The organism is Streptomyces mayteni (assembly GCF_054783955.1).
Window position 1 is genome coordinate 1 of the sequence record NZ_BAAGPR010000037.1, and the last position, 56211, is coordinate 56211.

Sequence of the window (56211 nt, forward strand, 5' to 3'; positions counted from 1 at the left end):
GGCCGGTTCCGCGGCCGCGGCGGGCGGCGCGGCCGGCGGCGCGGCCGCCGTGCGGCTCGGCGCGCCGGTGAAGGCCGGCATCGCGTCGGGTGTGGTGGTCTCGGCGGTGGCTGCGGTGCTGGCGATGGCGCTGATGGGCTCCGATCCCGAGGACCAGGCCGCGCCGCCGCCCGACGATCCGGCGCCGGCCGAGCCGACGCCGCGGCCCGAGCCGTCGTCCGAGCCGGTCGCGGAGCCGGAGCCGGTGCCGGAGCCCGATCCTTCGGCGCCGGAACCGTCGGAACCGGCACCACGGCCGCCGGAGCCGACTCCCGAGCCCTCGCCGTCACCCGCTCCGGAGCCGGCCCCGGAGCCGGAGCCCGCGCCACCGCCCACCCCGGAGCCGACGGCGACCCCGGCCCCACCCGAACCGACGCCCGCGCCCTACGAGTTGCGGCGCCTCGCCTTCGACATCACCGGCGACGACACGGCGCCGACGGTGCGGCTGGCCGGCAGCAGCCCGATCTGGCAGCGGGACGACCTGACGATCGGCGGCCGACCACACGACCACGGCATCACGGTCGGCGCGTGGTCCTCCGTCACCATCGACCTGAACCTGACCTGCGTCACCTACCAGGCGCTGGTCGGCATCGACGACATGATGGCCGGCTTCGGCTCGGCCGTCTTCAGCGTCTACGGGGACGACCAGATGCTGTGGGAGTCCGACGTGGTGTCCGGCGGCGAGGAGGCCATCCCGATGAGCGTCCCCCTCACCGGCGTCGAAACCCTCCGCCTCGACGTCCAGGGCGAAGGCTGGCTCGGCGCGGCGACCGTGGCGGACTGGGCGGACTCCGAGATCAACTGTCAGTAGCCGATTGCCGGCTGCCGGTTGCCTGGCCGGCACGGCAGCCCGACGACCGCCCCTGCGGACCGAAGCGCGGCCCGGCGGACGGCGAAGCCGGTGGCCTGGCCGGCCGGGCCGAGCGCCGGCCCTGCGGGCGGCGAAGCCGGTGCCTGGCCGGCCGGGCAATCGGGTGGCCGGCGCAGCCGGTCGCGGCACGGGCCGCGTGCCGGGCCCTGCGGCCGGCGAAGCCGGTCGCGCCAGTTGGCCGGTTCTATTGGGCGAAGCCCCGGCGGGGGCAGCCTCGCGCTCGCGCGGCCGGCAAGGCCATGGCCTACCAAGCCGGCGCGGCCGAGCGATCAGCCCGGCAGGTCGAGCCGATCCCGCCCCGCGCGGCCGCAGGCCGGCCCCGAACAACCGGCCCGGCGGGGCGGCCCGCCGGTGTGGCCGGCGAGGGGTGTGGCCTGACCGGCCAGGTCGCACCGCTTGACGCGCTGGTCACGGCACGGAGCAGCGGACAGTGTCATGCCTGCCGCCGTGCCAACGGCACCGGCGCGCACAGCCAGGCCAGCCGGCCCTGTTGGCCGGGCCCCCTCAGCCAGCACGGCCGGAGGCGGGGCATGGCCCCGCCTGACCGCCGGCCCCGAACCCTTCGGCGGCGGCCCGGCGGGCGGCGAAGCCGGGTCGCGCCGCGGTGGTCGTCACCGGGCCGGCGCCGACACGTGGTGCGTCCGGACGGCTGGCGCCGGCTGGCACGGAGCCGGCTCCGCCCCCGGGCCTACCGGCCACGAGTTGTTCTGGCAGCCCTGCCGGCCAGGCAACCGGCCGGTTAGAGGGTGACGCCGCTGGTGACCGCGCGGGGGTCGTGGTTGCCTTCGGCGGTCCAGCAGGAGCCGCGGCGGGTGAGGAGGCGGCGGAGCCAGATCTCGGTGGAGACGAGTTCGGCGAGGCCGTCGAGCGGGAGTCGTTCGCCTTCGGAGGCCGCGCGGAGGGCCTTGCGGACGACGCGGGCCTCGATCAGGCCGGCGTCGGCGAGCAGGGGCGCGTCGAAGAGGTTCACCAGGGTGCCGATATTGGCTCGAAGTCCCGCGCGCACGGATTCGGTTCCCGACGCGAGGGTGGTGGCGCCCCAGCCGGGCGGCAGCGCGCGCACCCCCGCGCCCTCCAGCACAGCGCGCAACACGTCGGCACGCGCCCCCGGCTGCACCCGGAGGCTCTCGGGCAACGCCTGGCAGGCGCGCACCACCTGGTTGTCGTAGAAAGGGGCGTGCAGCCGCTGGTGCCTGACCTCGGCGGCCTGCTCGAACACCCGGTGGTCGGCGGCGTGGCGGGCGAGCACGGCGCGGGCCCGCTGTTCGCCTGGCCGTGAGGTGGCCGAGGTCGAACGTGGCCTGGCGGCCGCCGCTTCGAGCCGAATCGATACTTCGGCCAGCGCCTCGCCGGTCAGCCAGCGGGCCGCCGGTCCTGGCCGGCACCAGGCGAGCGCGGCGAGCGAGGCGCCGAGCGCGCCGTCCCCGAGGAGCGCGCCGTCCGCGTCGTCCACCGGCTGGCGCAGCAGCACGGCGGCCGAGGACAGGCCCTCGGGATAGGGGGTGCGGGCCAGCCGCCTGGCGGCCCGGTAGACGGTGAACGGCACCAGCATGCCCCCGCCGCTCGCCTTGGCGAGCGCGGTGACCGGGCGCACCAGGTGGCGGCGTCTGCGGTCGAGGAGCAGGTCGGCGAGGCGGGCTGGGTGCGCGTCGAGCACCTGGCGGGCGCCGTGTCCCACGAGGTGGTCGGCGCTGCCGGCGGCCAGCCGGTGGCGGTGCCGGGCGGCGGTGACCAGCGAGGGCCCAGGCTCGTCGGTGAGCGGGCCGTTCTCCAGGTCGGCGTAGGGCAGCGCCTCGTCGCCGGCGGCGACCACCACGTGGTGGAGCCGCGGGTTCTCGGCGATGGCGCGGGCCCGCTCCAGCTCGGCGGTGCGCGCGACGCCGGCCGGGCCGCCGTTCGCGCTGAGGTCGTTGAAGGTGACGGCGAGCAGCCGCTCGCCGGCCTGGGTGGCGCCGGTGCCGTAGACGGTGCCCGGCATCCCGGGGAGGCCGGCGGCGAGCAGGGCGAGCGTGGCCGAGGCGCTGCCGCCCGAGAGGTCGGCGCCGACGCCGGGCGCCGGCTCCGGGCCGAAGCGCGCGGCGCGCCGGTCGGCGGGGCCCATGCCGGGCACCGGGCCCGCGTCGCGCGCCGGCGCGTGCCTGGGCGCCGCGAGCCGGGTGCGGACGGCCTCGACCAGCGCGTCCCTGACGCCGGAGACGGCGGCCTCCCGCTCCACCGGGGGCGCGGCGACGACCAGCGGCGCGGTGGGCTCGTAGCCGACGACGTCCCGGCTGCCGCCCTCGCGCAGCATCAGCGCGTGCCCCTGCGGCACCCGGTGCACGCCCCGGTAGGGGGTGCCGTTGCCCAGGGCCTCCGGGGCGTCGGGGATGGCGAGCAGCGCGGCCAGGTGCGGGACGTCGAGTTGGGCCTCGGTGAGGTCGGCGAGCGGCAGGGCGGCGGTGGCGTAGGCGGAGCCGCCGGCCCAGTCGGTGTGGAAGACGGGGCGGGTGCCGGCCAGGTCGGCCGGGATGACGGTGCGGCGGCCGAAACGGGCGATGGCGGTGTAGCTGCCTGGCCAGGTGGTGAGTTGGCGGAGTGCGCCGGCGCGCGCGGAGACGAGTGAGCGGCGCAGGGTGGCGTCGTCGGCGCCGCAGTAGCCGAAGACGGCGAGGTGGGTGTCGCCGTCGGCGTAGATCAGGCGGATCTCGTCCGCGCGCCAGTCGCCGACCGCCCAGAGCGGGTCGGGCCCCTCCCACAAGAGGTGAGCGCCCAGCGGCTGGATGTCCTGGGCAGCGCTGGCAGAGGCCCCGCACCACCCGACCAACCACCGCATCGCCGCCTCCCCCACGGAAGAAACTACGGAAGAACACCTTTGGACCGCGCCGTCGTTGAGGCCCATGCTGCCATGCGACCGACGGGAAGGGAGCATGCCGGGGAGGTAGTTCGCCGCATGTGGCGCGCCACATCGCGAACTACCTGATCGCAGAGGCCGGTTGGCGGGAGGGGCGCGCGACGGCGCCTGGCCGGCCCGGCGGGTCGTCGGCGGCGTACCGACGATATTCGGCCAAACTCTGGCCGGAGAACGGCTCATGAGGCGGGCGCCCCTGGGCAGGAGACGTTGTGGTCCGGGAGACGCTGTCCGCCTCCCGGACCAGGCCGCCGTCCGCGGGGAATGAGACAGCGGCTTCCCCCGGCCCGCTTGCGCCTTCAGGGGTGCTGCCCCGAGGCAGCGGGCCGACCCACGCGGTACACATCGAAGCGCCGCCCCACCGCACTGCCCAGAGCGCACAGCCGGGCGCACGGCCACATGCCCGGAGCACAATCCCCTGGCGCGGAAGCGCTCGTACGCGCGTACGGTCACAAATCCGCCATCCGGGATCCACCCCCTTAACGGTCAGCAGGCGCCGAACTACGCTGGGTTGGCGGAGGCACGGAAAGCCCCGCGCTGGTCGTGGGGCTGCCGTTGGTGTGTCAGGGGTACGCGCATGTCCAGGGAGCCACGCGGGCCGAACGAGAAGCTAGGGGCAGTTCTCGCTCTTGCGGGAATCAGCAACGCGGGTCTAGCTCGCAGAGTCAACGATCTCGGGGCCCAACGGGGATTGACGCTGCGATATGACAAGACATCCGTCGCCCGCTGGGTGACCAAAGGCATGGTGCCACAGGGCTCGGCCCCCCATCTGATAGCCGCCGCCATCAGCAGCAAGCTGGGGCGGCCCGTACCGTTGCACGAGATCGGGCTCGCGGACACGGACCCGGCCCCCGAGGTGGGCCTGGCCTTCCCGCGGGACGTGCCGAGCGCCGTCGAGTCGGCGACCGAGCTGTACCGGTTGGACGTCACGCCCGGCAAGGGGATCTGGCAGTCCCTGGCCGGCTCGTTCGCCGTCACCGCCTACGCGACGCCCGTCTCGCGCTGGCTGATCAGCCCGGCGGACGCGTCGGTGGCCAGGGAGGCGCCGGCGCCGCAGGAGGGCACGTTCGGCCGGGTCGGCCACACGGACGTCTCCAAGCTGCGCGAGGCCGCCGAGGAGGCCAGGCGCTGGGACTCCAAGTACGGCGGCGGGGACTGGCGTTCGTCCATGGTGCCGGAGTGTCTGCGGACGGACGCGGCGCCGCTGCTGCTCGGCAGCTACAGCGACGACGTGGGCCGTTCGCTGTTCCGCGCCACCGCGGAGCTGACCAGGCTGGCCGGCTGGATGGCGTTCGACACCGGGCAGCAGGAGGCCGCCCAGCGCTACTACATCCAGGCGCTGCGGCTCGCCAGGGCCGCGGCCGACGTGCCGCTCGGCGGCTACGTGCTGGCGTCGATGTCGCTCCAGGCCACCTACCGCGGCTTCGCCGAGGAGGGCGTCGACCTGGCGCAGGCCGCGCTGGAGCGCAACCGGTCGCTGGCCACCGCCCGCACCATGAGCTTCTTCCACACGGTCGAGGCGCGGGCGCTGGCCAAGGCGAACGACGCGGCGGGCTGCGGCCTGGCGCTGTCCGCCGCCGAGGGCTGGCTGGAGCGGTCGAGGGAGGGGGACGGCGACCCCGGCTGGTTGGACTTCTACACGTACCACCGGCTGGCCGCCGACGCCGCCGAGTGCTACATCGACCTCAAGGTGCCAGGACAGGTCCGGCGGTTCACCGAGCAGGCGCTCTCCGAACCCACCGAGGAGTTCGCCCGTTCCCACGGCCTGCGGCTGGTGGTCGGGGCGGTCGCCGAGCTGGAGTCCGGCAACCTGGACAAGGCCTGCGCGGTCGGCGCCCGGGCCGTGGAGGTCGCGGGGCGCATATCGTCGGCCCGCACCACGGACTATGTCCGTGACCTGCTCAGCCGCCTGGCGCCCTACCAACACGAGCCGCTGGTCAAGGAGTTGCAGGAGCTGGCACGCCCGCTCCTGACCGCTCCGGCATGATGTCGCACATGACAGCGGCACAGGCTCGGCGTTTCGTGTACGACTGCGACGTGCTGGTGGTCGGCGGCGGGATCGTGGGGCTGGCCACCGCGCACGCGCTGCGCGCGGCCCGCCCCGGCCTCGCCGTCACCGTGTTGGAGAAGGAACCACGGCTCGCCGCGCACCAGAGCGGCCGCAACAGCGGGGTGATCCACAGCGGCGTCTACTACCGGCCGGGCTCGCTGAAGGCGCGGTTCGCGGTGCGGGGCGCGGCGGAGCTGCGGAAGTTCTGCGCCGAGCACGGCATCCCGCACGCGGCGCCCGGCAAGCTGATCGTCGCCACCACGGCGGACGAGCTGCCGCGGCTGCACGAGCTGGCCCAGCGGGCCAGGCGGAACGGCGTGCCGGTGCGGGAGTTGGGCCAGGCGCAGATGGCCGAGTACGAGCCCGGCGTGCACGGCATCGCGGCGCTGCGGGTGTTGACCACCGGGCAGTGCGACTTCACCGCGGTGGCGCGGCGGTTCGCCGAGCTGGTGGACGTACGGCGCAGCGCCGAGGTCGTCGCGGTCGACCGGCGCCCCGGGCTGGGCGTCGCGGTCAGGACGGCGCGGGGCGAGGTGCTGCGCGCCAGGGCGCTGGTCAACTGCGCCGGCCTGTACGGCGATCGGATCGCCCGGCTGGCCGGCGACGACCCGGGCCTGCGGATCGTCCCGTTCCGCGGCGAGTTCTACCGGCTGCGGGCGGAGCGGGCGCACCTGGTGCGCGGTCTGGTCTACCCGGTGCCCGACCCGGCGTTCCCGTTCCTCGGCGTCCACCTGACGAGGGGCCTCGACGGCGAGGTGCACATCGGGCCCAACGCGGTGCTGGCGCTGGCCCGCGAGGGCTACGACTGGCGCACGGTCCGGCCGGCCGAGCTGGCCGACGCGCTCGGCTACCCGGGCCTGTGGCGGATGGCGGCCCGCCACTGGCGGGCCGGCGCGGGCGAGTTGCTGCGCTCGCTCTCCAAGCGGGCCTTCACGGCGGCGGTGCGGCGGCTGCTGCCGGGCGTCACCGAGGACGACCTCCTGCCGTCGCCGGCGGGGGTCCGTGCGCAGGCCGTCCTGCCGGACGGCACGCTCGCCGACGACTTCCGCATCGCGGAGGCCCCGCACACGGTCCACGTCCTCAACGCGCCGTCGCCCGCGGCGACCGCGTGCCTCCCCATCGCGGACGAGATCGCCGGCCGGGCGCTGCGGCTCCTGGCCTGACGGCCAGTGCGGTCCGTGGGCTCGACGGGGAGTTGCCCCACCCGCCCACCCTTTCCGCGCCCGGCCCGGCCCGGTCGGCCCTGCCGGGCCGGGCCGCCGTCCGGCCTGACGGAAGGTACCCCACCCGCCCACCCGAGCCGGCCAACCCGAAGCGGGCGAAGCCCGCGCACCGGCCGCAGACCGGCGGAGCCGGCGGAGCCACGGGCCGTGCTGCCCTGCCGGTCGGGAAGCGAGCGGCCACCCCGGGCCCACGCGACGGCCGCAGGCCGGCCCACCCGCGAAGCCGGGACGGGGGGCCTGCGCGGGCGAAGCCCGCACCCACCGCGCCACGGGGCAGGAACGGGCCGGGCCGGGCCGGGAGCGAACGGCCGCGCCGAAACCCGCGCACCGGCCACGAGCCGGCCCACCGGCGAAGCGGGGACGGGGCCGGCGCGGCCCACTGCCGACCGGCGGAGCCTGGTCGGAGACCGGAGCAGGCGAAGTCCACACACCGGCCGCAGACCGGCGGAGCCGGCGGAGCCACGGGCTGGGCCGCCGTGCCGGTCGGGAAGCGGACGGCCTCCCGGGCCCACGCGACGGCCGCAGGCCGGCCCACCGGCGAAGCCGGGACGGGGGCCGGCAAGGCCCACACGCACCGGCGAAGCCGGTCGGGGGCCGGGCCGGGCCGGGAGCGAACGGCCGCGCCGAAACCCACGCACCGGCCACGAGCCGGCCCACCGGCGAAGCCGGGGCAGAGACCGGAGCGGGCGAAGCCCGCACCCACCGCACCACCGGCCCGAGAGGCGAGCCGAGGCCCGGCCGTACGGAAACCGAGGGCCGCCCCGAAGCCCGGGCACCGGCCACGGGCCGGCCGACCGGCGAATCGGGGCCCGCACCGAGCAGGACCCACACGCCGGCCGCAGGCCGGCGAAGCCGGGGCGCGGGCCGGCTGGGCCCATCCCTGGCCGGCGGAGCCGGAACGGGCGCCGGGGCGGGCGGAGCCCGCGGCCCTCGCGTCACGGGGCCGCGCCCCCGTGCCATCGGCCGACGGGGCGGGCCGAAGCCGGGGTCGTCGGGGGGCGGGGGTCCGCGCCGAGGACTAGGTGAACGCCTCGATCCCGGCCGAGGTCAGGGCGTAGAGCTGGTGGTCGTCGTAGGCCAGCAGGGCCGGCGAGCGCGGGAGGGGTGGGGCGGGGGTGCGGGTGCCGTCGGTGGGGTCGAGCCAGGCGAGTCGGTAGGCGTCGGCGCCCTCGGCGCCCTCGGTGCCGGTCAGGATCCGGCCGTCGTCCCGGTCGGAAGCGAACAGGCGGGTGTCGGGCGGGAGTTGCTCGCGCCAGCGGCGCTCGCCGGTCAGCAGGTCGTGGCCGGCGAGCCGGCCGTCGTCGTCGCCGGCCAGCAGCGTCTCGCCGGCCATGGTCACCGTGGCGGGGACGAACGGCAGGCGCCACAGCTCCTCGCCGGTCTCCGCGTAGGCCACCGTCTCGTCGGCCTCGCGCAGCAACACCGGGTCGTCGGCCAGGAGTTCGGGCGGTTCCTGCCGTGCCTGGCCGGTCCACAGCACGGCTCCGGTCTCGGCGTCGTGGACGGTGAGGCCGCACGGGCCGAGGGCGACGATCCGGGAGCCGGCGTGCCGGACGGCGGTCACCCCGGGCTCCGAGAGGCAGTCGGGCGGCGGGAGTTCGGCGCCCGAGTCGCGGGCGAGGCGGTGGAAGCCGGCCGGGTCGCCGGCCGCGTCCAGGGTGACGGTGACCGCCGACTCCCCCACCGTGACGGTTGGTTGGTCCACCTCGCCGGTGAACGCCCGCCACCACGGCAGCGATCCGTTCCGGGTGTCGACGACGGCGAGCACCGCGCACCGCCCGTCGGCCGAGCGGTAGAGGACCGCGCCGAGGCCGGCCGGGTCGACGGCCGCCGAGGCGGCGCAGGGCGGCCCGGCCTCCGGCGGGGCCGCCGCCTCCCAGCGCACCGCGCCGTCCACCGTGTCGTAGCCGGTCACGCCGGCCTCGGAGACCACCGTGACCACGTCCTCGTGCGGCCAGAGCCGCAACGGCCCGGAGGACGCGTCGTCGGCCGGCACCCGCCACACCTCGACCGCCGCGGCCTGGGCGGCCGTCGGCTCCGGCGACGCGTCCGCGATCGGCTCCAGCGCCTCGTCGTCCCGGCCGCCGAGCACCGCCCAGGCCGCGAGGAGCGCGAGCAGCAGCACCCCGACCGGAGCGACCAGCCCTATCCGGCCCTCCCCCTCCGCCATGAACGATCCCCCGATCCGCGATCCCCCGACACGCGTCACCCGATTCGACGTCCCACGGGCGGGCTACGGTTCCCGGGCAAAAACGCCGTAAAATCGGATGCACTGTGACCGAGAAGCACCCCACCAGCATGTTTCCCCCCGGCGCCGGCCCTGCCGCCGATCCGGCGGGCGATCGCCACGAGCGTCGGATCCGTAGCTTCCAACCGCGCCGCAGTCGCGTCACGCCGGCGCAGCGGGAGGCGCTGCTGCGGCTGTGGCGGCGGTGGGGGGTGGAGGTCGACGGCGCCGCCCCGCTCGATCTGGCCAGGCTGTTCGGCGGGCTGCCCGTGGTGTTGGAGATCGGCTTCGGGATGGGGGAGGCCACCGTCGAGATGGCCGCCGCCGAGCCGGGCGTCGGCATCCTGGCGATCGACGTGCACACCCCGGGCCAGGGCAACCTGCTGCGGCTCGCGGAGCGCGAGGGGCTGACCAACGTCCGGGTGGCCAACGGCGACGCGATCATCCTGCTGCGCGAGATGGTCGCCCCCGGCTCGCTGGAGGGCGTCCGGGTGTTCTTCCCCGACCCCTGGCCCAAGAAGCGGCACCACAAACGGCGCATCATCCAGCCGGAGTTCGTCGAGCTGGCCGCCTCCCGGCTGCGCGAGGGCGGGGTGTTGCACTGTGCCACCGACTGGGAGCCGTACGCCGAGCAGATGCTGGAGGTGCTCACCGCGAGCCGGTGCTTCGTGAACGTCGTGCCCTCCGGTGGTTTCGCCGCCGACCGCGCGGCGGGCCGGCCGCTGACCCGGTTCGAGCGGCAGGGCCTGGCCAAGGGGCACGTGGTGCGTGATCTGCTCTTCCGCCGGATCGGCTGACCGGCCGGGCCGGCCGGGCCGGCTTACCGGCAGGTCGGGCGTGGTCGGGCGGCACCGACCGTTCTCCCGGCTGTTCCCCGTTCGGCCGACTCCCTTCGCCGGATGACCTGTTGGTGCCGCGCCGCCAAGCCGTACAGTCATCGGGTGCCCCCTGCGCTCCCCCCACGCGACCGCGCTCCCCGCCTGCGCCCGCTGGCCGGCATCGCGGTGCCGCTGGCCGTCTGCGGGGTGGTGGCGGCGGTCATGGTGGGGCGCGAGACGGGCTGGGCGGGGTTCGCGGTGGGGCTCGGCCTCGCGCTGCTGCCGCTGCCCGTGCTGGTGCTCACCTTCCGGTGGATCGACGCCGTGCTGCCCAAGCCGCCGCGCACGCTGGCGTTCGCGTTCGGCTGGGGCGCCTGCGTGGCGACGCTGATCGCGCTGTTCGCCAACGGCCTGCTGGTGCGGGTCCTCACCGGCTCCTCCGCCACGCTCGCGCCGTCCCACGCCGACACGCTGGAGATGACGGTGATCGCGCCGGTGGTGGAGGAGACGGTCAAGGCGGGCGCGATCCTGCTGATCTTCCTGCACCGGCCGGAGGCGTTCAACGGGGTGCTGGCGGGCCTGGTCACGGCGGGGATGAGCGCGGCCGGCTTCGCGTTCACCGAGAACATCCTCTACCTGGGCAGCGCCTTCGACCAGGACGTGGCGTGGGGCCCGGTCTCGCCGTTGGACTCGGCCACGGTGGTCACCTTCGTGGTGCGGGTGCTGCTGGCGCCGTTCGCCCATCCGCTGTTCACGGCGCTGACCGGCCTTGGCTTCGGGCTCGCCGCCGTGGTGGCGCCCGACCGGCGCGCGCTGCGGTGCTGCCTGCCGCTGCTGGGGCTGGCGGCCGCGATGCTGCTGCACTCGGTGTGGAACGCGTCGACGTCGCTGTCGTTCCTCGGCTTCGGCGCGGTCTACGGGCTGCTGATGGTGCCGATCTTCCTCGGCCTCGGCTGGCTGGCCGACACCGCGCGGAAGCGTCAACTGCGGATCGTCCGGCGCACGTTGCCGGTGTACGCGAGCGCCGGCTGGCTCTCGCCCGAGGAGCCGGCGGCGCTGGGCTCGCTCGGCTCGCGGGCGCTGTCCAGGCGGCTGGCCCGCGACCGGCACGGCCCGGCGGGCGCGCGGGCGGTGGCGGACTACCAGGCGGCCGCGACCACGCTCGCGCTGCTACGGGAGCGGGCGGACCGGGGCGCGGCCGGCCCCGACTTCCGCACCAGGGAGCGGGCACTGCTCGGCCGGCTCTGGCGGCAGCGCGCCGTGGCTGCGCCGCCGACGGTGGCGGCAGCGGCGGCCAGGCGCGATGGCCCGCTAGCGGAGTGAGATCCGCAGCCCGTCGGTGTCCCTGGCGTGTGCCAGCAGCCACTGGCGTTCCTCGGCCCGCAGCTGGCCAGGCAGGGTGAAGCCGAGGAGGTCGATCCTGGCGGAGACGTCGAGGTGGTCGAGCAGCCGGGCGACGGTGAAGCCGGTGCTGGCCTCGGCGGCCCAGCGGCTCTCACCGATCAGCGCCGGGTCGCTGACGGGGCGGCTGAGCGACCGGTCGCCGAGGTACGACTGGGCGCCGGGCACCAGCCGGCTGCGGATCGCCTCCCGCCACTCGGTCGCCTCCTCGCCGAAGACCAGCCGGGTGCGGGCCTGCCGCCGCCAGCCGGGGCCGCCGCTGCGGCAGGACACGGCGTGCAGGTCGACCCGCTGGCCGGTGGCGCCGGGCTGCGTCTGGAACGAGTCGAGCCGCACCACCACGTCGTAGCCGTCCATCACCGGGCCGAGCGCGCTGCCGGCCAGGCCCTCGCCGTTGGCGATCACGCACACGCTGCGGTCGGCGAGCTGGCCGCGGAGGTCGCCGACGCCGATGGTCCTGGCGCCGCGGGTGACCAGCTCGGGATCCCGCTCGCCGGCCAGCGCGCGGCTCCGCTCGTGCGCGTCCACGGCCTCGCGGTCCCGGCCGTCGGCCTCCAGCGCCTCGGCGCGCAGCCGCCAGGCGTCCTTCGACCTGCTGCGGAGCGCCACCGCGGTGTCGGCGACCCGGCGCGCGAGGCGCACCTCGCCCGCCTCGACGGACTGCCGCCCGACGGCGAGCAGCGCCTCGAAGGCGCGGTCGGCCGACCGCTCGTAGGCGGCGTGCTCCACGACCAGCGCCCCGACGGCCGCGACCAACTTCCTGTTTTCGGGCCCGGTGGCCACGTAGGCGGCACACTCCCGAACGCAGGCGGTCAACAGATCCTCCGCCCGCGCGACGCTTCCCGGCCGCAGCCTCAACTTCATACCTCGACTGTCGCCGCGCAAGGCTGCGCCAAGGTGAACGGTGCCTTTCCGGTAGCTAGCCGCCATCGAAGCGGGCATCTCCGGCCAGGTTGGCCGGGCCGGCCGGGCGACGCCCGCCGGTGGGCCCGGCGGACCCGGGCGCCGGCGGAAACCCGAGGTGGGTGGGACCTGGCGCGGAGGACGGACGGACCGTAACGTCTCCCTCACACCCTGCTGGGGATGGAGCACGATGTTCACCGACTACCAGCTTCAGTTGCGCGAGCGTTTTCTCTCGGCAGCGGTCTGTGCGGCACCGTCCCCGTGGCGGCCGGTCTTCCGTCCCGGCCCGACCATCCCCATCGGCGGCCTGCTCGGCATCGGCTTCACTGCCGACCCCGCCACCGGCCGCGACCTGGTGATGGTGGTCTCCCAGGACGGCCACGGCGTGCTGGACGCCACCGACGGCACCCTGCTGGCCCGCGACCGCGCTCCCGACCCCGACATCTGCGACCCCACCGGGCCCTACCTCACCTGCCCCGGCCTCGGGCCGCTCGCCGGCATCCAGGTCCGGATAGCCGGCCTCTTCGGCGGCGGCCTGCACGCCACCACCCTGGACGGCTGGACCCTCGACGTCGTCAGCCCCGACTGGCCCCACCAGCGGGTGCTGCTCTCCACGGACGGCGGCCTCTGCCACGGCCCGGCCGGCGGCTGCTGGTGGCACATCCACCACATCACCGGCACCGCCCTCCGCGCCGCCGGCTTCTCCCCCTCCGGGCAGACCCTGGCCATCGCCACGAGCGCGGACCTCACCCTCCTCACCCGGTCAGAAGGCGAACAGCGACGGTCAGTCTCGTTCAACGACCGCATGTGAACAGTTCGGTTCACGAAACTCTTCGGTAGGCAATCCGGCGAAACAGGGATACGCCCCTGGTATTCGCCGGAAACAGCGCTGCCGGACCCTCGTGGGGCACGCCGGTCTCATCCGTAACCACCCGGTACGACCGGATCGTTCACGCACCACGCGACTCCGGCCCCCGCGCGTCCCCTGGGCCGAGCGCCGCCGCGAGTCGCGCCCCAGAGGAGGCAAGATGGCAGTGGCAGCGTCGCGCCGCGACTTCCTGAGATCCGTCGGAGTCGCCGGTGGCGCCGGAGTGCTCTACTCCACCATGGGCGCCCTCGGACTCGCCCCCGTCCCCGATGCCCGCGCCGAGGCGTACCGCCCGCCGTCGCCCGGCGACTTCACCCTCACCGGCCGCGCCGCGGGGAAGGTCCTGATACTCGGCGCCGGCATCGCAGGACTGGCCGCCGCCTACGAGTTGGGCAAGGCCGGCTACGACTGTCACGTCCTGGAGGCCAAGGACCGCCCGGGCGGCCGCAACTGGACCGTCCGCGGCGGCACCGCCGAGACCGACCTCGACGGCCGCACCCAGCGCGCCACGTTCTCCGAGGGCCAGTACCTGAACGCCGGCCCCGCGCGGCTCCCGCAGTCCCACGTCTCGCTCGAGTACTGCCGCGAACTCGGCGTCCCACTCGAGGTGTTCACCAACCAGAACGCCAACGCCTACCTCCACCACGAGAACGTCCCCGGTGCCCTGGCCGGCCGGCCCGTGCGCTGGCGCACCGCCAAGGCGGACGTCTACGGCTACGTCTCGGAACTCCTCGCGAAGGCCACCGACCAGGGCGCACTCGACGCCGAACTCACCGCGGACGACAAGGAACGCCTGCTCTCCTTCCTGCGGAACTTCGGCGCCATCAACGGCCGTTCCGACGGCTGGACCTACACGGGCACGAACCGCCGCGGCTACTCCGTGGAGCCGGGCGCCGGCCTGGAAGCGGGCACCGTCCTCGGGTCCGTGCCGTCCATGTCCGACGTGATCGCCAGCGGCCTCGGCACCCGCTTCTCCTTCGAGTTCGGCTACGACCAGGCCATGCTCATGTTCCAGCCGGTCGGCGGCATGGACGCGATACCGCGCGCCCTCGCCGAGGCGATAGGCCGCCGCCGCCTCACCTACGGCGCCGAGGTCACCGCCGTCACCAACCGCGACGACGGCGCCGAGGTCACCTGGCGGGACGGCCGCGGCCGGGTCCGCACCGAGACCGCCGACTTCGTGGTGGCCGCCATCCCGCCCATGGTCATGGCCCGCGTCCGGCACAACCTCGGCGACGACATCACCGCGGCGCTCCGCCATCCCACGCCAACCCCGGTCGGCAAGATCGGCCTCGAGTACCGCCGCCGCTGGTGGGAGCTGGACGAACACGTCTACGGCGGCATCACCAACACCGACCTCGACGTCTCCACCATCTGGTACCCGTCCTACGGCTTCCACGGCCGCCGCGGCACCGTCGTCGGCTACTACAACTTCGGCGACAACGCCCTCGCCTACAGCCGCCTCGACCACGAGGCGCGGCTGGCGCGGGCCCTCGACCGAGGCGTCCGGATACACGGCGAGAAGTACCGCTCGGAACTGGCCCGTTCGTTCAGCGTGGCCTGGCACCGCACGCCGTTCGTCGAGGCCGGCTGGGTCGGCTGGCCCTCCCAGACGGGACCCGAGTACCGGCTGCTCAACCAGCCGGCCGGGCACGTCTACTTCGCCGGCGACTGGCTCAGCCACGCCATCGCCTGGCAGCACGGCGCGTTCACCTCGGCCCGCAAGGTCGTCACCGAGATCCACGAGAGGGTGCTGTCCGCATGACCACCACGCGCACCAGGTCGTTGACCGCGCTCGCCACCGCCGGCCTCCTCCTGGTCGGCGGCGCCACCCTCGCCGAGGCGAACGACTGGTGGCGGCCCCGCCCCACCGAGGTCCGGGTGATGCTGCCCGAGGGCAACACCAACCCGGCCATATCCAACGGCGTCGCCCTGGGCGGCCAGGTCGCGACCTACGCCTCCAGCGGCCTCGGCCCCACCGCGCTCAACCCGTCGGCGCCGGCCGGCTCGCCCGAGCGCTACACCGACCCGTCCCTCACCGAGGGGGCGCGGGGCGTCACCATCACCGAGGCACAGGCCCTGGTCGTCCTGCGCAACATCGTGGACAACCTGGCGGCGGCCGGCCTGCGCCCCGAGGACGTCGTCACGATGAAGTGCTACCTGATGGCACCGCCCGGCGCCGACACCGCCGACTACGCGGGCTGGAACCGCGCCTACCGCCAGTACTTCGCCAACGTCGACCTGGCCACCGAGGAGGTCGTCCCCGTCCCGATGGGCACCTCGGCCCCCGAGCCGCCCCTCGTCCCCAACGACGCCCGCCCGGCCCGCGCCACCATGGAGGTCGCCTCGCTGGCCGTCGCCGGCTGGCTCGTCGAGGTGGAGGTGACGGCCACCTACCCGACGCGGCGCTGACACCCGCCCCGCGGGCGGTCGCCGCGTGCGGCGTGCACGTCTCCGTTCACGAGGCGGCCCGGGAGATCACGGAGTCGACCAGGGCGACCCGGTGGGACAGGTCCTCGGCAGGGATGTCGACGAGCTCGTAGCCGAGCTCGCGGTAACTCTGTTCGTGGATCTTCTCGAAGGCCAGCGACTCCTCGAAACTGATCCTCCGGGCCGCCGTGGGCTCGCAGAAGCCCAGATTGCGCACGAAGAACACCTGCCGCTCGTAGATCCCCAGCGAGGTGATCCGTTCAAGCTCCGCGGCCAGCACCGGGGACACCGGCCACCCCAGGTAGGTGGCGAGTGCGTGGGTGCAGACCGGCGACCGGTCGAACACCTGGACAGCGCCGGGGGCGTTGGCCGCCAGCTGGCGCTGTCGCTGCAGAGCGACGATCTCGTCGATGAAGGATGCCCGCGCCCATGGCTCGTCCTCGCCCTGCCCCTGCGATCGCGCGATGACCGCGGACGCCGCCTCCTCGACAACCTGGTAGCCGTCGTCGGCCAGGCGCCGCAGTATCGATGTCTTGCCCGCGCCTGGCGCCCCGGTGAGAACGTACCGCCGCATGATCCGAAAGCCTTTCCTACGTGTCGAGACGAGACGCACCGGTTCCCGGGCGGGTGCCCGTCACCACAGCCAGCGGTAGCCGAGCCGCTTGGCGAACTCCGCGGTGCCGCCGACGACTTCGGCGTCGGTGCGGGGGTCGGTGGGGGTGAGGTCGGCGAGGAGGGTGGCGGCGTCGTGGAGGGGGAGGGGGCGGCGGAACTGGAGCCAGGGGGTGTCGTCGTGGCCGGGTGGGCGGAAGAAGAAGAGGAGGTGGAGCTGGGTCGGGTCGGCCGGGGTGGTGGCGAGGGTCGGGTCGGAGCAGTGCCAGCCGGCCAGCCAGGGCGACGCGGCGAGGGCCGGTTCGAGGTGGCGGGCTATGGTGCGGGCCGGCCATTCCCAGGAGAAGTCCCCGGTGACGCGGGCCAGTTCGGCGTCGTAGTCGGCGGCGGGGAAGCGGAGGTCGGGGAGGGTGAGGGCGGGTTCCGCCGGGTTGCGCCAACCGTGCCAGCGGACCTCGTCCGCCGTGCGGGTGACGGTGAGGTAGAGGGCGCCGCAGCAGGCCTCCGAGCATTCGGCTTCGGCGAGGCGGACCTCATGGGGGTCGGGGAGGGCGCGGAGCACCGCGAGGTGGCGGGGGTCCATGCCGGGTTCGTCGGGGAAGGCGGTGGCGAGCAGGTCGGTGCCGTCGACCAGGGGGCGGGTCTCGACCCGGTGGTCGGCGGCCACGATCGACACCTTCAGGTGGTTCATTCCTCGGATGCCTCGGTGAGGCTGGCCAGTTCGGCGTCGGTGAGGGTGAGGTCGGCCACCGCGAGCAGGGCGGGGAGTTGGGCGGTGGTGCGGGCACTGGCGATGGGGGCGACGACGGTGGGCTGGGCCGCGAGCCAGGCCAGGGCGACGGTGGCGACCTCGGCCGAGTGCGCGGCGGCCACCTCGTCGAGGGCGGCGAGGACGCGCTGGCCGCGCTCGGTGGCCAGGAGTTCGGCCGCGCGGCCGGCGCGGGCGGAGGTCACGTCGGTGCCCGGACGGTACTTGCCGGTGAGGAAGCCGGCGGCGAGCCCGAAGTAGGGGACGGCGGCGAGGCCGTGGCGGGCCGCGACGGCGGCGAGTTCGCCCTCGTAGGTGTCGCGCGAGACCAGGTTGTAGTGGGGTTGCAGGGCCACGTAGCGGGCCTTGTTCTCGCGGGTGGCGAAGTCGAGGGAGGCTTCGAGGCGGGCCGCCGAGATGTTGGAGGCGCCGATCTCGCGGACCTTGCCCTCCCTGACGAGGTCGTCGAGGGCGCTGACGATCTCGGACACCTCGACCGACTCGTCGTCGAAGTGCGTGTAGTAGAGGTCGATGCGGTCGGTGCCGAGGCGGCGCAGCGACGCCTCGGCGGCGCGCCTGATGGTGGCCGCGGCGAGGCCCTTGAAGTCGGGGTGGGCGCCCACCTTGGTGGCGAGGACGATCGAGTCGCGGTTGCCGCGGCTGGCCATCCAGCGGCCGATGACGGTCTCCGACTCGCCGCCGCTGTTGCCCTCCACCCAGGCGGTGTAGGAGTCGGCGGTGTCGAGGAAGTCGCCGCCGGCCGCGGCGTAGGCGTCGAGCACGGCGAACGACTCGGCCTCGTCCGCGGTCCAGCCGAAGACGTTGCCGCCGAGGCAGAGCGGGAAGACGTGGAGGTCGCCGACCCTGGGCTTGGTGGTGGTCATGCCGGCCAGCGTAGACCGCGGGCCCGGAAAGACCGGCCGGGCACACCCCCACCCGGCTGGCTCGCGGCCGGGTTCGGGCATCTGGTGTGACGTTGGGCCCGCGAGACGGCCCGGAAAACGGGCCTAACGTCACACCATTCGGCACAGTCAGCGGGTGATCCGCGACGTACGAGCCTAGATGGACTGGCCCTTGCCGCGCAGCCAGGAGAGCGGGTCGATCGTGGCACCGCCGCCGGGCCGCACCTCCAGGTGCAGATGGGCGCCGGTGACGTTGCCGGTGGCGCCGACCAGGCCGATCTGGTCGCCGGTGTCGACCTGCTGGCCGGCGGAGACACTCATCGAGGAGAGGTGGTTGTACCAGACCTCGGTGCCGTCCTCCTGCTCGACGATGACGCGGTAGCCGTAGGAGCCGGCCCAGGCGGCCTCGAGCACGGTACCGGTGTGGATGTTGCTGATCGGGGTGCCGGTCGGGGCGGCGAAGTCCAGGCCGGTGTGCGAACCGGAGCTCCACAGCGAGCCGCTCTGGCCGTAGGTGGAGGTGAGGCGGTAGCTGTTGAGCGGCAGGGTGTAGCTGGCGCGCAGCTCGGCGAGCCGGCGCTCCTCCTCCTGGCGCTGCCGCTCCTCCTCGATCTCGCGCTGCCGCTCCTCCTCGGCCAGGCGCTGCTCCTCGGCCAACTCGGCCGCGCCCTCGGCGGCCTGGACCTCGGCGGCCTGGAGCGCGGCGCTCCTGGTCTGGGCGGCGGCGCCGGCCTCCTGGAAGTCGGCCTGCTGGAGGATACGGGCGCGGAGCGCCTCGCCGGCGTCGGTCTCGCCGGCCTCCAACTGCTCGTCGGACATTCCGGCGGCGGTGAACGGGCTGACGGTGGCGGCCTCTTCGGTGTCGCCGGCGAGCAGGCTGCCGACGACGGGGATGTTGCTCATGGTGTCGGAGGCGGCGCCCATCCCGGGCACCGAGCCGGCTCCGCCCTCGTTGGCGGTGGCCATGCCGCCCGCGCCGACGGCGGCGATCACGCCGACGCCGAGCACGGCGCGGCTGCGGGCCATGGTGCCGCCGCGCTGGCGGGAGACCCGGTGCCGGCCGCGGTTGGGGGCCAGCGTGTCCTCGCCGGGGTTCCACGGCTCGTCGCCCTCGGAGGCGGGGCCGTAGTAGGCGGGCCCGACGCCGTCGGTGCCCTCGGCGGTGACCGGGGTCACCGGGGTGACGGCCTCGACCGGGGTGGGCGCGTCGAAGGCGCGGTCGACGAACGTGGAGTCGTCCTGGCCGGTGGCGGCCTGGGTCGGCGCGTCCGACGTGGTGCCGAACCAGCCGGTGTCGTGGCCGTCGCCCGGGACGCCGGCGAACTCGGCGGTGGCGGACGGGTCGTAGGCGTGGCTCGGGTCGTAGGAGCCGTAACCGCCGTACGTGCCGTAACCGCCGTAGGCGGCCTGGGAGTCCTGGTGGTACTGGGAATCCTGGTGGTAGGAGAGCGGGAGCTCGCCCGTGTCGTGCGCGCCGATCAGGTCGTGGGAGCCGGTGCCGTAGGTGCCGTACGGCTCCCCGGATTCGTCCGGGCGCCGGTCCGCGAGGGAGGTCGCGGAGGCAACGGAGGCATAGCGATTCGACGCCACAGCTGGCGCTCTCCTTTCCTTCCTTCGCCTACCGGGTTAGCTGACGGGTTCGGAGCAGGAAGGTCTCCTACGGGCGGCCGACTGGTCTGGGCTGTCCTGTCGGCTGTCCGATTCACCCCAAGTAGTGGTTCCCCGGTTCCTTGGTGCAGTTGTTGTGCACGTGCCGGATTCGGCGACAGAGCACGGTGCCGTCTCTTGCGACGGCGGTGACGACCGCGCTGCGTTATCGAACGTTAATAGACCCGAGGCCGGATTTCCAAGAGTTCCCAGGAATAAAAGCGGGCGGCCGCGCGGACCTTAGCGAACCAAGTTCCGCAAACCGGGCAAAATTTCATGCCGCTGTGCTCCATATCGCATCCTGACGGTTCGTCAATTGTTATGCGGAGCGGTGTCCTTCACTCACGCACCGTGAGCCTCCCTGGGCACGGGATGATGCAGGGCGAGCAGCGCCATGTCGTCGTTGAGGCGGACGCTGTGCGCGACGACGTCCGTGACCACCTCGTCGAGCAGCGCCGCGGGGCCAGGGAACGAGCGGCCCCGCAGGTGCTCGGCGGGATCGAAGAAGACCCCCCGCTCGTCCCTGGCCTCGCTCACGCCGTCCGTGTAGAGCAGCAGATGGGTGCCGGGCGGGAAGGGCGTGACGCTGATCTCGCCGGTCGGCCCTGGCAGCAGGTCGCCGAGGCCGAGCGGCAGCGCGGGCTCGGCCTCCAGGTAGCTCGCCTCGCCGCCCCGTTCCAGGATCACCGGCTGGGGATGGCCCCGGTTGAGTACCCGGACGCGGATGGGAGCCTCCCTGCCCACCTCGACGAGCACGGCGGTGGTGAAGCCCTCCTCGGGGTCGAGCGTCGCCCGTTGGGCGCGCTCCCGCACCAGGGCGGCCTCCAGGTAGCCGGCGACCGCCACCAGGTCGGGCTCCCGGTCCGCCACCTCCCGGAAGGCGCCGAGGATGACGGCGACCGCCTCGGTGGCCGCGAGGCCCTTGCCGCGCACGTCGCCCACCAGCAGCCGCACCCCGAACCGGGTCTCGCGGACCGCGTAGAGGTCGCCGCCGATCAGGGTGTCCCGCTGCGCGGCCTGGTAGCGGGTGGCGACCCGCAGCGTGCCCGCCCTGGCCGGCGGCTCGGGCACCACGGCGCGCTGCACGGCCTCGGCGACCTCCCTGGCCGAGGCCAGCCGGCGGTCCCGGCGGGCGACGATGCGGTTGACGGCCACCGCGATCAGGGAGATCACGGCGACCGTGGCCACCTTGACGACGGCCTCGCTGACGCTGGGCTCGCGCAGCAGCATCTGGAGGCCGACGGAGCCGGTGGCAAGCACCCCGTAGATCGCGGTGAGCTGGAGCGACAGCACGGGGGCGGCCAGCATCGGGGCCGCCACATAGAGGGGGGTGAGGGTCAGATGCGGCGGGGTCAGGTAGTCGGCCACGTTGCCGAGGAGTAGCAGGAGGAGGGGCAGCCAGGCGTACCAGTGCCTGCCCCCGGCCCACCAGGGCGTCCGCGTCTGCACGCGTCCAATCTGCCCGGGCCGGGTGCGGCCGGCGAGTCGATCTCGCCGCCGGTCGCCCGCCTCCCCGGCCCGCGCTCCGCTCCTGGGCCGCTCGTGGGCCGCTCGTAGGCCGTGTGGGACTCGAACCCACAACCAACGGATTAAAAGTCCGCGGCTCTGCCAATTGAGCTAACGGCCCGCCGGGAGAGCAGCATAGCGCCGGGCCCGCACGTCGACGGCGGCCAGCGCGAGCGCCAGCGGTCCCGGCACGAGCAGCGCGAGCGGCAGCATCATCCAGCCGCACAGCACCGCCGTCGCCAGGGCGAGCAGCACCAGGGCGCTGCCGCCCACGTCCCTGACGGTGTCGCCGGCGGCGCCGCGCACCGCCGCCCGCCAGTCGGTGACCGACTCGGGACGGCCGCACGACCGCAGCCCGACGACCACGGCGCCGGCCGCGACGGCCGCCACCGCGAGCCCCACGGCCGGGCCGCCTGGCAACCCGGCCCGCACCAGCGCCAGGTCGGCCACGATCAGCAGCGCGCCCGCGAGCGCCACGGCGCCGGCGGCGAGGTCGCCGAGGCGCCGCCGGCGCCGCAGCAGCCGCAGGTAGCGGCCGGCCGTCGCCGGCCGGTCCTCGCCCGCGCCGCGCAGCACCGCGCTGGCGGTGGAGAACGCGGCCGGCGCGGTGACCAGCGGCAGGCTGGCCAGCGTGGTCACCAGGCCCACGGCCAGCATGTCGGCGAACAGGGTCATCCGCGGCCCGAAGACCTCGCCAGGCTCGCGGCGGTCGCTCGCGCTCATCCCACTCACCCCTGTCCCTTCAGTTCAGTCCCGAACCGGCCCCTGGACCGCGGTCGTCACGTCTCCGTGGTGTGCAGGGTGGTGCCGGGCAGCGCGTACTCGTCGCGGCGCCCGCACATGCCGTAGCCGCCCTCGCGGCTCGGCTCGGCGTCGTGGGCGGTGGCGTCGGCGAGGTAGCCGGGGTCGCCGGCCTCCAGCGCCGCGAGCTGCTCGCCGGTGCGCTCGGCGGCGGCCAGCGCGCCGGCCCGCCACAGCGCGCGCCAGGTCGGCACCCGGTCGGCGACCAGCCGGGCGGCGGTCCGCTGGAACTCCAGGTAGGGACCGTTGTCGCCGGCCTGGAGCGCGGCGCGCAGCGGCAGGTAGCCCTGGACGGCGAGGTCGCGGCGCCGGTGGGCGGCTTCGGCGACCTCGGCGTCGGTGGCGCCGGTCGGCAGCGCGGCGGCGGCCGCGTACCGCTCGGGGTCGGCGAGCACCTCGGTCGGGAAGGTGAACACCGCGTCGCCGGCCTCCGGCAGGCCGCTGTTCTGCATCAGCACGGTGATCCGCAGCCCGCCGCCCTGCACCATCCGGTGCACGGTGCCAGGCGTGAACCAGGCGACCGAGCCGGGGCCGAGCGGGAGGTCGCGGTAGCCGTCCGGGCTGAGCGTCTGCACCGCGCCCGCGCCGCCGGTGACGACGTACGCCTCCGTGCACACCAGGTGCAGGTGCGGGCTGCCGCCGCAGACGCCGTCGGCGGCCTCCCACTCGTAGGCGGTGAGGTGCGAGAGCCCCACCGCGCCGGGCAGCGGATGCGGCAGGCTCACCACGGCAGGCCCGCCAGGTGGGCGTCGATCCGCTCGACGTCCCAGGCGCCGTCGGCGACCACGACGCGGTAGCGGTAGTCGAACGAGGCGCCCGGCGCCAGCTCGAACTCCTCGAAGAACGCCCAGGAGAAGGCGACCGTCGGGATCGGCTGGGAGCGCACGAACCAGTGCGAGGCGTGGACCGCGCCCTCGCCCAGGTTCTCGGGGGCGTGCGCGAAGACCAGGGTGGTGTCGGCGTCGACGTCGTCGTGGGTGGCGGTGAAGGCCAGCCAGGGCGCGTCGGCGGCCGGGGTGCCCATCGTCTCCTGGTCGGTGGCCTGGCCCTTGGGGGTGATCACCCGGCCGCCGGTGAAGTCGCGCGGGCCGCGCCACTGGAGCCCTGTGTAGCCGGCCATCTCCCGGCCCGCGGTGGTGGGCGAGCCGAAGCGCAGCGGCTCCTCGCGGACGTTGGTCAGCCGGATCGACCAGTCGACGGCGTAGGCGCCGGCCGTGGGGTCGATCGCATACACGGTGACGCCGCGCTGCTCGACGGCCCACTCGTCGCCGTTGTTGGCGACCCAGGTGAGGTTCTCGGCGAGCGTGAACCGGTCGTCCTCGGCGTGCAGCGAGCCGAAGCCGTCGTGCCGCATCGAGCCGACCCGCTCCTCGACGCGCTGGTAGCCGGTCTCGGGGCCGAGGTAGCTGTTGCCGCCCCAGAAGTTCTGCTCCGACAGGTGGCTGGCCGTCATCTGGAGGCCCTTGTGCCAGCGGTGGTCGTTGGGCCGGTAGCCGGAGGCCAGGTTGCCGGCCAGGGTGCGGAGCGGGTGGATGTACGGCTTGCGGGACTCGAAGGGGTCCGCGTCCGGGCGGTAGACGTAGGAGAGCAGCTCGACGCCGCCGTGGCCGACGGTGATGCGGTCGCCGAGGGTGTGGGTGACCTGGATCGTCATCGCGTGGGGCTCCAGTCCGGGTGGTCGCCGTGCATGGCCGAGTAGTAGGGGTCGTCGGGGGTGATCTCGCCGGCCAGCACGGGCTGCCCGGTGAAGGCCGACTTGTAGAGGGCGGCGGCGAACTCGACGGTGGCGCGGGCCGAGGGGCCGCTGCCCGGCGGCCGCTCGCCGCGCGCGTGGGCGTCCAGCAGCACGCCGAGCTGGGCGCCGTGGCCGCTGGGCACGTCGGCGGCCGGGGTACGCCAGTGCTTGATCCGCGCCTCGTCGTCGAGCCCGCGGCGCGGGGTGTACACCCAGTCGCTGTTGCGGTGGCCGTAGAGGTGGGTGACCTCGACGGTGGCCTCGGTGCAGTCGATCCTGATCCGGCTGACCTCGTCGGGCGAGAGCACGCTGTTGACGACGGTGGCCAGCGCGCCGTCCGCGAAGCGGACCAGGGCGGTGGAGACGTCCTCGCTCTCCACGTCGTGCACCAGCCGGCCGGCCATGGCGCGGATCTCGGTCCACTCGCCGAGCAGGTGGAGCAGCAGGTCGTACTGGTGGATGCCGTGGCCCATGGTGGGGCCGCCGCCCTCGGTGGCCCAGCGGCCGCGCCAGGGCACGGAGTAGTAGGCGGTGTCGCGGTGCCAGGTGGTCTGGCAGTGCGCGACCAGCGGGCGGCCGAGCTCGCCGCCGGATATCAGCTCCCGGGCGTGGACGGCGCCCGAGCCGTAGCGGTGTTGGAAGACGACGGAGGCGTACGCGCCGCTGGCCTCCTCGGCGGCGGCGATCTCGTCGTACTCGGCGAGCGAGAGGGTCAGCGGCTTCTCGCACAGCACCCAGGCGCCCGCCTGGAGCGCGGCCACCGTCTGCTCGCGGTGCAGCGCGGGCGGGGTGCCGATCAGCACCAGCTCGGGGCGCTCGGCGGCGAGCATCTCGGCGAGGTCCCGGTAGCCGGTGACGGTCGCGCCCGCCTCGGCGGCCGCCGCACGGAACGCGTCGAGCCGGCCGGGGTCGATGTCCACGGCGGCGACGAGCTCGACGCGGTCGGCGTGGGCGGTCAGGGCCGCCAGGTGGCTGCCGGTGACGATGCCGCCGGTGCCGACGACGGCGGCGCGGAGACGAGCGTGCGGAGAGGCGGGAACGGCGGCGGGAACGGCGGCGGACGGAGAGGGCATGCGAGGCTCCTGCTGCGTGAACTCGGCGTTGGTAAGCGCTTGCACCGCACCGGACTCTAGGGCCCGTGTGATCGATCACACAAGACCTTTGCGCCTACTTGTCTGGGGTGGGAACACCGTGCCGCCGGCCCGGCGCGGGGCCGGTCGAGCCGCGCAGCAGCACCTCGTTGAGCGCGGTCGCGGACGGCGGTTCGGCCTGCGACTCGCCGCGCAGCAGGGCCAGCAGCCGGCCCACCGCCTCGCGGCCCTGCCGCTCCCGGTCGACCCGCACGGTGGTCAGCGGCGGGTCGAGGAAGCGGCCCATCTCGTCGTCGTCCCAGCCGAACACGCTGACCTCGCCCGGCACGTCGACGCCCAGGCTCTGCAGTCCGCGGACGACGCCGAACGCCACCCGGTCGTTGGCCGCGAACACGGCCGTGGCGCCGGAGCCGGCGATCACCTCGCGGGCCGCGTCCCAGCCGGAGCGCACGCTCCAGTCGCCGTCGACCACCGCGCGCGACTCGAGCCCGAGTTCGGCGACCGTCGCCTCGTACACCGCCCGCCGGTTGCGCGCCGAGGCCCAGGTCGCCGGGCCGGCCACGTGCGCGAACCGCCGGTGGCCGAGGCCCGCCAGATGCCGGATCAGCTCGGCCGCCGGGGTGGCGTCGGCCAGCGCGCCGCGGGCCCGCATGTTGTCGTCGTACTCGCCGTCGACCACGGTGGGCAGGGCGGGCGAGGTGCCCTCGGGGAGCGGGGTGAGGGAGAGGATCGCGTCGACGTTCTCCGGCTGGAGCAGCGCCTGGACGCGGGCGGCCCGCGCCGCGGCGTCGCCCTCCAGGCCGACGACGTCGAGCAGGTAGCCGGCCTCGTGGGCGGCGGCCGCGGCGCCGCGCAGCATCCGGGTCGGCGCGAAGCCGGTGGAGTCGGGCAGGATCACCGCGATCCGGTTGGAGCGGCGGGTGCGCATGGTCCTGGCGGCCTGGTTGGGGCGGTAGTCGAGGGTGGCCACCGCCTGGGAGACCCGGCGGGTCGTCTCGGGCCGCATGCTGGGGTCGTTCCGCAGGAAGCGGGAGACCGTCTGGTGCGAGACCCCCGCCAGCCTGGCCACCTCGTGGATGGTCGCGGGCCGCGGCCTGCGACCGCCCTCCTGGCCGGTCGGCATCCACTGTTCCGGCATCCGCTGCCCCCTTCCCCGGCCCTCGGCCGTGCGCACCAGTGTGCCCGCGCCGGGGCGGCGTCAGAAGGGGGAGGACGCCACCGCGGCGCGGGCGGGGAACGCGGATTGGTCAGTTCCGCGTGCGGTAGACCCGCATGGTGAGGGGGGCGAAGACGGCCAGCATGGCGGCCGCCTCGACGAGCACCAGCAGCACGTCGCCGGCGCTCGCGGTGCCGCCCATCAGGCCGCGGACCGCGGTCGCCAGGTGGCTGACCGGGTTGACGTCGACGAAGGCCCGCAGCCAGCCGGGCATCGTGTCGGGCGAGACGTAAACGTTGCTGGCGAAGGTGAGCGGCATCAGCAGCATCATGCTGATCGAGGTCACCGCCCGCTCGTTCCTGGTGACCAGGCCGATCAGGGTCCACAGCCAGGACAGGCAGAAGGCGGAGACGACGATGAGCAGCACCGCGGCGACGATGCCGAGCAGGCCGCCGCCCTGGGTCCGGTAGCCGAGGACGAAGCCGAAGGTCAGCATCATGATCGAGGCCATGACATAGCGGGCGGCGTCGGCGAGCAGCGGGCCGATGATGGCCGAGGGGCGCCACATGGGCAGCGAGCGGAACCGGTCGAAGACGCCCTTCTCGGCGTCGCTGCTGAGGCCCATGCCGACGTACATGGTGATCATCAGCACGGTGTTCACCAGCACGCCGGGCAGGAAGTACTGGAGGTACTCGCTGGTGCCGCCCTCGGCGAGCGCGCCGCCGAAGAGGAAGGTGAACATCAGCAGCATCACCAGCGGGAACAGCGTCACGTCGGTGACCTGGGTGGGGCTGTGCTTGACCCGGAGCATCGCCCGGTAGAGGTGGCTCATCGAGGCGGAGAACCGGCCGGCGGGCGGCGGCCGTTCGCCCTCGCCGAGGACGGTGAGCAGTTCGTAGTCGATCGGCTCGCCGCCGCGGGCGGACGCCGCCTCGGCGACGTCCGGCCCGGTCGGGGTCTCGGTGCCGGCCGCCGCCTCGGCGACGTCCGGCCCGGTGGGGGTTTCAGTGCTCACGCTGCCCTCTCCTTCGTGGCGCCCGTGGTGTCCGAGCTGTCCGAGCTGTCCGTGGCGGTCGGGTGGCCGGTGAGCGCCAGGAAGACCTCGTCGAGGGTGGGCTGTCCGAGCGCGAACTCGGTGGTGGGCACCCCGTTGCGGGTCAGCTCGGCCAGCGCCTGGACGCTGGACTCGCTGTCGTCCACGCGGGCGGTGAGCGCCGAAGGGTCGGACTCGAGCTGCACCTCGACGTCGAGCGCCTTCGTCAGCACCCGCACGGCCGCGAAGCGCTGGGCCGGGTCGGCGACCCGCACCCGGAGGATGCCGGAGCCGACCGAGGCCTTGAGCTCGCCCGGCGTCCCCTCGGCGATCACCCGGCCGTGGTCGATGACCGCGATCCGGTCGGCCAACTGGTCGGCCTCGTCGAGGTACTGGGTGGTGAGGACGACCGTGGTGCCCCGGGCGACCAGCGAACGGACGATCGTCCAGACCTGGTTGCGGCTGCGCGGGTCGAGGCCGGTGGTCGGCTCGTCGAGGAACATGATGTCCGGCGGCACGATGATCCCGGCGGCGATGTCGAGGCGGCGCCGCATCCCGCCCGAGTAGGTCTTGGCCTGCCGGTCGGCGGCGTCCGTGAGCCCCATGGCGCCCAGCAGCCGGCCGGCCCTGACGGTGGCCGCGGCGTGCCGGTGGCCGAGCAGCCTGCCGAGCAGGACCAGGTTCTCGCGGCCCGTCAACTCCTCGTCCACCGAGGCGAACTGGCCGGTGAGGCTGATCCGGCCGCGCACCTGGTCGGACTGGGTGGCGATGTCGAGGCCCAGCACGGTGACGTGCCCGGCGTCGGCCGGCATCAGGGTGGAGAGGATGCGCAGCGCGGTGGTCTTGCCCGCGCCGTTGGGGCCGAGGACGCCGTAGACGCCGCCGGCCGGGACGACCAGGTCGAGGCCGTCGAGGGCGCGGGTCTCGCCGAAGGTCTTCACCAGGCCCCTGGCCTCGATCGCCGGTGCGGGCGCCGCCGCCCGTGCCTCCTTCTCCTGGAAGGTGGTCCGCTGGTCGGTCACTCCGCTTCCTCCTGGTGCCGTCGGTAGCCTTGCCCTTCGATCTGTCGGCGCCACGAGGGCCGTGGCACCCGCCATTCCCGACGTGGCGGCGCCACCAGGTCCCAGGGGGGAGGCGGTGTGACGGCGCTCGTCGGCCGTGCCCATCAAGCGGCGGTGCTCGACGCGGCGGTGGCCCGCACGGCGAGCAGCCACGGCGGTCTGGTGCTGGTGACCGGGGAGGCCGGGATCGGCAAGACGGTGCTGGTGGCGGAGGCCGCGGCGGGCGCCGAGCGGAGCGGGGCGCTGGTGGCCACCGGAACCTGTTGGGACCGCGCCGACGCGCCGGCCCACTGGCCGTGGACCCAGGTGCTGCGCGGGCTGCGCCGGACCATGGCGGCGGAGGCGTGGGCCGAGGCGCGGCGCGAGGCGGGACCCGAACTCGCGCCGCTGCTCGGCGAGTCGGGGGCCGCGGCACGGGACGGGCAGGGCTTCGGGCTGCGGGACGCGCTGAGCACGCTGCTGGTGACGGCGGCCCGCCGGCATCCGGTGGTGGTGGTACTCGACGACCTGCAATGGGCCGACGCCGCCTCGGTGGAGCTGCTGGAGTTCGTCACCCGGCACGCCTGGTTCGAGCGGCTGCTGGTGATCGGGGTCTACCGGGACGTGGAGGTAGAGGCGTCCTGGCACCCGCTTGGTCCGCTGCTCGCCCCGCTGTTGTCGAAGGCGACGCCGGTGACGCTGACCGCGCTCGGCCCCGACGAGGTGCGCGCCCTGCTGGCCCGCACCGCCGGCCGGGAGCCGTCCGCCGCGACGGCGGCCGAGGTGCACAGGAGGACCGGCGGGAACCCGTTCTTCGTGGAGCAGACCGCCAGGCTGTGGCGGAGCACCGGCACCGTCGACCTGGTCCCGCCCGGCGTGCGGGAGGCGGTCGGGCAGCGGCTGCGGCTGCTACCGGCCGAGGTGTCGGGGCTGCTGGCCGCCGCCTCGGCGCTGGGGCCCGAGTTCGACCGCGAGGTGCTGGCCGAGATGACCGGCCGGTCGGAGCGTGCGGTGGCGGCGCTGCTCGGGGAGGCGGTGGCGGCCAGGCTGGTGGTGCCGCGCGGGGGTCCCGAGCGGCTCGGCTTCGTGCACGACCTGGTGCGCGAGACGCTCTACGCGGGCCTGGCCGAGGACGAGGCGGCCGGCTGGCACGCCGCGGCGGCCGGGGCGTTGGCGGCGCTGCCGGAGTGCGCGGCCAGGGCCGCGCCAGGCGAGGCGGCGCACCACGCCTACCGGGGGGTGGCGCGGCTCACCGCCGCTGCCGTGGTCGACACGCTGCGCGGGGCGGCGGCCGAGGCGTGGGGCCGGATGGCCTCGGGGGAGGCGAGCGTGCACCTGGGCCGGGCGCTGTCCCTGATCCCGCGGGCGGAAGGACGCCGGTGGGCGACGGTGGCGCTCGACCTGGGCTCGGCGCTCCACCACGGCGGGGACGAGGCCGCCGCGCTGCGCGCGTTCCAGGAGGCGGCGGCCGTCGCCCGGGCGCTGGGCGACGGCGAGTTGCTGACCAGGGCCGCGCTCCGGCTGCGGCGCGCCGTGTGGATGGCGCACCCGCCCGAGGTGGAGCGGTTGACGACGGAGTTGGTGAACGAGGCGTACGCGGCGCTCTTCGGCGAGCACGGCACGGCCGGCTCCGATCTGGAGCGGGAGCGTGAACTCACCGCGCGGGCCGCGGAGATGGCGCGTGAGGCGGGCGACGACGAGGCGTTGCAGGACGCGTTGATGACCCGGCACGACGCGCTCTGGGCGCCCGGGACGGCGGCCGAACGGCAGGTGCTCGCCGAGGAGTTGGCCGCCGTCGCGACGCGCTGCGGGGACCGTTCGGTCGCGCTGCTCGCCTCGTTGCTGCGGGCGATGGCGCTCCTGGAGCGGGGCGATCCGGCCGGCCGGGCCGAGCAGCGCTCGGCGCTGGCCGCGGCCGGCGACGACGCCGGGGCGCTGGCCACCGTGCTGTGGAGCGAGGTGGCCTTCGCCGCCCTCGACGGCCGGTTCGAGGCGGCGCGGAGCGCGCTGGAGCGGGCCGAGGGGGACGAGCGCGAGCGGCGGAGCGACGCGGGCGCGCGCGGCGACACGGCGACGATGCTCCACCAGCAGCGGTGGATGCTGGAGGTGGCGCGGGGCCGGTTCGACGCGGCGGACGCGCTGGTGGCCTCGGCCGGCCCGGCCCACGCCGATCTGCTGCTCGGCGTGACGGCCGCCGAGCGCGGCCACCTCGCGGCCGCCCGGCATCATCTGGCGCGGCTGCGGGCCGCCGCCGGGCGGCCGTCCCGCTGGTTCGAGCCGCTGTGGCTGCGGCTCCGCGCCCAGCTGGCGGCGGCCGACGGCGAACCGGCGGAACGGGCCGCGATCCGGGCCGAGTTGGCGCCGCTGGCCGGGGGCTGGCTGACGATGTTCGGCTCCTCGATCGACGGCCCGGTCGACTACTGGACAGCGCTGCGCGACGCGGCCGACGGCGACTGGCCGGCCGCCGTGGCCGGCCTCACCGCGGCCGAGCGGGCGGCGGAGGCGATGGGCGCGGCGCCGTGGGCGGCCCGGGTGCGGCGGGCGCTGGCCGAGGCGCTGGCCGGCCGGGGTGGCCGGGGCGAGCCGGAGCGGCCGGCCGCGCCGAACGTGTTCCGGTTCGACGGCCAGGTGTGGACGCTGACCTTCGCCGGGGTGACCGCGCACCTGCCGGACGCGAAGGGGCTGCACGACATCCGGCGGCTGCTCGACCGGCCCGGCGGGGAGATCCCGGCCGTCGAGCTGCTGGCGGCCGAGAGCGGGGCGCCGGCCCGCGAGGCCGGCCTGCTCGGCGCCGACCCGGTGCTCGACGAGCGGGCCAAGGCCGCCTACCGGGCCAGGCTCACCCGGCTCGACGGCGACATCGAGGCGGCGCTGGAGCGCGGCGACGACCGGCGGGCCGCCGAACTCGACGGTGAGCGCGCCGTGTTGATCGACGAGGTGCGGCGGGCCACCGGTCTGCACGGCCGCTCGCGCCGGCTCGGCGACCAGGCCGAGCGCACCAGGAAGGCCGTCACCGAACGCATCCGCAACGCGCTGCGCCGGCTCGACCGGCACCATCCGGCCCTGGCGGGCCATCTGCGGGAGTCGCTGGCCACCGGCTCGGTGTGCCGCTACACCCCCCGCGAACCGGTGCGCTGGGAGCGCTGACGCGAGCCGCCCCGACCGGTCGGACGCGCCGTCAGGGCTTTGTGAACTTATCCTTCAGTCTCCGTTAAACCGTCAATTCCGGTGTTAGCTTCGCCGCAGGTGATTGCCGTCGATCAGCGCATTGAGCGAAGCGCTGCGGCAGCCCCAACTCACACCGCGCACAAGCGCTTGGCTGGGGGATGGATGCTGAATTACACGAAGATAAGCGGCTGCCGCGTCTGCGGTAATCAGGAACTCCGGACGATCCTCGATCTCGGCGTGCAGGCACTCACCGGGGTGTTTCCACGCACCGCGGACGAGGAGGATCTGGTCGCCCCCCTCGAACTCGTGAAGTGCGTGCCGCCCGGCTGCGGCCTGGTCCAGCTGCGCCACGACGTCGACCTGTCGGTGATGTACGGCGAGCGGTACGGCTACCGCTCCAGCATCAGGCCGTTCATGATCAACCACCTGCGGGGGAAGGTCGCCGACGTGACCTCCCTGGTGCCGGTCTCCGCCGGCGACCTGGTGCTGGACATCGGCAGCAACGACGCGACGCTGCTGCGCCAGTACGAGGTCGACGGGCTCAGGCTGGTGGGCTGCGACCCGTCGGCGGAGAAGTTCCGCGACCGGTACCCCGAGAGCGCCGAGCTGATCGTCGACTTCTTCTCGGCCGACGCGTTCCGCGCCAGGCTCGGGGACGACCGGGCGAAGATCGTCACCTCCATCGCCATGTTCTACGACCTGCCTGACCCGATCGCCTTCATGCGCGACGTCCGTTCGGTGCTGGCGGACGACGGCGTCTGGATGATCGAGCACAGCTATCTGCCGACCATGCTCGAGACCAACTGCTACGACAACATCTGCCAGGAGCACCTGGAGTTCTACGCCCTCGCGCAGCTGGAGTACATGGCCGAGCGGGCCGGGCTGAAGGTGGTCTCCGCGAAGATCACCGACGTCTACGGCGGCAGCCTGTGCACGGTGCTGGCCAGGGACACCAGCGACTTCCCGGTGGACGAGGCCGGGCTCGGCGAGCTGCGTGCCAGGGAGGCCGAGCTCCAGCTGGACACCATGATCCCGTTCGAGGCGTTCGCCGCGCGGATCGAGAAGCACCGCACCGAGCTGCGCGCGTTCCTCGACGCCTCGAAGGCCGCGGGTCTGACGACGCTCGGCTACGGGGCCTCGACCAAGGGCAACGTGCTGCTCCAGTACTGCGGGATCACCACGGACGACCTGCCCTGCATCGGCGAGGTCAACGCCGAGAAGGACGGCTGTCTCACGCCGGGAACCAGGATTCCGATCGTCTCCGAGGAGGCGGCCAAGGAGCAGAAGCCGGACCAACTGCTGGTCCTGCCCTGGATCTTCCGCGACGGTTTCATCGAAAGGGAACAGGAATTCCTGGCCGGCGGCGGAAAGCTGGTTTTCCCGCTTCCGGAACTCGAGATCCACGACGGTAAGTAGCGGGCACCCGAAGGTTGGAGAGGGCGGAAAGAATGGACAGCGACGTCATCATCGTGGGCGCGGGTCCGACCGGCCTGATGTTGGCCGGCGAACTGCGCGCCGCGGGAGTCGACGTGCTCGTCGTGGAGCGGCTGGCCGAGCCGACGGGCCAGTCCCGCGGGCTCGGGTTCACCACCCGGGCCATGGAAGTCTTCGACCAGCGGGGGCTGCTGCCCAGGTTCGGCGGCCTGGAGACCAGCCCGATGGGCCACTTCGGCGGCATGCCACTGGACTTCTCGGTGCTGCCCGGCGGCAACTTCGGGGCCCGGGGCATCCAGCAGGCGCGGGTGGAGCAGGTGCTCACCGACTGGGCCACCGAGTCGGGGGCGCGGTTCCTGCGCGGCCACGAGATCGTCGCGCTGGACGAGGGCGCGGCCGAGGGCGACGGGCGGGTGCGGGTGACCGCGCGCGGCCCCGAGGGCCCGCTGGAGCTGACCGCCGCCTGGCTGGTCGGCTGCGACGGCGGGCAGAGCACCGTGCGGCGGCTCGGCGGCTTCGCCTTCGAGGGCAGCACCTCGACCCGCGAGATGTACCTGGCCGACGTGCGGGGCTGCGATCTGCCGCCGCGCTTCACCGGGATCCGGCTGCCCAACGGCATGGCGATGAACGCCCCGTTGGCGCCGGGCGTCGACCGGATCATCGCCTGCGAGCACGGCGTGGTGCCCACCGAGCGCACCGAGCCGGTCGACTTCGCCGAGGTGGCGGCGGCGTGGCAGCGGCTCACCGGCGAGGACATCTCGGGCGGCGAGCCGGTGTGGGTGAGCGCCTTCGGCGACGCCGCCAGGCAGGCGACCGAGTACCGCAGGGGCCGGGTGCTGCTGGCCGGCGACGCGGCCCACATCTTCCTGCCGGCCGGCGGGCAGGGCCTGAGCGTCGGTGTGCAGGACGCGGCCAACCTCGGCTGGAAGCTGGCCGCGACGGTGCTGGGCTGGGCCCCGGACGGGCTGCTCGACAGCTACCACGTGGAGCGGCACGCGGTCGGCACCCGGGTGCTGACGAACACCTCGGTCCAGGGCACCCTCTACCTCGGCGGGCCCGAGGTGGAGCCGCTGCGCGCGATGTTCACCGAGCTGATGGCGTACGAGGAGGTCGGCCGCCATCTCGCCGGCATGGTCAGCGGGTTGGACGTGCGCTACGACGTCGGCCCGGGCGAACACCCGCTGCTTGGCCGGCGGATACCGCCGGTCCCGCTGACCGGGGTGGCCGGCGCCGCCAGCACCTTCGAGGCGCTGCACGGCGGGCGCGGGGTGCTGTTCGACATCGCCGACGACGCCGAACTCCGGGCCGTCGCCGCCGGCTTCGCGGGGCGGGTCGACGTGGTCACCGCCTCGGTCGACGACACCCTGGCCGAGGGCTCGCTCAAGGGCACCGAGGCGCTGCTGGTGCGCCCCGACGGCCATGTGGTGTGGACGGCGCCGGACGGCCAGGACGGTCTCGCCGAGGCGCTCGGCCGCTGGTTCGGCACCCCGGGGACCTCGGGCGCCCCCGGGACCCGCCCGGCATGAGCACCGCCTCACGGCCGCTCGGCCGAGCGACGGCGGTCACCGCCGGCCTGACGGAGTTCCTCGACCTGCTCGACGCCACCAGGAGCTCGGTCTACACCCGGGCCGAGCGGGTGCCGCTCGACGAGCTCGCCCAGTGGCACACGGCCCCCGGCACCGGCGCCCTGCGCCACGTGAGCGGCCGGTTCTTCACCGTCGAGGGCATCGAGGCGACCGTCGCCGCCGACACCGGCGCCGAAGCCGGGGAGCCCCGCAGGTGGCGGCAGCCCGTCATCGTCCAGCCGGAGATCGGGATCCTCGGCATCCTGCTGCGCTGGGTCGACGGCACGCCGCACTTCCTGATGCAGCTCAAGGCCGAGCCTGGCAACGTCAACGGGATCCAGGTCTCGCCGACCGTGCAGGCCACCAGGAGCAACTACACCCGGGTGCACGGCGGCCGGCCGGTGCCGTACCTGGAGTACTTCGGGGGGCACCCCGGCAGCCGGACGGTCGCCGACGTGCGCCAGTCGGAGCAGGGCGGCTGGTTCCTGCGGAAGCGCAACCGCAACATGATCGTGGCGGTCAGCGACCCGGTGCCGGTGCACGAGGGCTTCCACTGGCTGACCATCGAGCAGCTCGGCGCCCTGCTCGCGGTCGACGACCTGGTCAACATGGACGCCCGGTCGGTGCTCGCCTGCCTGCCGCTGCTCGACGTGCTGCCGGCGCCGCTGGCGCTCGACCGGGGCGATCCCGCGCTCTCCGTGCTGCGCTCCTGGGGCGGTCTCCGGCCGGCGCGGCACTCGATGACCGAGCTGCTGAGCTGGATCACCGACGTGCGCAGCCGCACCGACGTCGAGGTGCGCCGGGTGCCGCTCGACGAGCTGCCCGAGTGGCGGTCGGACGGGCGGTCGCTGACCCATGTGGACGGCCGGCACTTCGACGTGATCGGGGTCCGGGTGGAGGCCGGCGGCCGGGAGGTCGGCCGCTGGGACCAGCCCATGGTCGCCGCCAGGAGAGTCGGCCTGAGCGCCTTCGTCACGAGCCGGCTCGCGGGCGTCCTCCACGTGCTGGTGGCGCTCCGCGCCGAACCGGGCCTGGCGGACGTCGCGGAGCTCGGCCCGACCGTGCAGTGCGTGCCTGACGACCCGGCCGACGGGCGGCCGCCGTTCCTCGACGCGGTGCTGGACGCCGCCCCCGAGCGGGTGCGCTACGACACCACGCTGTCGGAGGAGGGCGGCCGGTTCTTCCACACCCGCAACCGGTACCGGATCGTCGAGCTGGAGCCGGACGCCGACCGGACGCTGCCGGTGCGGCGGGACTTCCGCTGGATGACGCTCCACCAGCTCGGCGAGCTGGTGCGGCACAGCCACTACGTCAACGTGCAGGCGAGGACCCTGCTCGCGGCGTGCGTGGCGCTGGCGACCGGCCCGCTCGACGGGGCCGGGCCCACGCCGGCCGGCGAGCGGGGTCCGGCATGAGCGCCGCCCGCCGCCCGACCGTCGCCGTGCTCGGCGCCTCCGGCTACCTCGGCTCGGTGCTGACCGGGCTGCTCGCGCGGCGCCCCGTGCGCCTGCGCCCGGTGGCCAGGCGCGCCGTCCCCGTGCCCGAGGGCGCGGTGGCCGACGTCCGGCCGCTCGCCGCCGACCTCACCGAGCCGGCGGCCGTCGCCCGCGCCGTCGGCGACGCCGACGTGGTGCTGCACCTGGCCAAGCACACCGGCGACTGGCGGCTGCCCGAGGCCGAGCCGGCCGCGACCGAGCGGGTCAACGTCGGCGTGATGCGCGCCGTCCTCGACGTGCTCGCCGACCGGCCGCGGAGCGGCGAACGCCCGCCGCCCGTCGTGGTGTTCGCCGGCGCCTGCACCCAGATCGGCCGCACCCCAGAGCGTCCGATGGACGGCACCGAACCCGACCACCCGCAGACGGCCTACGACCGGCAGAAGCTGACGGCCGAGCTGCTGTTGAAGGCGGCCGACCGGGCCGGCGCCGTGCGCGGGATCAGCCTCCGGCTGGCCACGGTCTTCGGCCAGAGCCCGCTCTCCGAGGTCCCCGACCCCGGCGTGGTGATGACCATGGCGCGCCTGGCGCTGGCCGGGCGGCCACTGACGATGTGGCACGACGGCTCGGTGGTCCGCGACATCACCTTCGTCGAGGACGTCGGCCGCGCCTTCCTGGCCGCCACCGACCACCCGGACGCGCTGCGCGGGCGGCACTGGATGATCGGCACCGGGCGCCACGCGCGGCTCGGCGCGGTCTTCCACACCGTCGCCGAGGCGGTGGCCGAGGCCACCGGCCGGCCGCCGGTCCCGGTGGTCACCGTCGAGCCGCCGGACGCCGCGGTGCTGACCGACTTCCTCCCCGTGTACATCGACCCCGAGCCCTTCACCGAGGCCACCGGGTGGCGCGCGGGGGTCCCGCTGCGCGAGGGCGTCGACCGCGGCGTCGCCGCCCTGGTCCGGCGGACGGCCCCCGCCGCCCCGTGACTCCCAAGACCCCGCGACCGCTGGCCCCCGCCCCCGTGACGCTGAGCCCGACCGAGAAAGGAACGAGCAGATGGTGACCCGAGTGTGGGACTACCTGTTCGAGTTCGAGAACGAGCGCGCCGACATCATGGACGCCGTCGAGACGGTGTTCGCCTCCGGCTCGCTGGTGCTCGGCCCCAGCGTGCGCGGCTTCGAGGCGGAGTTCGCCGCCTGGCACGGACTCGACCACTGCGTGGGCGTCGACAACGGCACCAACGCCATCAAGCTGGGCCTACAGGCCCTGGGCGTGGGCCCTGGCGACGAGGTGGTGACCGTCTCCAACACGGCGGCGCCCACCGTGGTGGCGATCGACGCGGTCGGCGCCACGCCGGTCTTCGTGGACGTCCGCGAGGACGACTACCTGATGGACGTCTCCCAGGTGGCGGCGGCCGTCACCGAGCGCACCCGCTGCCTGCTGCCGGTGCACCTCTACGGCCAGTGCGTCGACATCGACCCGCTGCTCGCCCTGGCCCGCGAGCACGACCTGGTGGTGCTTGAGGACTGCGCGCAGGCCCACGGCGCCAGGCGCGGCGGCCGGCTGGCCGGCACCTTCGGGGACGCCGCGGCCTTCTCCTTCTACCCGACCAAGGTGCTCGGCGCCTACGGCGACGGCGGCGCCACCGTCACCGACCGCGCCGAGATCGCGGCGAACCTGCGGCGGCTGCGCTACTACGGGATGGAGGAGCGGTACTACGTCGTCGAGACCCCGGGCCACAACAGCCGGCTCGACGAGGTGCAGGCGGAGATCCTGCGCCGCAAGCTGCGCCGCCTCGACGCCTATGTGGCGGGCCGCCGGGCCGTCGCCGAGCGCTACCGCGAGGGCCTGGGCGACACCGGTCTTGTGCTGCCCGAGGTGGCCGACGGCAACGAGCACGTCTACTACGTGTACGTGGTGCGCCACCCCCAACGGGACGCGATCATGGAGCGGTTGAAGGGCTACGACGTCCACCTCAACATCAGCTACCCGTGGCCGGTGCACACCATGACCGGCTTCGCGCACCTGGGGTGGGAGCCCGGCTCGCTGCCGGTGACCGAGCGGCTGGCCGGCGAGATCTTCTCGCTGCCCATGTACCCCTCGCTCTCCCCCGACGTCCAGGACAAGGTGATCTCCGCGGTACGCGACGTGCTGGACACCCTGTGAGGGAGGTCCGCGCGCTGGCGGTCGAGGGCGCCCTGGAGTTCACCCCCGAGGTGTACCGCGACGAACGGGGCCTGGTCGCCACGCCCTTCGAGCTCGCGGCCTTCGAGGCCGCGCACCGGGGCCCGCTCTTCCCGGTGGCGCAGACCATCCACAGCCACTCGCGGCGGGGCGTGCTGCGCGGGATGCACTACACGGTGACGCCCCCGGGGATGGCCAAGTTCGCCTACTGCGCGCGGGGCGAGGCGCTCTACATGGTGCTCGACATCCGGGTGTCGTCGCCGACCTTCGGCCGGTGCGACGCGGTGCTGATGGACCAGCGCGCGTTCCGCTCGATCTACCTGCCGGTCGGGGTCAGCAACGGCTTCGTCGCGCTCACCGACGACACCGTCATCTCCTACATGATCTCCAAGCCCTACGTCTCGGCCGACGAACGGGCGTTGGCACCGCTCGACCCCGCGCTCGGGCTCCCGGTGCCGCCGGGGCTCGACCTGGTCCTGGCCGAGCGCGACCGCACCGCGATCACCCTGCGGGACGCGCTCGACCGGGGCGAACTCCCCGACTACGAGCACTGCCTGGCCCTGGACCGCCAGCTGAGCGCCGGGGGCGCGGCGGTCGGCGCCGGGCGCTGAACCGCACCAGCCGACCGGGCGCTGTACCGCACCGGACGAGGTACCGGAGGAAAAGCACATGCGCTATCTGTTCACGACCCTCCCGGGGACGTCCCACACGTTGCCGTGGGTCTCCCTGGCGCAGGCCGCCCAGTCGGCCGGGCACGAGGTGCTCGCCGCGGTGAGCGGCCCGGCGCTGCGGACGGCCGCGGACGCGGGGCTGCTGGCCACCGCGACCGACGACGGCGCGGCGCGCCGGAGTTACGAGCGGCTGGCCGACATGCTGGCCGAGGGCGGCTCCGGCATGGAGGTCGGCGGGGAGGAGATGGCACGCTACGTCGGGTCGGTCTTCGCCGACACCAGCCGGGCCATGCTGGACGGGCTGCTGGCGACGGCCAGGACCTGGCAGCCCGACGTGGTGGTGTACACCCCGCCCACGGTGGCCGGCCTGGTCACCGCCCGGGTGCTCGGCGTGCCGGCCGTGATGCACGGCCTCGGCACGCCGCTGCCGACCCCGCCAGGCGCGCTCGCCGGCTTCGCCGCGGCGGCCGAGGCGGTCGGGGTCCCCGACCTGACCAAGGAGATCAGGGACGTCGAGATCGACGTCAGCCCGCCCTCGTTGGACCGGCTCGGGCCGCCCAGGCCCCCGGCGCACCGGCGTTCGGTGCTCCCGATGCGGTTCACCGCCTACACGGGCGGCGCGCGGCTCCCCGAGTGGCTGCTCACCCGGGGCGAGCGGCCCCGGGTGGTGTGCACGCTCGGCTCGTTCACCCGCTGGTTCGGCGAGGGCGGGCTGATGCGGGAGGTGGTGCTCGGCACCGGCGACCTCGGCGTGGAGCTGGTGGTGGCCACCGCGGGCGCCGAACTGCCGGCGCTGCCCAAGCCGTTGCCCGACCATGTGACGCTGGTCGACTGGGTGCCGATGCGGGCCCTGCTCGCGGTCAGCGACGCCGTGATCCACCACGGCGGCCTCGGCACCATGTACGCCGCGTTCTCGGCCGGCGTGCCGCAGCTGGTGCTGCCGGCCGCCGCCGGGCCCGCGTTGGCCAACGCGCGGACCGTGGTGGCGCGCGGCGCCGGGGCGCTCGTCGACATGGACCGGGCGACCCCCGCCACCCTGAAGCCCGCGGTGCAGGACGTGCTCGTCAACTCGGCATATTTGCAGGCCAGTCGGGAGATAGCTGAGGAGATGTCGGCCATGCCGGCCCCGGCCAGGGTGGTCGAGCGGCTGACGGACCTCGCCCACTCCTACGACCGCTACCAGCGCCCGCGGGGCTGAACCGCCCCGCGCGCGTGACCGATTCCGCCCAACCAAGGAAGAAGTGAAGAAGCAGCAATGAGCGACGCGCCTCTGAAACTCGCCATCGTCATCGGCAGCATCCGCGACGGCCGCTCCGGCCACACGGTGGGCAACTGGTTCAAGGACGAGGCCGGCAAGCACGGGGCCTTCGACGTGGACGTCGTCGACATGCGGGACGCCCCGCCGCCGCTGATCCTCGGCAACGAGCCGCCGGCCGAACTGGCGGCGACGACCGAGAAGCTGGAGGCGGCGGACGCGTTCGTCATCGTCACCCCCGAGTACAACCACAGCTACCCGGCCTCCATAAAGAGCCTGATCGACTGGCACTACACCCAGTGGCGGGCCAAGCCGGTCGGCTTCGTCTCCTACGGCGGCCACGCCTGCGGGCTGCGGGCCGTCGAGGCGCTCCGCCTGGTGCTGGCCGAGATGCACGCGGTCACCGTGCGGGACTGCGTCAGCTTCGGCATGTACTCGGGCAACGGCTTCGGCGAGGACGGCCAGCCCTCGGAGCCGGAGGGCGCCAACGGCGCCGCCAAGGTGCTGCTCGACCAGATCGCCTGGTGGGCCACCGCGCTGAAGGAGGCCAAGGCCAAGAAGCCGTACGAGGTCCAGTTCTGACGCTCGTCGCCGCCCGCCCCGCCAGGCGCGGGGCGGGCGGCGCGGCACCATCCACCCAGTTCGGCAGTTCACCAGTTCGGCAGTCGCCAGGAGGAGACATGGGGTCGGTCTACGGATCTGACACCGCGAGCGTCTATCACGACTTCTACCGGGAGCGGAACGGCAAGAGCTACGCCGCCGAGGCCCGCCACGTGGCGCGGCTGGTGCGGGAGCGGCGGCCGGGCGCCGCCTCGCTGCTCGACGTCGCCTGCGGCACCGGCTCCCATCTGGAGACCCTGGTCGAGGAGTTCGAGCGGGTGGCGGGCCTCGAACTGTCGGAGGCCATGCTGGACGTGGCGCGCCCCCTGCTGCCCGGCGTCCCGCTGCACCAGGGCGACATGCGCGACTTCGACCTCGGCCGGCGCTTCGACGCCGTCGTCTGCATGCACAGCTCCATCGGCTACGTCGGCGACGAGAGCGCGCTGCGGCGGACGTTGGCCCGGCTGGCCGCCCATCTGGAGCCCGGGGGCGTGCTGGTGATCGAGCCGTGGTGGTCCCCCGGCACCTTCCTCGACCGGCACGTGGCGGGCGACGTGCTCACCGTCGGCGGGCAGACCATCTCCCGGGTCTCGCACACCGTGCGCACGGGCGACCGGACCAGGATGGAGGTCCACTGGGTGGTCGCCGACCCCGAGCACGGGCCGCGGCACACGGTGGAGGCGCACGTGCTGACGCTCTTCGAACCCGCCGAGTACCTGGCCGCCTTCGAGGCGGCCGGCTGCACCGTGGAACGCCTCGAATCCGACTGGTCGCGCCTCGGACTCCTGGTGGGCGTCCGAGGTTGAGCCACCGCGTGTCAGAGCTTTTCGAACTGATTGTGCGGGGAACGTCAAATCCCGTACGCCGGTGCTACTTTCCCTCCATTCGGGGAACGCATTCCGAGTTCTCCCTGGAAGCCTGGGAAAGAGAGTAACTCATGACCAGCGTGGATTCGGAACGGGCGGGGGCGGCCGCGAGCATGCCCCCGCATCTGCATTCACTGACCGGACTGCGCTGGGTGGCAGCGCTGATGGTCTTCCTGTCACATGCGCTGATCCTCCCCGCCGCCGTTCCGCCGGGAGATTTCGGCGAATCCGTCAGCGAGTTCGTCGCGCTCGGCGGATACGTCGGGGTTTCCGTCTTCTTCGTGCTGAGCGGATTCGTGCTGACCTGGTCGGCACGGGCCTCCGACAGCGCGCCCAGGTTCTGGCGGCGGCGATTCTTCAAGATCTACCCGAACCACTTCCTGGCCTTTCTGGTGGCCGTGGCCTTCATGATCTGGTGGGGCCCTGACATCGGGTTCGAGTCCGCGAGCGACCAGGCGCCAGGCGCGCTCCCCCAGTTGCTGCTGGTCCACGCCTGGGTGCCCGACCTGGACATCGCCTTCTCGTTCAACCTGGTCAGCTGGTCGCTCTCGGTGGAGACGGCCTTCTACCTGTGCTTCCCGCTGCTGCTCGCCGGAGTGCTGAGAATTCGCCCCGAGCGGCTCTGGTACTGGGCCGGCGGCACCCTGCTCGCGATCTTCCTGGTGCCGCAGCTGGCCGGGCTCCTGCCGGACGGCGAACTCTCCTACGAGGGAATGACCACGTGGGAGTACTGGTTCGTCTACGTCCTGCCGATCACCCGCATGGGAGAGTTCCTGATCGGCATTCTCATGGCCCGGATCGTGCTGACCGGGCGCTGGGTGCGATTCCCGCTCTGGGCCGCGTCACTGCTCTTTCTCGGCGTCTATGTCATCGCGCTCGACCTGCCCAAGGAATACGCGATCGTGGCGGCCACGGTGGCGCCGATAGCCCTGCTGATCCCCGCCGCGGCCACCACCGACGTGCACGGCAGAGGATCGCTGCTCGGACGTCCTGCCATGGTCTGGTTGGGGAATGTCTCCTACGCCTTCTACCTGGTCCACTTCTTCGCCATTCAGGCCGTCTTCCGCATGGTCGGATTCGACTTCCAGGCGAACTACCTGACGGCGGTGCTCTTCGTGCTCGGCGCCTGCGGGCTCGGCGTCGCGCTGGCCGCGGTGCTCTACCAGTTCGTGGAGCGGCCGATGATGCGCCGGTTCGCCACCCCGCGTGCGCCGGTGACGGTGGCCGGGCGGGCCCAGGACCCGCAGAAGGAACCGACCGGCTGAGCCACCGTCCGCGACCCGGGCCGGCCCCGCCACCCCCTCTCGGGTGGCGGGGCCGGCGTCGTACGGCGCCGGCTGGTCAGACCAGCGCCTCCACCCGGGCCACCTGCTCGGTCGGCCCCGGCAGCCCCGCGATCTCGTCGGCCAGTTCGCGCGCCCGCTCCGCGTAGCCCACGTCGCCGAGCAGCCGCTGGCACGCCTTGGCCACGGACTCAGGGGCGTGCTCCTCGGCGGTGCCGAGCACGATGGCCGAGCCCTGGTCGGCCAGCCGCTGCCACAGCTCCCGGTACAACGGCCATTCGGAGAGCACCAGTTGGGGCGTGCCGGCGGCCATCGCGTTCATCGCCGTCGAGCCGCCGCCGTGGTGCACGATCAGGTCGCACCCCGGCACCAGGACCTCCAACGGCAGCCAGCCGACCCTGAGGTCGGGCAGCGCCTCCCGCACGGCGGGCGCCACGTCCTCGGGCGCCGCCACCACCAGCTCGGCGTCGAAGTCGGCGAGGTCGCGGGCGAGCCCGATGAGGAACGCCTGGCTCTCGCTGGCCGCCACCCGGGTGCCGGCCGTCACGCAGATCCGCCGGCGCTTCCCGGCGGTCAGCATCCAGGGCTCGACGGCGCGCGCCAGGTTGGTGCCCACCCAGCGGGTGCGGACCGTGCCGGGGGCGAGCGCGGGCGGGCTGACGCTGGGCGGGGTGACGTCCAGGACCAGATTCGGGTCCGGCAGCGCGGAGCGGCCGAGCGCGGCCAGTTCCGGGGCCAGTTCCTCGTCCGCGTAGCGGTTGGACCCGGGGATCTCCAGCGCGTCCCAGGTGTGCCGGACGTAGGGCACGTCCAGCGTGGCGGCGAGCAGCGCGGCCCCGTAGGACTGGCTGCCGCCCACGATCACGTCGGGCCGCCAGTGGTCGGTCAGCTCGCGCAGCCGGTCGTGGCTGGCGGCGGCCAGTCGGGCCATCCAGGAGCCGTGGAAGCGGATCGAGTCCTCCACCGTCTCCGGGTAGTCGACCGGCCTGCCGTCCCGGCCGGTCGAGAGCAGCTCCTCGAGCAAGCGGTCGGTGACCGTGACGAAGGGGATCGCCATCTGCTCGGCGATCCTGGTGGTCTCCTCCGTGGTGGCCATCACCACCGAGTGGCCGGCGTTGCGCAGCGCGTTGGCCAGTGGCGGGGCCCAGAACATCGTGGCCGGGCTGGGGCCGGCGATGAAGAGGACCCTCACCGCGCGCCCCCGGCGCCGGCGGCGGAGCGGGAGTGCACCACGGTGTACTGGTGCGGCTCGTGCGAGTTGACCAGCGAGGCGCCGATGGCCCGCCGTTCCCTGGTCTCCGCCGGCCGCTCGCTCTCCGGCAGGACGTGGAAGGCGTCGTACGCCTCCTTGCTCTCCCACTGGGCGTACATCGCCACATGGGTGCCGTCGACGCCGCGCAGGATGCTGTGCGAGCGGAAGCCGGGCACGGTCTTCAGCCACTCGTCGGGCTGCGCCAGGTTCTCGATCAGCGCGGCCTGGTTCTCCGGGTCGGCGGCGAAGAGGGTGAGGACGGTGAAGTCGCCGCGGTCGGGCGAGACCTCGACCACGCCGCCCTGGTCGGGGTGGGTCTGGGTGAAGACGACCTCGGTCTTGATGGACCGGAACCAGGTGGTCAGCTGGAAGAAGGCGGGCATCGTCTCGTTCTGCATCTTCTCGCGCTTGTAGCGGGACTCGATCGCGTCCCTGGTGCGCATCTGGATGAGATTGGCGGTGCCCGGCACGTCCTGCCCCGAGTGCAGCGAGGAGGACACCCAGCCGGGGAACTCGGCCGCGTTGTCGATGATTTCCCGCATGGCCTCGACCAGGCGCTCGTGGCGATGGGGCGTGTCGGTCCCGAACCAGTTGAGTATGTTCAGGTGGCCGTCGTCGACGGACAGGAAGGCCATGTCTCCCCTTCTCTTTCTCGGATGGCGATGGTGACCGGTGGCGGTGTGCCGGCGGTCGTCAGGTGGCGGCCAACAGCGCGGGCGTGGAAGAGGCGACGCGCATGATGTACTGGCCGTAGTCGGAATGGGCGAGTCGCCGGCCGAGGCGATGGCAGGATTCGGCGTCGATATAGCCCATGTTGAGGGCGATCTCCTCGATGCAGCCGACCCGTATTCCCTGGCGTTGTTCCATCATCTGCATGTAGTGGCTGGCGTCCGTGAGGGCGTCGTGCGTGCCGGTGTCCAGCCAGGTGAAGCCGCGGCCCAGGTCGACCAGGGTCGCGGCGCGGCGCGCCACGTAGACGCGGTTGACGTCGGTGATCTCCAACTCGCCCCTGGCGGAGGGCCGGATGCCGGCGGCGATCTCCAGCACCTCGTTGTCGTAGAGGTAGAGGCCGGTCACCGCCAGGTTGGAGCGGGGTTCGGTCGGCTTCTCCTCCACGTCGACGATCCGGCCGGCCTCGTCGGCCTGGGCGACGCCGTACCGCTCGGGGTCGGGCACCCGGTAGCCGAAGAGCACGCAGCCGTCGAGCGAGGCCACCCGGTTCTGCAGCACCTCGCCGAACCCTGGCCCGTGGAAGATGTTGTCGCCCAGGATCAGCGCGACGTCGTCGGAGCCGACGTGGTCGGCGCCGATCCGGAAGGCGTCGGCGATGCCGCGCGGCTCGTCCTGCACCGCGTAGTCGAGGTCGAGGCCGAGCGGGGCGCCGTCGCCGAGCAGCGAGCGGAAGGCGTCGAGGTCGTGGGCCGTCGAGATGATCAGGATGTCCCGGACGCCCGCCAGCATCAGCACCGACAAGGGATAGTAGATCATCGGCTTGTCGTGAACAGGCAAAAGCTGTTTCGAGACACTGAGGGTCAGCGGATACAGCCGGGTACCCCGACCGCCGGCCAAGATGATGCCCTTCATGAGAAAAGCATGACCATCCGGCCGTGCAACATCAATCAGGGAATCGTCAGAACAAACACAACTGTCTGTCAGGGAATTCTCAAGTCGGCCCGATCTCCTTGACGCTCGACCCGGCCGTTCCCGATGATTCCTCGACGGGATCTCGACAGGATTCGGAAAAGAGGAATACACCGATGCTGGACGTCGAGGAGTTGGCGACGAGGGCACGCGCGGCAGCGCCCCTGGCGGAGGAGGCCGGAAAACTCGAACCCGAGGTCGCCCGGCTGATTCTGGCGGCCGGATTCGCCCGGCATTTCGCGCCCCGCGGGTTCGGCGGCGCCGAGGGCTCCTTCGCCGAGCTCACCCGGGCCGTGGCCACCGTGGCCGCCTCCTGCCCGGCCACCGGCTGGTGCGCCTCGCTCGCCGCCAACCTCGCCCGGATGGTGGTCTTCCTGCCGGACGAGGGGCAGCGCGAGATCTGGGCGGCGGGTCCCGACGCGCTGGTCGTCGGCTCGCTCGCCTCCTTCGGCCAGGCCGAACCCGCCGAGGGCGGCTGGGTGTTGACCGGCCGCTGGCCGTTCATCAGCGGCGTCGACCACGCCGACTGGGCGCTGCTCTGCGCCGGCCTGCCGGACGGCCGGCCGGCCCGGGTCCTCGCCGTACCCCGCGCCGAGCTCACCCCGGGCCACAGCTGGGACAGCATCGGGATGCGCGGCACCGGCAGCCACCACGTCTCCGTCGACGGCGTGTTCGTGCCCGACCACCGCACCTTCGCCAGGGACGAGGTGCTGGCCGGCAGGCCGGCGGGCGCCGGGCCCGAGGGCCACACGGTGCCCCTGGAGGCGGTCAACCTGCTCTCGTTCGCCGCCCCGCTGCTCGGCATCGCCGAGGGCGCGCTCGCGGTCTGGACCGAGCACGCCAGGGGCAAGGCGGCCAACTGGAACCCGGCCGCGCCGAGCGCCAGCCTGCTGGCCACCACCTACGCCCGCACCGGCGGCGAGATCGACGCGGCCCGGCTGCTGCTCGAACGCTGCGCCGACGTCGCGGACCGCGGGGCGGCCGTCACCGAGGACGAGGTGGCCAGGAACATCCGCGACATCTCGCTCTCCGTCGAGATGCTGACGGCGGCCGTCAACCGGCTGGTCGCCAGGGGCGGCACCTCCAACTTCGGGGAGTCCAGGCCGCTCCAGCGCTTCTGGCGGGACGCCAACACCACCGCCTCCCATGTGGCACTCCAGTTCGAGATGGCCGCGCTCGGCTACGCCGAGGGCCGGCTCTGGGAGCCGGGCAAGGCCCCGGGCAGCGCCCCGCTCGACGCCGACTGGTGACGGCCGGCATGACGCGACGCGTGCTGGTCACGGGCGGCGCCGGGTTCATCGGCTCGCACTACGTCCGCTCGCTGCTCGGCGGCGCCTACCCCGGCTGGGAGGACGTCGAGGTGACCGTCCTCGACAAGCTCACCTACGCCGGGAACCTCGCCAACCTCGACCCGGTCGCCGGCCGCTTCGCCTTCGTGCGTGGCGACATCTGCGACGCCGAGCTGCTGGCCTCCGTGGTGCCGGGACACCAGGTGGTGGTCAACTTCGCCGCGGAGTCGCACGTCGACCGGTCCATCGCGGACGCCGAGGCGTTCGTGCGGACCAACGTCCTCGGCGTGGGAACGCTGCTGCGCTCCTGCCTGGAGGCCGGCGTCGAGCGGGTCGTCCAGGTCTCCACGGACGAGGTCTACGGCAGTGTGGAGAGCGGCAGTTGGGACGAGCGGGCGCCGCTGGCCCCCAACTCGCCCTACGCCGCGAGCAAGGCGGGCGGCGACCTGATCGCCCTCTCCTTCGCCCGCACCCACGGCCTGCCGGTCGTGCTCACCAGGTGCGGCAACAACTACGGCCCCTACCAGTACCCGGAGAAGGTCATCCCGCTCTTCCTCACCAACCTGCTGGACGGCGCGCGCGTGCCGCTCTACGGGGACGGCGGGAACGTGCGGGACTGGATCCACGTGGACGACCACTGCCGCGGCATCCAGACCGCGCTGGAGCACGGCGAGGCCGGCGAGGTCTACCACGTCGCGGGCACCGCGGAGCTGACCAACCTGGAGCTGACCGGGCGGCTGCTGCGCGCGGTGGGCGCCGACTGGGACCGGGTGGAGCGGGTGGCCGACCGGCCGGGCCACGACCGCCGTTACTCGCTGACCGACGCGCGGCTGCGCGCCCTCGGCTACGTGCCGCTGACCCGCGTCGACGAGGGCCTGGCGGCCACCGTGCGCTGGTACACCGAGCGCCGGGACTGGTGGGAGCCGCTGCGCGAGGCGGCGGGAAGGCTCGCCTGATGAGCTCCCTGGTACTGGTGGTCGGGCGCGAGGGGCGGGTGGTCGCGGCCGTGGTCGAGGCGATCGGCCGCCACGGGATCCCGGCGTCCGGCGCCACCGAGGACGACCACGCCCTCGCCGAACTCGCCACCGGCGACGTGACGTCGCTGGTGATCGGCGGCGGGATCACGGGACGTTCGCGCGAACTGCTGCGGTCCCGGGCCCTGGCGCACGGCGCGCTGGTGGTCGAGACCCCGCTGCGCGGCGGGGACGCCGAGAGCTACGTGCGACGCGAGGTACTGCCCAGGGTCAACGCGCGGGACACCGGCGGCCCCCGGTGACGAAGAGCCGCCGGAATGATCAACTCCGTTGTTACGATCGGCGGTTGACGATGTCGAACGAGGGCGGGACCGGTCCATGACTGCGAGCACGTTCCCCATCGGAGGCGAGCGCGCCGTGCGGCGCCTCGGCTTCGGGGCCATGCACCTGCCGGTGACCCCGGCCGGCGACCGGGAGCGCGGCATCGCGGTGGCCCGCCACGCCGTGCGCCTGGGCGTGAACCTGATCGACACCGCCCAGCTCTACAGCTGGGGGGAGAACGAGGCGCTGCTCGCCGAGGCCCTGCACCCGTATCCGGCCGAGCTGCTGGTCGCCACCAAGGTGGGCGTCGCCCCGCCGGGTCCCGGGCGGCAGGCCGACATCGACGGCCGGCCCGAGTTCCTGAGGTCCCAGGTGGACGAGGGGCTGCGGCGGCTGCGTCTCGACCGGATCGAGCTGCTCCAGCTGCACCGCGTCGACACCAAGGTGCCGCTGGCCGACCAGGTCGGGGCGCTGGCCGAGCTCAGGGCGGCGGGCAAGATCGCGCACATCGGGCTCTCCGAGGTGACCGTGGCGCAGCTGGCGGAGGCCGGGAAGATCACCGAGATCGCCACCGTGCAGAACCGCTACAGCGTGCTCGACCGGGAGTACGAGGACGTGGTGGACGCCTGCAACGCGGCGGGCATCGGCTTCATGCCGTGGCGCCCGGTGCATCCCTCCGTCGTCACGCCTGGCGAGGTCACCACCGTCGCGGCGGAGCTGGGTGCCACGCCGGCCCAGGTCGCGCTCGCCTGGCTGCTGCGGCGGACGCCCGTGATGCTGCCCATCCCGGGCACCGGCTCGCTCGCACACCTGGAGGAGAACGTCGCGGCCGCCGAACTCTCGCTGACCGACGAGCAGTTCGCCAGGCTCGACGGGGTGGCCCGCCCCTGAGCGCCGGCTCATCCCGGCTGCGGCGGGGCGGGGACCAGCGCGGTGCCGAGCCTGAAGCCCACGCCCCGCACCGTGACGATCCACTGCCCGGAGCCCAACTTGCGGCGCAGCATGCTGACATGGGTGTCGATGGTGCGGCTGGCCGTCCAGTCGTCCTGCCACACCTCGGACATGATCCGCTCCCGGGAGAGCACCCGGTCGGGCGAGGAGGCCAGCAGGTAGAGCAGGTTGAACTCCTTGCGCGTGACGTGCACCTGGCGGGTGCCGACGTGCACCTCGTGGCCCACCGGGTCGATCCGCAGCGGTCCGCGCATCAGGGGTCTGGGCTGCTCGGGCTCGTGGCGTACCCGGCGCATCACCGCCTCGATGCGGGCCAGCAGCTCCCGCATCCCGAAGGGCTTGACCAGGTAGTCGTCGGAGCCGGACTGGAGCCCGAGCACCTTGTCCACCTCGGCGGCCCGCTTGGAGGTGATGATCACCGCGGCGTCCCGTCCCGAGCGGATCTCCCGGCAGATCATCACGCCGTCGATGTCGGGCAGTTCCAGTTCGAGCAGCACCAGGTCGGCCCAGGGAAAGGACGGTCTGGCCTGCGAGCCGGTGGCGGCGATCCGCACCTCGTGCCCGTTCCGCTCCAGCGTGCGGCCGAGTGTCTGGGCGTCGTCATCGGGTTCCACTATCAACGTACGCAAGGTTCCGCCCCTTCCGGGTGCGTTCAGGGAAAGTGGGCTTCGCGGGCCGGCCGCGCGCGGGGGCGGCCGGCCCGCCGGCGCTCACCTCTGCCGTGGGCGGCGGTCCTCCGAACGGACCGCGTAGCCGGTGAAGCCACCGGCGGAGATGTCGATCACGCCGCTGCGCAGCTCCGCCGGAAGGTCGGAGACCAGCCCGGACTCGTTGTAGCCCCAGACGTGGACCCGGCCGTCCTTGAGCGCGTAGCCGTTGTCGAAGCCGGCGGCGATGTCCGTCACGCCGCCCCGGCGCAGCGTGGCGGGGACGCCGGACACCTGGCCGTACTGGTCGTCGCCCCAGGCGTACAGCCGGCCCTTCCGGATCGCGTAGCCGGTGCCGTAGCCGCCGATGATCCGGGTGACCCCGCTGGTGAGCTCGTCGGGCAGCTGGGAGACCTGCCCGTACTCGTCGTTGCCCCAGGCGTAGGCCCGGCCGTCCCTGATGGCGTAGCCGTTCTTGGTGCCGGCGGCGATGTAGTCGACGCCGCCCTGGAGCAGTTCCTCGGGGATGTCGCTGACCTGGCCGTACTCGTCGTCGCCCCAGGCGTAGACGCGGCCGTCCCTGATGGCGTAGCCGGTGCCGTAGCCGCCGGCGATGGCGGTGACCCCGCCCTCGGTGAGGGTCTCGGGGAGGTTCGAGACCTCGCCGAACTCCTCGTAGCCCCAGGCGTACACGCGGCCGTCCCTGAGCGCGTAGCCGGTCGCGCCGCCGAAGACGATGTCGGTCAGACCGCCCTCCCGCACCTCGGCCGGCATGTCGGAGATCTGCCCGTAGTCGTCGTTGCCCCAGACGTGGGGCACGCCGTCCCTGATGGCCACCACGTTGTGGAAGCTGCCGGCCTCGATGCTGGTCACACCGCTGGCCAGCTCCTCGGGGATCGCCCCGACCTCGCCGTACTCGTCGTTCCCCCAGGCGTGGACGCCGCCCTGGGGCGTGGCGGCCGCGAGGGCCGGGGTGGCCGGAACCAGCAGGGCGGCCACGACGCCGGCGCCGGCCAGCAGGGTGGCCCGCCGGCGTCGCGACCTGACACGGGCCTTGGGGGTGGGCGCGGCGATCGGGCCGCCGTTCAACGCTGCCATGGTGCTGTCGACTCCTGGGTGGTGGGTCCTGTGGGGGGTGGTGGGGTCGGGAGGGGTCAGGCGGCGCCGCGGGCCGCGAGGGCCAGTCCCTCGCCGCGGCCGGCCCGGCGCCTGACCAGGGCGCGGAAGCGCGCGGCCGGCGGGCGCCAGCCCACGGTGAGCGCGCCGACCAGCCGTTCTTCCCGGTGGTAGAGGGCGGCGAACCGCCCCTGTTCCGGGTCGCCGAGCACCTCGACGTGGTCGGCGTCCGGCACGCCGACGAACTGGATCCTGGTGCCGTAGAGCTCCGACCAGAAGTAGGGGACGGTCGCGAAGGCGTGGCGCGGTCCTTCCGTCACCGCGTTGTGGCCGGCGACCGCGGCGCCCTCGGCCGCGCTGGTCCAGTGTTCGAGCCGCATCTCGCGGCCCACGGCGGCGTTGGGCCAGCGCGCCACGTCGCCGGCGGCGAAGACGCGTTCGGCGCCGGGCGAGAGGGTGGCGTCGCAGACCAGGCCGTCGCGGAGCGGCAGCCCCGAGTCGGCCAGCCACTCGGTGGCCGGGTCGGCGCCGACGCCGAGCACCAGCAGGTCGGCCGCGACGGCGGTGCCGTCCGACAGCAGCACCCGCTCCACGCGCCCCTCGCCCTCGACGCCCACCACCTCGACGCCGCACCGCAGTTCGGTGCCGGCCCTGGCGTGCGCCAGGGCGCAGAGCGCGCCGACCCGCTCGCCGACGGCGCGGACCAGCGGGGTGGCGCGCGCCTCCACGACGGTCACCGGCAGCCCGCGCCGCCTGGCGGCCGAGGCCACCTCGGCGCCGACGAAGCCGCCGCCGACCACGACGGTGCGGGCGCCCGCGTCCAGCGCGGCCCGCACCGCCAGGGCGTCGTCCAGCGTCCGCACGGTGTGCGCCCCCGGCAGCCGGGGCACGGCGACCGGCCAGCGGGGGCGGGCGCCGGTGGCGATCACCAGCGCGTCGTAGCCGAGTGCGCGCTCCCCGAGCCGCACAAGACGGGCGTCCGGGTCGAGCCCGGTGGCCGGTTCGCCGAGCCGGAGTTCGACGCCGAGCTTCCGGTAGGCGGCGGGGCCGCCCGGCAGGTACTCGGGGACCGCGGGCGGCGTGCCCGGCGCGAGCAGGTCCTTGGTCAACGGGGGCCGGTCGTAGGGCGGGTGGGGCTCGGCCGCCACCAGCACCACCTCGCCGTCGAAGCCGGCGCGGCGCGCCGCCTCCACGGCGCGGAAGCCGGCCAGCGAGCCGCCGACCACGACCAGCCTTCGCCCGCTCACGCGGCCGCCCCCGCGCCGCTCACAGGCTCTGGCCGAGCAGGGTCCCGCCGGTGGCGTCGATCCACGCGCCGGTGATCCAGCGGGCGTCGTCGGACGCCAGGAAGGCGACCACGTCGGCGATGCCCTCCGGCTCCCCGAGTTCCTCGAAGACCGAGAGGCCGGAGAGCAGCCGGCGCAGCTCGGGCGCCTGGAGGAAGGGGTCGCCGTTGTCCACCACGCCGGGCGCCACGGTGTTGACGGTGATCCGGCGCAGCCCGAGGTGCCTGGCGAAGTGGAGGGTGATCATCTCGAGCGCCGCCTTGGCCATGGCGTGCGCGATCTCCTGCGGGTTGGCGAACCTGGTGAGCCCGGTGGAGATGTTGACGATCCGGCCGCCGCGCGGGATCAGGGGCAGCATCCGCTGGACGACGAAGAACGGCGCCTTGGCGTTGACCGCGATCATCCGGTCGAACTCGGCCGGGGTGACCATCTCGGGCGGCATGGTGGAGAGGATCCCGGCGTTGTTGACCAGAATGTCGAGTCGCTGCCGGTCGGTGTGCTCGGCGAGGCCCTTGGTGAGCCCCTCGAAGAGCCGGTCCGCGTCGCCCGGCACGCCGAGTTCGGCGACCACCGGGAAGGCCGTGCCGCCGGCCGCCCGGATGGCGGCGACGGTCTCGTCGAGCCCCGTGGTGTCGTCGCCGCAGTGCACGGCGACCAGCGCGCCGTCCGCGGCGAGCCGCCGGGCGGTGGCCGCGCCGATGCCCCGGCTCGATCCGGTGACCAGGGCGGTCCTGCCGGCGAGATCGGTCATGCCGCACTTCTCCTTGATCGGGGCCGTGGCTCTCCGAACCACCGGCACAGCGCACTGTCGAGGTCGCCGCCGCCACCGCCGGAGCCGGCGACCCACACCACATGGCCGTCGGGGCGCAGCAGGACGCAGGTCAGGCCGTCGAGCGGCCCGTCGCGCTCCGCCCGCGCGGCGGCGGTCACCGCCCGGTCCGCCCACGGCGCGGCCACGGCGGCGCGCGGCACGGCGCCGGGCGGCGGCAGGTCGGGCAGCACCCCGCGCCCGGCGGCGAGCAGCGCGGAGGTGTCGGTGGCGCCGTGCCCGGTCGTCAGGCGGGTGGGCGGCAGCCGCCTGCCGAGCAGCGGGTGGTCGCCGCCGCCGACGTCGTAGCGGATGTCGAGCCCGGCGATCATCGCCGCCAGGTGGCGGCGCACCGGGGGGAACGCCAGCAGCTCGGCGAGGACTTCGCGGAGCGGGTCCACGTCGTGCCCGCCGAGCAGCACCTGGGCCTGGGCCCTGATGTTGGTCAGGGTCCTGGCGCCGACCGGGTGGCGCTCCCGGTGGTAGCTGTCCAACAGTCCTTCGGGGGCGTGGCCGGCCACCGTGGCGGCGAGCTTCCAGCCCAGGTTGGCCGCGTCCTGCAGGCCGAGGTTGAGCGCCTGACCGCCCACCGGGAGCTGCGCGTGGGCGGCGTCCCCGGCGAGCAGCACCCGGCCGGCGCGGTAGTGGGCGGCCTGCCGGCTGGTGTCGTCGAAGGCGTTGACCCACAGCGGGGTGCCGTGCCCGATGGACTCGCCGGTGACCTCGGCCCAGACGTCGGCGACCTCGGCGAACGCCGGGTCGCCTGGCCGCTCGACGGGCGGGGCGCCGAACCGGTGGACCATCACCCTGGTCACCCCGTCGGGCCGTCTGGCGGCGACGGCGAGGCCCGCGGCGAGCCGCTCGAAGCGGCGGCCGCGGACGTCCACGCCGGCCACGTCGGCCCGGAGCATCTCCCGGCCGGCCGCCGCGCCGGGGAACGGGATGCCGGCCAGCTCGCGCACCGTGCTCCGCTCGCCGTCGCAGCCCACCAGGTAGTCGGCGCGGAGCGTCGACGCGCCCGCCGGGCCGGCCAGCCTGGCGGTCACCCCGGTCGGCTCCTGCTCCAGGCCGATCAGCTCGTGCCGGCGCCACACCCGGGCGCCGAGCCCCACCGCCCAGCCGGCGAGCAGCGCCTCGATCCGGGCCTGCGGGATCTTCCACAGGCCGGCGAACGGGCTCGGCAGCCCGCCGAGTTCCAGGGGGAGCCCGCCGAAGTGGCCCCTGGTCTCCCGGTCCTGGGCGCCGAGCCTGGGCAACAGGCCGCGCTGGTCCAGGAGTTCCATGGTGCGCGCGTGCACCGTCGAGGCCCGTGACTCGGTGGTCGGCTCGGCCAGCCGCTCGACCACCACCACGTCGGCGCCGCCGAGCCGCAGTTCGCCGGCGAGCAGCAGCCCGACCGGGCCCGCTCCGACGACCACCACCTCGGTGTCGGTGCCGCGCCTCCCGGCTCGCCGCCGGCCGCCGGCCTGGCCCGCCCGGCCGCTCACCTACGCCCCGCGCCGGAGCGCCGCTCCGCGTACTCCTTGGCGTGGCCGAGGGTGGCCAGGCTGTTGGTGCCGAGCGCCTGGCGGGCGAACTCCTTGGCCTGGTCGAGGGTGGTGCCGGCGCCGAGCACCGTCTCGATCTTCGTGGTGTCGATCACCACCGTGTGCTGGGAGGTGGCGACGACCTCGTCCCCGTCCGCCTCGAACGACCAGTGGCCGGTGTGCAGGGCGAGCAGCGGCGGCAGGGTGACCTGCTTGTAGTGGATCCGGTCCGGCAGGCAGACCCGGAAGGAGCGGGTGGTGTGGGTGGCGCCGTCCTTGGTGCGGGTGTCCATCTCCAGTTCCTGGAGCCCCGGGGTGTCCTCCACGCAGGAGACCCGCGCCACGTGCGGCAGCCGCCGCTCCCAGGCGCCGGCCTCGTTGACGAAGTCGTAGAGGTCCTTCGCCGAGCCGCGCACCCGGACGCTGTCCTCGAAGGCGATGGTGGTGTCCTCGCCGACGTCCCGCTCGATGTTGCCCTTGAGCGCGGCCAGCTCCGAGCGGCTGTTGCGGTCCACGGCCCGGTCGATCCAGGCCAGTTGCTCCGGGTCGTCGTCCACGGCGCGGTAGTCGTGCAGCAGGTGCACCAGGGAGTCGCGGTCACCGACCGGCTCCACGATCCAGGCGCCGCCCATCGCCGCCACCGGCGGGCTCGACACCTCCTGCCTGAAGTCGATCCGCAGCGCCCCCGAGTCCAGTTCGCGGCGCGAGGTCCAGCTCTTGGCCTGGCCGTTCGCGGTGGCCCAGATCCGGATCCGCTCGCTGTTCCCCTGGTGGCCGAGGTGGTCGACGTGGATGGTGGGCGGGAAGATCCGCGGCCAGTTGGTGACGTCGGCGATCAGCTGGTAGACGGCGGTGGCCGGCGCCTGGACCGCGATCTCGTGCCGCACGTTCCTGCTGGTTGGCTGCTGCTGCTCTGACACGGTCACGATCTCCTTCGATCCCTCAGAAGTTGCCGAGCCCGCCACAGACGTTGATGGCCTGGGCGGTGATGGAGGCGGCGGTGTCGGAGGCCAGGTAGCCGACCAGGCCGGCGACCTCCTCGGGCGTCGAGTAGCGGCCGAGCGGGATCTTCGCCTGGAACCTCTCGAGGATCGCCTGCTCGGTGGTCTCGTGGAACGCCGCGTAGCGGCTGCGGACCCCCTGGGCCATCGGGGTCTCGACATAGCCGGGGCAGACCGCGTTCACGGTGATCCCGGTCGGGGCCAGCTCGTTGCCCAGCGCCTTGGTGAAGCCGACGACGCCGTGCTTGGACGCCGAGTAGGGCGCGGCGAGCACGACGCCCTGCTTGCCCGCGGTCGAGGCGATGTTGATGATCCGGCCCCAGTCACGCTCCCGCAGCCCGCCGGTGGTGAGCACCTCGCGGGTCATCCGGAACACGCTGGTCAGGTTGGTGTTGATGACGTCGAGCCACAGCTCGTCCGTGAGGTCGGCGGTGACCCCGCCGCCGCCCCGGCCGGCGTTGTTGACCAGCACGTCGACCGGCCCGAACCGGTCGACCGCGGCGCGCACGAACGACCTGATCTGCTCGCCTTCGGTCACGTCGCACGCCGCGCCGTCCGCCTCGATGCCCTGGTCGAGCAGTTCCTTGACGGTGGCCTCGACGCCGTCGGTCCGCCGGGCGCACAGGAAGATCCGGTGCCCCCGCTCCCCCAGCGTCCGCGCCACGGCGAGCCCGATCCCGCTGGTCGCGCCCGTCACCAGGACGACGCGCCTCTCCTCGGTGGTGGCCATGCCACTGCCTCCCAGCTCTTCGATGAATGGGTCCTGGATGCATGAGTCCTCAGCACGTCGGGCGAAGCCCGCCGCGGTGCGGCGGCGCCCCGAGGGGCGCGGGACGGTGCGAGGTACGGGGAACGCTCCGCCGGGCACTCCGTGCGGGGGCACCCCGCACGGACGGAGTCCGGGGGCGGCTCCGCCGCGTGGGCGCGACCAGCCACGACGGCGCGCCGGCGA

At 74.1% G+C, this 56211-nt stretch carries 48 protein-coding genes, 1 tRNA gene and 1 riboswitch; of the genes, 23 read left to right on the forward strand and 26 right to left on the reverse strand.

The genetic code is table 11. The annotated features are described in order from the left end of the window. Nucleotides 1-850 (forward strand): NPCBM/NEW2 domain-containing protein (locus tag ACYVPE_RS18005; protein WP_461034638.1); only part of this gene is annotated, 850 nt, incomplete at its 5' end. A 799-nt stretch (nucleotides 851-1649) separates the two neighbouring features. Here ACYVPE_RS18005 and ACYVPE_RS18010 read toward each other — a convergent pair. After that, a complete protein-coding gene (locus ACYVPE_RS18010) occupies nucleotides 1650-3722 on the reverse strand; it encodes an asparagine synthase-related protein (protein ID WP_461034639.1) in 2073 nt (690 codons plus the stop codon). Between the two features lie 652 nt (nucleotides 3723-4374). Here ACYVPE_RS18010 and ACYVPE_RS18015 point away from each other — a divergent pair. Together ACYVPE_RS18015 and lhgO are read left to right on the forward strand one after the other, a co-directional pair. Continuing rightward, a complete protein-coding gene (locus tag ACYVPE_RS18015) occupies nucleotides 4375-5784 on the forward strand; it encodes an MFS transporter (RefSeq protein WP_461034640.1) in 1410 nt (469 codons plus the stop codon). An 8-nt stretch (nucleotides 5785-5792) separates the two neighbouring features. Then, nucleotides 5793-7010 carry an L-2-hydroxyglutarate oxidase gene (gene lhgO, locus ACYVPE_RS18020; protein ID WP_461034641.1) on the forward strand — a complete coding sequence of 406 codons (1218 nt, stop codon included), beginning with the start codon at nucleotides 5793-5795 and terminating at the stop codon, nucleotides 7008-7010. A 1078-nt stretch (nucleotides 7011-8088) separates the two neighbouring features. Here the strand turns inward: lhgO and ACYVPE_RS18025 are convergent. After that, the gene (locus ACYVPE_RS18025) at nucleotides 8089-9240 is read right to left on the reverse strand and encodes an outer membrane protein assembly factor BamB family protein (protein ID WP_461034642.1); all 1152 of its coding nucleotides are present in this window, start codon (nucleotides 9238-9240) and stop codon (nucleotides 8089-8091) included. A 104-nt stretch (nucleotides 9241-9344) separates the two neighbouring features. Here ACYVPE_RS18025 and trmB point away from each other — a divergent pair, with 104 nt between their 5' ends. Both trmB and ACYVPE_RS18035 read left to right on the forward strand, forming a co-directional pair. After that, nucleotides 9345-10094, forward strand: a complete 750-nt coding sequence (gene trmB / locus ACYVPE_RS18030; protein ID WP_461034643.1) for a tRNA (guanosine(46)-N7)-methyltransferase TrmB — start codon at nucleotides 9345-9347, stop codon at nucleotides 10092-10094. Nucleotides 10095-10238: 144 nt separating this feature from the next. Then, nucleotides 10239-11438, forward strand: coding sequence for a PrsW family intramembrane metalloprotease (locus ACYVPE_RS18035; RefSeq protein ID WP_461034644.1), 1200 nt, complete (start codon nucleotides 10239-10241; stop codon nucleotides 11436-11438). On the opposite strand, the gene ACYVPE_RS18040 is transcribed toward ACYVPE_RS18035, so the two are convergent. Next, the gene (locus ACYVPE_RS18040) at nucleotides 11427-12380 is read right to left on the reverse strand and encodes a hypothetical protein (protein WP_461034645.1); all 954 of its coding nucleotides are present in this window, start codon (nucleotides 12378-12380) and stop codon (nucleotides 11427-11429) included. The genes ACYVPE_RS18035 and ACYVPE_RS18040 overlap by 12 nt on opposite strands. A 229-nt stretch (nucleotides 12381-12609) precedes the next feature. On the opposite strand from ACYVPE_RS18040, the gene ACYVPE_RS18045 reads away from it, so the two are divergent. The 3 genes from ACYVPE_RS18045 to ACYVPE_RS18055 all read left to right on the forward strand — a co-directional run bounded on the left by ACYVPE_RS18045 (nucleotide 12610) and on the right by ACYVPE_RS18055 (nucleotide 15699). Then, nucleotides 12610-13230, forward strand: a complete 621-nt coding sequence (locus tag ACYVPE_RS18045) for a hypothetical protein (protein WP_461034646.1) — start codon at nucleotides 12610-12612, stop codon at nucleotides 13228-13230. A 217-nt stretch (nucleotides 13231-13447) separates the two neighbouring features. Next, the gene (locus ACYVPE_RS18050) at nucleotides 13448-15052 is read left to right on the forward strand and encodes a flavin monoamine oxidase family protein (RefSeq protein WP_461034647.1); all 1605 of its coding nucleotides are present in this window, start codon (nucleotides 13448-13450) and stop codon (nucleotides 15050-15052) included. Next, a complete protein-coding gene (locus ACYVPE_RS18055; RefSeq protein WP_461034648.1) occupies nucleotides 15049-15699 on the forward strand; it encodes a Rid family hydrolase in 651 nt (216 codons plus the stop codon). The genes ACYVPE_RS18050 and ACYVPE_RS18055 overlap by 4 nt, the downstream gene beginning before the upstream one ends. Nucleotides 15700-15745: 46 nt before the next feature. Here ACYVPE_RS18055 and ACYVPE_RS18060 read toward each other — a convergent pair whose 3' ends face one another. From ACYVPE_RS18060 to ACYVPE_RS18120, 13 genes are all read right to left on the reverse strand, one after another. Then, nucleotides 15746-16291: an AAA family ATPase gene (locus tag ACYVPE_RS18060; protein WP_461034649.1), complete on the reverse strand. Its 546-nt coding sequence runs from the start codon at nucleotides 16289-16291 to the stop codon at nucleotides 15746-15748. A 60-nt stretch (nucleotides 16292-16351) separates the two neighbouring features. Further along, nucleotides 16352-17020 carry a hypothetical protein gene (locus ACYVPE_RS18065; protein ID WP_461034650.1) on the reverse strand — a complete coding sequence of 223 codons (669 nt, stop codon included), beginning with the start codon at nucleotides 17018-17020 and terminating at the stop codon, nucleotides 16352-16354. Beyond that, the gene (locus tag ACYVPE_RS18070) at nucleotides 17017-17961 is read right to left on the reverse strand and encodes an aldo/keto reductase (RefSeq protein WP_461034651.1); all 945 of its coding nucleotides are present in this window, start codon (nucleotides 17959-17961) and stop codon (nucleotides 17017-17019) included. The genes ACYVPE_RS18065 and ACYVPE_RS18070 overlap by 4 nt, the downstream gene beginning before the upstream one ends. Nucleotides 17962-18135: 174 nt before the next feature. Further along, the gene (locus ACYVPE_RS18075; RefSeq protein ID WP_461034694.1) at nucleotides 18136-19155 is read right to left on the reverse strand and encodes a M23 family metallopeptidase; all 1020 of its coding nucleotides are present in this window, start codon (nucleotides 19153-19155) and stop codon (nucleotides 18136-18138) included. A gap of 424 nt (nucleotides 19156-19579) precedes the next feature. After that, nucleotides 19580-19754, reverse strand: a riboswitch (cyclic di-AMP (ydaO/yuaA leader). A 214-nt stretch (nucleotides 19755-19968) separates the two neighbouring features. Further along, nucleotides 19969-21075: a PP2C family protein-serine/threonine phosphatase gene (locus tag ACYVPE_RS18080; protein ID WP_461034652.1), complete on the reverse strand. Its 1107-nt coding sequence runs from the start codon at nucleotides 21073-21075 to the stop codon at nucleotides 19969-19971. A gap of 105 nt (nucleotides 21076-21180) precedes the next feature. Then, nucleotides 21181-21253, reverse strand: a tRNA-Lys gene (locus ACYVPE_RS18085). Next, nucleotides 21244-21855, reverse strand: coding sequence for a hypothetical protein (locus ACYVPE_RS18090; protein WP_461034653.1), 612 nt, complete (start codon nucleotides 21853-21855; stop codon nucleotides 21244-21246). The genes ACYVPE_RS18085 and ACYVPE_RS18090 overlap by 10 nt, the downstream gene beginning before the upstream one ends. A 56-nt stretch (nucleotides 21856-21911) precedes the next feature. After that, entirely contained in the window at nucleotides 21912-22661 is a 750-nt protein-coding gene (locus ACYVPE_RS18095; RefSeq protein ID WP_461034654.1) for a cupin domain-containing protein, read from the reverse strand. Next, nucleotides 22655-23587, reverse strand: coding sequence for a DUF6807 domain-containing protein (locus tag ACYVPE_RS18100; protein ID WP_461034655.1), 933 nt, complete (start codon nucleotides 23585-23587; stop codon nucleotides 22655-22657). The genes ACYVPE_RS18095 and ACYVPE_RS18100 overlap by 7 nt, the downstream gene beginning before the upstream one ends. Next, entirely contained in the window at nucleotides 23584-24741 is a 1158-nt protein-coding gene (locus ACYVPE_RS18105; RefSeq protein WP_461034656.1) for a Gfo/Idh/MocA family protein, read from the reverse strand. Before ACYVPE_RS18105 ends, ACYVPE_RS18100 begins: the two co-directional genes overlap by 4 nt. A 94-nt stretch (nucleotides 24742-24835) precedes the next feature. Further along, nucleotides 24836-25897, reverse strand: a complete 1062-nt coding sequence (locus ACYVPE_RS18110) for a LacI family DNA-binding transcriptional regulator (RefSeq protein ID WP_461034657.1) — start codon at nucleotides 25895-25897, stop codon at nucleotides 24836-24838. Between the two features lie 109 nt (nucleotides 25898-26006). Continuing rightward, nucleotides 26007-26930, reverse strand: a complete 924-nt coding sequence (locus ACYVPE_RS18115; RefSeq protein WP_461034658.1) for an ABC transporter permease — start codon at nucleotides 26928-26930, stop codon at nucleotides 26007-26009. Then, nucleotides 26927-27970, reverse strand: coding sequence for an ATP-binding cassette domain-containing protein (locus ACYVPE_RS18120; RefSeq protein ID WP_461034659.1), 1044 nt, complete (start codon nucleotides 27968-27970; stop codon nucleotides 26927-26929). Before ACYVPE_RS18120 ends, ACYVPE_RS18115 begins: the two co-directional genes overlap by 4 nt. Before the next feature lie 117 nt (nucleotides 27971-28087). On the opposite strand from ACYVPE_RS18120, the gene ACYVPE_RS18125 reads away from it, so the two are divergent. The 11 genes from ACYVPE_RS18125 (at nucleotide 28088) to ACYVPE_RS18175 (ending at nucleotide 42429) form a co-directional block, all read left to right on the forward strand. Beyond that, nucleotides 28088-31135, forward strand: a complete 3048-nt coding sequence (locus tag ACYVPE_RS18125; protein ID WP_461034660.1) for an ATP-binding protein — start codon at nucleotides 28088-28090, stop codon at nucleotides 31133-31135. A gap of 183 nt (nucleotides 31136-31318) precedes the next feature. Further along, nucleotides 31319-32572: a class I SAM-dependent methyltransferase gene (locus tag ACYVPE_RS18130; RefSeq protein ID WP_461034661.1), complete on the forward strand. Its 1254-nt coding sequence runs from the start codon at nucleotides 31319-31321 to the stop codon at nucleotides 32570-32572. 32 nt (nucleotides 32573-32604) lie between these two features. Further along, nucleotides 32605-34116, forward strand: a complete 1512-nt coding sequence (locus ACYVPE_RS18135; protein WP_461034662.1) for an FAD-dependent monooxygenase — start codon at nucleotides 32605-32607, stop codon at nucleotides 34114-34116. Next, nucleotides 34113-35570 carry an NDP-hexose 2,3-dehydratase family protein gene (locus tag ACYVPE_RS18140; RefSeq protein ID WP_461034663.1) on the forward strand — a complete coding sequence of 486 codons (1458 nt, stop codon included), beginning with the start codon at nucleotides 34113-34115 and terminating at the stop codon, nucleotides 35568-35570. The genes ACYVPE_RS18135 and ACYVPE_RS18140 overlap by 4 nt, the downstream gene beginning before the upstream one ends. Beyond that, nucleotides 35567-36574 (forward strand): NAD-dependent epimerase/dehydratase family protein, encoded by a 1008-nt coding sequence (locus ACYVPE_RS18145; protein ID WP_461034664.1) that lies wholly within the window; start codon nucleotides 35567-35569, stop codon nucleotides 36572-36574. The genes ACYVPE_RS18140 and ACYVPE_RS18145 overlap by 4 nt, the downstream gene beginning before the upstream one ends. A gap of 70 nt (nucleotides 36575-36644) precedes the next feature. Beyond that, nucleotides 36645-37754: a DegT/DnrJ/EryC1/StrS family aminotransferase gene (locus ACYVPE_RS18150; RefSeq protein WP_461034665.1), complete on the forward strand. Its 1110-nt coding sequence runs from the start codon at nucleotides 36645-36647 to the stop codon at nucleotides 37752-37754. Then, complete coding sequence (locus ACYVPE_RS18155) at nucleotides 37751-38383, forward strand: dTDP-4-dehydrorhamnose 3,5-epimerase family protein (protein WP_461034666.1); 633 nt, start codon at nucleotides 37751-37753, stop codon at nucleotides 38381-38383. Before ACYVPE_RS18150 ends, ACYVPE_RS18155 begins: the two co-directional genes overlap by 4 nt. 58 nt (nucleotides 38384-38441) lie before the next feature. Beyond that, nucleotides 38442-39641 (forward strand): glycosyltransferase, encoded by a 1200-nt coding sequence (locus ACYVPE_RS18160; protein WP_461034667.1) that lies wholly within the window; start codon nucleotides 38442-38444, stop codon nucleotides 39639-39641. Between the two features lie 57 nt (nucleotides 39642-39698). Further along, entirely contained in the window at nucleotides 39699-40280 is a 582-nt protein-coding gene (locus ACYVPE_RS18165; protein WP_461034668.1) for an NADPH-dependent FMN reductase, read from the forward strand. A gap of 98 nt (nucleotides 40281-40378) precedes the next feature. Next, nucleotides 40379-41104: a class I SAM-dependent methyltransferase gene (locus tag ACYVPE_RS18170; protein ID WP_461034669.1), complete on the forward strand. Its 726-nt coding sequence runs from the start codon at nucleotides 40379-40381 to the stop codon at nucleotides 41102-41104. Nucleotides 41105-41235: 131 nt separating this feature from the next. Further along, nucleotides 41236-42429, forward strand: a complete 1194-nt coding sequence (locus ACYVPE_RS18175) for an acyltransferase family protein (protein WP_461034670.1) — start codon at nucleotides 41236-41238, stop codon at nucleotides 42427-42429. Nucleotides 42430-42505: 76 nt separating this feature from the next. Here ACYVPE_RS18175 and ACYVPE_RS18180 read toward each other — a convergent pair whose 3' ends face one another. From ACYVPE_RS18180 to rfbA, 3 genes are read right to left on the reverse strand one after another with little or no spacing between them, the layout of a single operon-like run. Further along, nucleotides 42506-43639 carry a glycosyltransferase gene (locus ACYVPE_RS18180; protein WP_461034671.1) on the reverse strand — a complete coding sequence of 378 codons (1134 nt, stop codon included), beginning with the start codon at nucleotides 43637-43639 and terminating at the stop codon, nucleotides 42506-42508. Beyond that, the gene (locus tag ACYVPE_RS18185; RefSeq protein WP_461034672.1) at nucleotides 43636-44334 is read right to left on the reverse strand and encodes an antibiotic biosynthesis monooxygenase family protein; all 699 of its coding nucleotides are present in this window, start codon (nucleotides 44332-44334) and stop codon (nucleotides 43636-43638) included. Before ACYVPE_RS18185 ends, ACYVPE_RS18180 begins: the two co-directional genes overlap by 4 nt. Nucleotides 44335-44392: 58 nt before the next feature. After that, complete coding sequence (rfbA, locus tag ACYVPE_RS18190) at nucleotides 44393-45283, reverse strand: glucose-1-phosphate thymidylyltransferase RfbA (RefSeq protein ID WP_461034673.1); 891 nt, start codon at nucleotides 45281-45283, stop codon at nucleotides 44393-44395. Nucleotides 45284-45456: 173 nt separating this feature from the next. Between rfbA and ACYVPE_RS18195 the strand changes: the two genes are divergently transcribed. The 4 genes from ACYVPE_RS18195 to ACYVPE_RS18210 all read left to right on the forward strand — a co-directional run bounded on the left by ACYVPE_RS18195 (nucleotide 45457) and on the right by ACYVPE_RS18210 (nucleotide 48815). Beyond that, nucleotides 45457-46590, forward strand: coding sequence for an acyl-CoA dehydrogenase family protein (locus tag ACYVPE_RS18195; RefSeq protein WP_461034674.1), 1134 nt, complete (start codon nucleotides 45457-45459; stop codon nucleotides 46588-46590). An 8-nt stretch (nucleotides 46591-46598) separates the two neighbouring features. Beyond that, complete coding sequence (rfbB, locus tag ACYVPE_RS18200) at nucleotides 46599-47585, forward strand: dTDP-glucose 4,6-dehydratase (protein ID WP_461034675.1); 987 nt, start codon at nucleotides 46599-46601, stop codon at nucleotides 47583-47585. After that, nucleotides 47585-47905 carry a hypothetical protein gene (locus ACYVPE_RS18205; protein WP_461034676.1) on the forward strand — a complete coding sequence of 107 codons (321 nt, stop codon included), beginning with the start codon at nucleotides 47585-47587 and terminating at the stop codon, nucleotides 47903-47905. Before rfbB ends, ACYVPE_RS18205 begins: the two co-directional genes overlap by 1 nt. 76 nt (nucleotides 47906-47981) lie before the next feature. Next, nucleotides 47982-48815: an aldo/keto reductase gene (locus ACYVPE_RS18210; protein WP_461034677.1), complete on the forward strand. Its 834-nt coding sequence runs from the start codon at nucleotides 47982-47984 to the stop codon at nucleotides 48813-48815. A gap of 8 nt (nucleotides 48816-48823) precedes the next feature. On the opposite strand, the gene ACYVPE_RS18215 is transcribed toward ACYVPE_RS18210, so the two are convergent. The 7 genes from ACYVPE_RS18215 to fabG form a co-directional block, all read right to left on the reverse strand. After that, nucleotides 48824-49504, reverse strand: coding sequence for a response regulator transcription factor (locus ACYVPE_RS18215; RefSeq protein ID WP_461034678.1), 681 nt, complete (start codon nucleotides 49502-49504; stop codon nucleotides 48824-48826). 81 nt (nucleotides 49505-49585) lie between these two features. Beyond that, complete coding sequence (locus ACYVPE_RS18220; RefSeq protein WP_461034679.1) at nucleotides 49586-50620, reverse strand: RCC1 domain-containing protein; 1035 nt, start codon at nucleotides 50618-50620, stop codon at nucleotides 49586-49588. A gap of 56 nt (nucleotides 50621-50676) precedes the next feature. After that, the gene (locus tag ACYVPE_RS18225) at nucleotides 50677-51885 is read right to left on the reverse strand and encodes an NAD(P)/FAD-dependent oxidoreductase (RefSeq protein ID WP_461034680.1); all 1209 of its coding nucleotides are present in this window, start codon (nucleotides 51883-51885) and stop codon (nucleotides 50677-50679) included. Nucleotides 51886-51904: 19 nt separating this feature from the next. Continuing rightward, the gene (locus ACYVPE_RS18230; protein ID WP_461034681.1) at nucleotides 51905-52675 is read right to left on the reverse strand and encodes an SDR family oxidoreductase; all 771 of its coding nucleotides are present in this window, start codon (nucleotides 52673-52675) and stop codon (nucleotides 51905-51907) included. Beyond that, nucleotides 52672-54219: an FAD-dependent monooxygenase gene (locus ACYVPE_RS18235; RefSeq protein ID WP_461034682.1), complete on the reverse strand. Its 1548-nt coding sequence runs from the start codon at nucleotides 54217-54219 to the stop codon at nucleotides 52672-52674. The genes ACYVPE_RS18230 and ACYVPE_RS18235 overlap by 4 nt, the downstream gene beginning before the upstream one ends. Further along, nucleotides 54216-55178 carry an aromatase/cyclase gene (locus ACYVPE_RS18240; RefSeq protein ID WP_461034683.1) on the reverse strand — a complete coding sequence of 321 codons (963 nt, stop codon included), beginning with the start codon at nucleotides 55176-55178 and terminating at the stop codon, nucleotides 54216-54218. Before ACYVPE_RS18240 ends, ACYVPE_RS18235 begins: the two co-directional genes overlap by 4 nt. A 22-nt stretch (nucleotides 55179-55200) precedes the next feature. Continuing rightward, nucleotides 55201-55989: a 3-oxoacyl-ACP reductase FabG gene (gene fabG, locus ACYVPE_RS18245; protein WP_461034684.1), complete on the reverse strand. Its 789-nt coding sequence runs from the start codon at nucleotides 55987-55989 to the stop codon at nucleotides 55201-55203. Nucleotides 55990-56211: the final 222 nt, after the last annotated feature.

Excerpts from the sequence above, each read along its gene's own strand:
- ACYVPE_RS18055 (WP_461034648.1), top strand. The coding sequence starts at position 15,049 with ATGACCACCACGCGCACCAGGTCGTTGACCGCGCTCGCCACCGCCGGC.
- ACYVPE_RS18135 (WP_461034662.1), top strand. The coding sequence starts at position 32,605 with ATGGACAGCGACGTCATCATCGTGGGCGCGGGTCCGACCGGCCTGATG.
- ACYVPE_RS18100 (WP_461034655.1), bottom strand. The coding sequence starts at position 23,587 with ATGACGATCCAGGTCACCCACACCCTCGGCGACCGCATCACCGTCGGC.
- ACYVPE_RS18175 (WP_461034670.1), top strand. The coding sequence starts at position 41,236 with ATGACCAGCGTGGATTCGGAACGGGCGGGGGCGGCCGCGAGCATGCCC.
- ACYVPE_RS18105 (WP_461034656.1), bottom strand. The coding sequence starts at position 24,741 with ATGCCCTCTCCGTCCGCCGCCGTTCCCGCCGCCGTTCCCGCCTCTCCG.
- ACYVPE_RS18150 (WP_461034665.1), top strand. The coding sequence starts at position 36,645 with ATGGTGACCCGAGTGTGGGACTACCTGTTCGAGTTCGAGAACGAGCGC.
- ACYVPE_RS18045 (WP_461034646.1), top strand. The coding sequence starts at position 12,610 with ATGTTCACCGACTACCAGCTTCAGTTGCGCGAGCGTTTTCTCTCGGCA.
- ACYVPE_RS18170 (WP_461034669.1), top strand. The coding sequence starts at position 40,379 with ATGGGGTCGGTCTACGGATCTGACACCGCGAGCGTCTATCACGACTTC.
- rfbB (WP_461034675.1), top strand. The coding sequence starts at position 46,599 with ATGACGCGACGCGTGCTGGTCACGGGCGGCGCCGGGTTCATCGGCTCG.
- ACYVPE_RS18210 (WP_461034677.1), top strand. The coding sequence starts at position 47,982 with ATGACTGCGAGCACGTTCCCCATCGGAGGCGAGCGCGCCGTGCGGCGC.
- ACYVPE_RS18195 (WP_461034674.1), top strand. The coding sequence starts at position 45,457 with ATGCTGGACGTCGAGGAGTTGGCGACGAGGGCACGCGCGGCAGCGCCC.
- ACYVPE_RS18230 (WP_461034681.1), bottom strand. The coding sequence starts at position 52,675 with ATGACCGATCTCGCCGGCAGGACCGCCCTGGTCACCGGATCGAGCCGG.
- ACYVPE_RS18070 (WP_461034651.1), bottom strand. The coding sequence starts at position 17,961 with ATGACCACCACCAAGCCCAGGGTCGGCGACCTCCACGTCTTCCCGCTC.
- ACYVPE_RS18165 (WP_461034668.1), top strand. The coding sequence starts at position 39,699 with ATGAGCGACGCGCCTCTGAAACTCGCCATCGTCATCGGCAGCATCCGC.
- ACYVPE_RS18145 (WP_461034664.1), top strand. The coding sequence starts at position 35,567 with ATGAGCGCCGCCCGCCGCCCGACCGTCGCCGTGCTCGGCGCCTCCGGC.
- ACYVPE_RS18160 (WP_461034667.1), top strand. The coding sequence starts at position 38,442 with ATGCGCTATCTGTTCACGACCCTCCCGGGGACGTCCCACACGTTGCCG.
- rfbA (WP_461034673.1), bottom strand. The coding sequence starts at position 45,283 with ATGAAGGGCATCATCTTGGCCGGCGGTCGGGGTACCCGGCTGTATCCG.
- ACYVPE_RS18185 (WP_461034672.1), bottom strand. The coding sequence starts at position 44,334 with ATGGCCTTCCTGTCCGTCGACGACGGCCACCTGAACATACTCAACTGG.
- ACYVPE_RS18015 (WP_461034640.1), top strand. The coding sequence starts at position 4,375 with ATGTCCAGGGAGCCACGCGGGCCGAACGAGAAGCTAGGGGCAGTTCTC.
- ACYVPE_RS18220 (WP_461034679.1), bottom strand. The coding sequence starts at position 50,620 with ATGGCAGCGTTGAACGGCGGCCCGATCGCCGCGCCCACCCCCAAGGCC.
- ACYVPE_RS18205 (WP_461034676.1), top strand. The coding sequence starts at position 47,585 with ATGAGCTCCCTGGTACTGGTGGTCGGGCGCGAGGGGCGGGTGGTCGCG.
- ACYVPE_RS18050 (WP_461034647.1), top strand. The coding sequence starts at position 13,448 with ATGGCAGTGGCAGCGTCGCGCCGCGACTTCCTGAGATCCGTCGGAGTC.
- ACYVPE_RS18040 (WP_461034645.1), bottom strand. The coding sequence starts at position 12,380 with ATGAAGTTGAGGCTGCGGCCGGGAAGCGTCGCGCGGGCGGAGGATCTG.
- lhgO (WP_461034641.1), top strand. The coding sequence starts at position 5,793 with ATGACAGCGGCACAGGCTCGGCGTTTCGTGTACGACTGCGACGTGCTG.
- ACYVPE_RS18090 (WP_461034653.1), bottom strand. The coding sequence starts at position 21,855 with ATGAGCGCGAGCGACCGCCGCGAGCCTGGCGAGGTCTTCGGGCCGCGG.
- ACYVPE_RS18110 (WP_461034657.1), bottom strand. The coding sequence starts at position 25,897 with ATGCCGGAACAGTGGATGCCGACCGGCCAGGAGGGCGGTCGCAGGCCG.
- fabG (WP_461034684.1), bottom strand. The coding sequence starts at position 55,989 with ATGGCCACCACCGAGGAGAGGCGCGTCGTCCTGGTGACGGGCGCGACC.
- ACYVPE_RS18140 (WP_461034663.1), top strand. The coding sequence starts at position 34,113 with ATGAGCACCGCCTCACGGCCGCTCGGCCGAGCGACGGCGGTCACCGCC.
- ACYVPE_RS18065 (WP_461034650.1), bottom strand. The coding sequence starts at position 17,020 with ATGAACCACCTGAAGGTGTCGATCGTGGCCGCCGACCACCGGGTCGAG.
- ACYVPE_RS18060 (WP_461034649.1), bottom strand. The coding sequence starts at position 16,291 with ATGCGGCGGTACGTTCTCACCGGGGCGCCAGGCGCGGGCAAGACATCG.
- ACYVPE_RS18025 (WP_461034642.1), bottom strand. The coding sequence starts at position 9,240 with ATGGCGGAGGGGGAGGGCCGGATAGGGCTGGTCGCTCCGGTCGGGGTG.
- ACYVPE_RS18010 (WP_461034639.1), bottom strand. The coding sequence starts at position 3,722 with ATGCGGTGGTTGGTCGGGTGGTGCGGGGCCTCTGCCAGCGCTGCCCAG.
- ACYVPE_RS18130 (WP_461034661.1), top strand. The coding sequence starts at position 31,319 with ATGCTGAATTACACGAAGATAAGCGGCTGCCGCGTCTGCGGTAATCAG.